50 protein-coding genes and 1 pseudogene (1 of these 51 running past the window's edge) are annotated in these 57,671 nt (G+C 68.7%); 27 read left to right on the top strand and 24 right to left on the bottom strand.

Features of this window, described 5'->3' with window-relative positions; translation table 11 throughout:
• Nucleotides 1-1,475, top strand: partial view of a beta-galactosidase gene (locus FNH24_RS14705; protein ID WP_152362953.1) — the 3' portion only. It extends 796 nt beyond the left edge of the window; only the last 1,475 of its 2,271 coding nucleotides appear in the window; its start codon lies off the left edge, out of view; the stop codon is at nt 1,473-1,475.
• Nucleotides 1,476-1,477: 2 nt separating this feature from the next.
• On the opposite strand, the gene FNH24_RS14700 is transcribed toward FNH24_RS14705, so the two are convergent.
• From FNH24_RS14700 to FNH24_RS14680, 5 genes are all read right to left on the bottom strand, one after another.
• Nucleotides 1,478-1,963: a DUF4190 domain-containing protein gene (locus FNH24_RS14700; protein ID WP_152362952.1), complete on the bottom strand. Its 486-nt coding sequence runs from the start codon at nt 1,961-1,963 to the stop codon at nt 1,478-1,480.
• Between the two features lie 48 nt (nt 1,964-2,011).
• On the bottom strand, nt 2,012-2,410 hold the full coding sequence (locus FNH24_RS14695) for a DUF4190 domain-containing protein (RefSeq protein ID WP_152362951.1): 399 nt from the start codon (nt 2,408-2,410) through the stop codon (nt 2,012-2,014).
• A gap of 87 nt (nt 2,411-2,497) precedes the next feature.
• Nucleotides 2,498-2,827, bottom strand: a complete 330-nt coding sequence (locus FNH24_RS14690) for a CCC motif membrane protein (protein ID WP_152362950.1) — start codon at nt 2,825-2,827, stop codon at nt 2,498-2,500.
• Between the two features lie 69 nt (nt 2,828-2,896).
• On the bottom strand, nt 2,897-3,664 hold the full coding sequence (locus FNH24_RS14685; protein ID WP_152362949.1) for a DUF4190 domain-containing protein: 768 nt from the start codon (nt 3,662-3,664) through the stop codon (nt 2,897-2,899).
• 28 nt (nt 3,665-3,692) lie between these two features.
• Nucleotides 3,693-4,688, bottom strand: coding sequence for a malate dehydrogenase (locus FNH24_RS14680; RefSeq protein ID WP_152362948.1), 996 nt, complete (start codon nt 4,686-4,688; stop codon nt 3,693-3,695).
• Nucleotides 4,689-4,811: 123 nt separating this feature from the next.
• Between FNH24_RS14680 and FNH24_RS14675 the strand changes: the two genes are divergently transcribed.
• Nucleotides 4,812-5,843 carry an SGNH/GDSL hydrolase family protein gene (locus tag FNH24_RS14675; protein ID WP_161606139.1) on the top strand — a complete coding sequence of 344 codons (1,032 nt, stop codon included), beginning with the start codon at nt 4,812-4,814 and terminating at the stop codon, nt 5,841-5,843.
• 32 nt (nt 5,844-5,875) lie between these two features.
• On the opposite strand, the gene FNH24_RS14670 is transcribed toward FNH24_RS14675, so the two are convergent.
• The 6 genes from FNH24_RS14670 to FNH24_RS14645 are packed head-to-tail and all read right to left on the bottom strand — an operon-like array spanning nt 5,876 to nt 11,970.
• Entirely contained in the window at nt 5,876-7,708 is a 1,833-nt protein-coding gene (locus tag FNH24_RS14670; RefSeq protein WP_152362946.1) for an ABC transporter substrate-binding protein, read from the bottom strand.
• Complete coding sequence (locus FNH24_RS14665; RefSeq protein WP_152362945.1) at nt 7,705-7,926, bottom strand: hypothetical protein; 222 nt, start codon at nt 7,924-7,926, stop codon at nt 7,705-7,707. Before FNH24_RS14665 ends, FNH24_RS14670 begins: the two co-directional genes overlap by 4 nt.
• Entirely contained in the window at nt 7,919-8,935 is a 1,017-nt protein-coding gene (locus tag FNH24_RS14660; RefSeq protein WP_217428234.1) for an ABC transporter ATP-binding protein, read from the bottom strand. Before FNH24_RS14660 ends, FNH24_RS14665 begins: the two co-directional genes overlap by 8 nt.
• Nucleotides 8,928-9,995: an ABC transporter ATP-binding protein gene (locus FNH24_RS14655; RefSeq protein ID WP_152363070.1), complete on the bottom strand. Its 1,068-nt coding sequence runs from the start codon at nt 9,993-9,995 to the stop codon at nt 8,928-8,930. Before FNH24_RS14655 ends, FNH24_RS14660 begins: the two co-directional genes overlap by 8 nt.
• Entirely contained in the window at nt 9,995-10,882 is an 888-nt protein-coding gene (locus FNH24_RS14650) for an ABC transporter permease (RefSeq protein WP_152362944.1), read from the bottom strand. Before FNH24_RS14650 ends, FNH24_RS14655 begins: the two co-directional genes overlap by 1 nt.
• Entirely contained in the window at nt 10,882-11,970 is a 1,089-nt protein-coding gene (locus FNH24_RS14645; RefSeq protein ID WP_170304503.1) for an ABC transporter permease, read from the bottom strand. The genes FNH24_RS14650 and FNH24_RS14645 overlap by 1 nt, the downstream gene beginning before the upstream one ends.
• 275 nt (nt 11,971-12,245) lie before the next feature.
• Between FNH24_RS14645 and FNH24_RS14640 the strand changes: the two genes are divergently transcribed.
• Nucleotides 12,246-13,205 (top strand): PDDEXK family nuclease, encoded by a 960-nt coding sequence (locus tag FNH24_RS14640; protein WP_152362943.1) that lies wholly within the window; start codon nt 12,246-12,248, stop codon nt 13,203-13,205.
• Between the two features lie 26 nt (nt 13,206-13,231).
• On the opposite strand, the gene FNH24_RS14635 is transcribed toward FNH24_RS14640, so the two are convergent.
• Nucleotides 13,232-14,548 (bottom strand): UDP-glucose dehydrogenase family protein, encoded by a 1,317-nt coding sequence (locus FNH24_RS14635; RefSeq protein WP_152362942.1) that lies wholly within the window; start codon nt 14,546-14,548, stop codon nt 13,232-13,234.
• 279 nt (nt 14,549-14,827) lie between these two features.
• Here FNH24_RS14635 and FNH24_RS14630 point away from each other — a divergent pair, with 279 nt between their 5' ends.
• From FNH24_RS14630 to FNH24_RS14620, 3 genes are read left to right on the top strand one after another with little or no spacing between them, the layout of a single operon-like run.
• Nucleotides 14,828-16,249, top strand: a complete 1,422-nt coding sequence (locus tag FNH24_RS14630; protein WP_152363068.1) for a hemolysin family protein — start codon at nt 14,828-14,830, stop codon at nt 16,247-16,249.
• 11 nt (nt 16,250-16,260) lie between these two features.
• Nucleotides 16,261-17,352 carry a tryptophan--tRNA ligase gene (gene trpS / locus FNH24_RS14625; RefSeq protein WP_152362941.1) on the top strand — a complete coding sequence of 364 codons (1,092 nt, stop codon included), beginning with the start codon at nt 16,261-16,263 and terminating at the stop codon, nt 17,350-17,352.
• A gap of 12 nt (nt 17,353-17,364) precedes the next feature.
• The gene (locus FNH24_RS14620; RefSeq protein WP_152362940.1) at nt 17,365-18,597 is read left to right on the top strand and encodes a phosphotransferase; all 1,233 of its coding nucleotides are present in this window, start codon (nt 17,365-17,367) and stop codon (nt 18,595-18,597) included.
• A gap of 72 nt (nt 18,598-18,669) precedes the next feature.
• Here FNH24_RS14620 and FNH24_RS14615 read toward each other — a convergent pair whose 3' ends face one another.
• The gene (locus tag FNH24_RS14615; protein WP_152362939.1) at nt 18,670-19,263 is read right to left on the bottom strand and encodes a TetR/AcrR family transcriptional regulator; all 594 of its coding nucleotides are present in this window, start codon (nt 19,261-19,263) and stop codon (nt 18,670-18,672) included.
• A 71-nt stretch (nt 19,264-19,334) separates the two neighbouring features.
• Between FNH24_RS14615 and FNH24_RS14610 the strand changes: the two genes are divergently transcribed.
• Entirely contained in the window at nt 19,335-20,519 is a 1,185-nt protein-coding gene (locus tag FNH24_RS14610; RefSeq protein ID WP_217428233.1) for a DUF418 domain-containing protein, read from the top strand.
• On the opposite strand, the gene FNH24_RS14605 is transcribed toward FNH24_RS14610, so the two are convergent.
• Nucleotides 20,470-20,961, bottom strand: coding sequence for a pyridoxamine 5'-phosphate oxidase family protein (locus tag FNH24_RS14605; protein WP_152362938.1), 492 nt, complete (start codon nt 20,959-20,961; stop codon nt 20,470-20,472). The two genes, FNH24_RS14610 and FNH24_RS14605, sit on opposite strands and share 50 nt — an antisense overlap.
• A gap of 61 nt (nt 20,962-21,022) precedes the next feature.
• Here FNH24_RS14605 and FNH24_RS14600 point away from each other — a divergent pair, with 61 nt between their 5' ends.
• The 3 genes from FNH24_RS14600 to FNH24_RS14590 all read left to right on the top strand — a co-directional run bounded on the left by FNH24_RS14600 (nt 21,023) and on the right by FNH24_RS14590 (nt 26,185).
• Nucleotides 21,023-22,939 (top strand): ABC transporter ATP-binding protein, encoded by a 1,917-nt coding sequence (locus FNH24_RS14600; protein WP_152362937.1) that lies wholly within the window; start codon nt 21,023-21,025, stop codon nt 22,937-22,939.
• On the top strand, nt 22,939-24,840 hold the full coding sequence (locus FNH24_RS14595; protein WP_152362936.1) for an ABC transporter ATP-binding protein: 1,902 nt from the start codon (nt 22,939-22,941) through the stop codon (nt 24,838-24,840). The genes FNH24_RS14600 and FNH24_RS14595 overlap by 1 nt, the downstream gene beginning before the upstream one ends.
• A gap of 112 nt (nt 24,841-24,952) precedes the next feature.
• On the top strand, nt 24,953-26,185 hold the full coding sequence (locus FNH24_RS14590) for an MFS transporter (RefSeq protein ID WP_246186901.1): 1,233 nt from the start codon (nt 24,953-24,955) through the stop codon (nt 26,183-26,185).
• A 10-nt stretch (nt 26,186-26,195) separates the two neighbouring features.
• Here the strand turns inward: FNH24_RS14590 and FNH24_RS14585 are convergent, their stop codons facing one another.
• From FNH24_RS14585 to FNH24_RS14575, 3 genes are all read right to left on the bottom strand, one after another.
• Entirely contained in the window at nt 26,196-26,573 is a 378-nt protein-coding gene (locus FNH24_RS14585; protein WP_152362935.1) for a VOC family protein, read from the bottom strand.
• A 30-nt stretch (nt 26,574-26,603) separates the two neighbouring features.
• Nucleotides 26,604-27,452 (bottom strand): DUF559 domain-containing protein, encoded by an 849-nt coding sequence (locus FNH24_RS14580; RefSeq protein WP_152362934.1) that lies wholly within the window; start codon nt 27,450-27,452, stop codon nt 26,604-26,606.
• 165 nt (nt 27,453-27,617) lie between these two features.
• Complete coding sequence (locus tag FNH24_RS14575) at nt 27,618-27,965, bottom strand: hypothetical protein (RefSeq protein ID WP_152362933.1); 348 nt, start codon at nt 27,963-27,965, stop codon at nt 27,618-27,620.
• Between the two features lie 123 nt (nt 27,966-28,088).
• On the opposite strand from FNH24_RS14575, the gene FNH24_RS14570 reads away from it, so the two are divergent.
• The 5 genes and pseudogenes from FNH24_RS14570 (at nt 28,089) to FNH24_RS14550 (ending at nt 34,740) form a co-directional block, all read left to right on the top strand.
• Entirely contained in the window at nt 28,089-29,282 is a 1,194-nt protein-coding gene (locus tag FNH24_RS14570) for an amidohydrolase (protein ID WP_152362932.1), read from the top strand.
• Between the two features lie 182 nt (nt 29,283-29,464).
• Nucleotides 29,465-30,586: a BMP family lipoprotein gene (locus FNH24_RS14565; protein ID WP_161606138.1), complete on the top strand. Its 1,122-nt coding sequence runs from the start codon at nt 29,465-29,467 to the stop codon at nt 30,584-30,586.
• 25 nt (nt 30,587-30,611) lie between these two features.
• Nucleotides 30,612-32,144, top strand: a pseudogene (locus FNH24_RS14560) (ABC transporter ATP-binding protein); the annotation flags it as partial.
• Nucleotides 32,145-32,272: 128 nt separating this feature from the next.
• Nucleotides 32,273-33,451 carry an ABC transporter permease gene (locus FNH24_RS14555; RefSeq protein ID WP_246186911.1) on the top strand — a complete coding sequence of 393 codons (1,179 nt, stop codon included), beginning with the start codon at nt 32,273-32,275 and terminating at the stop codon, nt 33,449-33,451.
• Nucleotides 33,448-34,740: an ABC transporter permease subunit gene (locus tag FNH24_RS14550; protein WP_152362930.1), complete on the top strand. Its 1,293-nt coding sequence runs from the start codon at nt 33,448-33,450 to the stop codon at nt 34,738-34,740. Before FNH24_RS14555 ends, FNH24_RS14550 begins: the two co-directional genes overlap by 4 nt.
• On the opposite strand, the gene FNH24_RS14545 is transcribed toward FNH24_RS14550, so the two are convergent.
• Nucleotides 34,741-35,823 (bottom strand): adenosine deaminase, encoded by a 1,083-nt coding sequence (locus tag FNH24_RS14545; protein WP_152362929.1) that lies wholly within the window; start codon nt 35,821-35,823, stop codon nt 34,741-34,743.
• Complete coding sequence (locus FNH24_RS14540) at nt 35,820-36,233, bottom strand: cytidine deaminase (RefSeq protein ID WP_152362928.1); 414 nt, start codon at nt 36,231-36,233, stop codon at nt 35,820-35,822. The genes FNH24_RS14545 and FNH24_RS14540 overlap by 4 nt, the downstream gene beginning before the upstream one ends.
• 9 nt (nt 36,234-36,242) lie before the next feature.
• Here FNH24_RS14540 and metG point away from each other — a divergent pair, with 9 nt between their 5' ends.
• On the top strand, nt 36,243-38,060 hold the full coding sequence (metG, locus tag FNH24_RS14535; protein ID WP_425486893.1) for a methionine--tRNA ligase: 1,818 nt from the start codon (nt 36,243-36,245) through the stop codon (nt 38,058-38,060).
• Between the two features lie 846 nt (nt 38,061-38,906).
• Here metG and FNH24_RS14530 read toward each other — a convergent pair.
• From FNH24_RS14530 to FNH24_RS14520, 3 genes are all read right to left on the bottom strand, one after another.
• Nucleotides 38,907-40,361 (bottom strand): NAD-dependent succinate-semialdehyde dehydrogenase, encoded by a 1,455-nt coding sequence (locus tag FNH24_RS14530; RefSeq protein ID WP_246186900.1) that lies wholly within the window; start codon nt 40,359-40,361, stop codon nt 38,907-38,909.
• A gap of 110 nt (nt 40,362-40,471) precedes the next feature.
• Complete coding sequence (locus tag FNH24_RS14525) at nt 40,472-41,692, bottom strand: iron-containing alcohol dehydrogenase (protein WP_152362926.1); 1,221 nt, start codon at nt 41,690-41,692, stop codon at nt 40,472-40,474.
• Complete coding sequence (locus tag FNH24_RS14520) at nt 41,680-42,735, bottom strand: Ldh family oxidoreductase (RefSeq protein ID WP_152362925.1); 1,056 nt, start codon at nt 42,733-42,735, stop codon at nt 41,680-41,682. Before FNH24_RS14520 ends, FNH24_RS14525 begins: the two co-directional genes overlap by 13 nt.
• A 110-nt stretch (nt 42,736-42,845) precedes the next feature.
• Here FNH24_RS14520 and FNH24_RS14515 point away from each other — a divergent pair, with 110 nt between their 5' ends.
• The 7 genes from FNH24_RS14515 to ypfJ all read left to right on the top strand — a co-directional run bounded on the left by FNH24_RS14515 (nt 42,846) and on the right by ypfJ (nt 50,378).
• On the top strand, nt 42,846-43,556 hold the full coding sequence (locus FNH24_RS14515; protein WP_152362924.1) for a GntR family transcriptional regulator: 711 nt from the start codon (nt 42,846-42,848) through the stop codon (nt 43,554-43,556).
• On the top strand, nt 43,553-44,494 hold the full coding sequence (locus FNH24_RS14510; protein WP_246186899.1) for a carbohydrate ABC transporter permease: 942 nt from the start codon (nt 43,553-43,555) through the stop codon (nt 44,492-44,494). Before FNH24_RS14515 ends, FNH24_RS14510 begins: the two co-directional genes overlap by 4 nt.
• On the top strand, nt 44,484-45,398 hold the full coding sequence (locus FNH24_RS14505) for a carbohydrate ABC transporter permease (protein ID WP_152362923.1): 915 nt from the start codon (nt 44,484-44,486) through the stop codon (nt 45,396-45,398). The genes FNH24_RS14510 and FNH24_RS14505 overlap by 11 nt, the downstream gene beginning before the upstream one ends.
• 7 nt (nt 45,399-45,405) lie before the next feature.
• Nucleotides 45,406-46,488 (top strand): mandelate racemase/muconate lactonizing enzyme family protein, encoded by a 1,083-nt coding sequence (locus FNH24_RS14500; RefSeq protein ID WP_152362922.1) that lies wholly within the window; start codon nt 45,406-45,408, stop codon nt 46,486-46,488.
• A gap of 100 nt (nt 46,489-46,588) precedes the next feature.
• Nucleotides 46,589-47,902 (top strand): extracellular solute-binding protein, encoded by a 1,314-nt coding sequence (locus FNH24_RS14495; protein WP_152362921.1) that lies wholly within the window; start codon nt 46,589-46,591, stop codon nt 47,900-47,902.
• Nucleotides 47,902-48,948 (top strand): mandelate racemase/muconate lactonizing enzyme family protein, encoded by a 1,047-nt coding sequence (locus tag FNH24_RS14490; RefSeq protein WP_152362920.1) that lies wholly within the window; start codon nt 47,902-47,904, stop codon nt 48,946-48,948. The genes FNH24_RS14495 and FNH24_RS14490 overlap by 1 nt, the downstream gene beginning before the upstream one ends.
• A 551-nt stretch (nt 48,949-49,499) precedes the next feature.
• Entirely contained in the window at nt 49,500-50,378 is an 879-nt protein-coding gene (gene ypfJ / locus FNH24_RS14485) for a KPN_02809 family neutral zinc metallopeptidase (RefSeq protein WP_152362919.1), read from the top strand.
• 5 nt (nt 50,379-50,383) lie between these two features.
• Here ypfJ and FNH24_RS14480 read toward each other — a convergent pair whose 3' ends face one another.
• Nucleotides 50,384-51,205, bottom strand: coding sequence for an alpha/beta fold hydrolase (locus tag FNH24_RS14480; RefSeq protein WP_217428232.1), 822 nt, complete (start codon nt 51,203-51,205; stop codon nt 50,384-50,386).
• A 133-nt stretch (nt 51,206-51,338) separates the two neighbouring features.
• Here FNH24_RS14480 and FNH24_RS14475 point away from each other — a divergent pair, with 133 nt between their 5' ends.
• On the top strand, nt 51,339-52,571 hold the full coding sequence (locus FNH24_RS14475; protein WP_217428240.1) for an MFS transporter: 1,233 nt from the start codon (nt 51,339-51,341) through the stop codon (nt 52,569-52,571).
• Here the strand turns inward: FNH24_RS14475 and FNH24_RS14470 are convergent.
• Nucleotides 52,552-53,457: a helix-turn-helix transcriptional regulator gene (locus FNH24_RS14470; RefSeq protein ID WP_152362918.1), complete on the bottom strand. Its 906-nt coding sequence runs from the start codon at nt 53,455-53,457 to the stop codon at nt 52,552-52,554. The two genes, FNH24_RS14475 and FNH24_RS14470, sit on opposite strands and share 20 nt — an antisense overlap.
• Before the next feature lie 101 nt (nt 53,458-53,558).
• On the opposite strand from FNH24_RS14470, the gene FNH24_RS14465 reads away from it, so the two are divergent.
• From FNH24_RS14465 to FNH24_RS31465, 3 genes are all read left to right on the top strand, one after another.
• Nucleotides 53,559-54,461, top strand: coding sequence for a phytanoyl-CoA dioxygenase family protein (locus FNH24_RS14465; RefSeq protein ID WP_152362917.1), 903 nt, complete (start codon nt 53,559-53,561; stop codon nt 54,459-54,461).
• Nucleotides 54,462-54,660: 199 nt separating this feature from the next.
• On the top strand, nt 54,661-56,967 hold the full coding sequence (locus tag FNH24_RS14460) for a discoidin domain-containing protein (protein ID WP_152362916.1): 2,307 nt from the start codon (nt 54,661-54,663) through the stop codon (nt 56,965-56,967).
• 55 nt (nt 56,968-57,022) lie between these two features.
• Nucleotides 57,023-57,166 carry a hypothetical protein gene (locus FNH24_RS31465; RefSeq protein ID WP_161606137.1) on the top strand — a complete coding sequence of 48 codons (144 nt, stop codon included), beginning with the start codon at nt 57,023-57,025 and terminating at the stop codon, nt 57,164-57,166.
• The last annotated feature ends 505 nt before the right edge of the window (nt 57,167-57,671 follow it).

The raw sequence follows: 57,671 nt of genomic DNA, 5'->3' as shown, positions 1-57,671 counted from the left end.
CGTTGTTGATCAACATCCACGGCACCGGTGGCGGCCGCGGCCTGACCTATCCGATCGGCATCTCGCAGCTGCTCGGCACCTGGCGCAACCGGCCCGGAGTGATCGCCGGCTCGGACATGTATCTGGGTGATCTGACCGTCGGCAACGTCGCGGATTTCGTGCTGGGCAACGTGTTCGCGCGCGCCGCGGCCGGGCCGAATCAGCCGCTGACCGCCCTGGAGTTCGAGGCCGGGGACGGTGACTACGGCCAAGACCTGTCCGCCCTGGTGCCGCCGGAGGCGACCGTGCTGAAGACCCGGCTGGCGTACGCGCTGGGAAATCGCTTGATCAACTTCTATCTGTTCGCCGGCGGGGTCAATCCGCCGCTGGACCCGGATCCGGCGCTGGCCGGGGGTGACGGGATCGACCGGATCGCCTTCACCGGTGAGGAACACGGCTTTGCCGCGCCGGTCGGGCCGTCGGGCCACCGGAACCGTACCTTCGCCCAACTCGCGTCGGTGATCACCGAGCTCAACCGGCTCGAAGGCCGGGCCGCGCGGATGGTGCCGCACACCGACCTCGGCTACGGCTTCGTCTCCGATCACTATCTGACCGAGTACGCGGTGCCCGGCGATGCCGCGACCCAGCGGCTCCGCGATGATCTTGGCCGGTTCCGCGGGCTGGGGCCGCGGGAGATCCTGGCCCGGGCGCTGGTGCTCGGCGGCTACGGGCTGGCCGGGGTCGATCTCAGCCCGCATGATGATCTTGACCGGACCGACCCGCGTCCGGTGGTCTCCGCGGAGCTGCCGGAGACCTTGTCGGTGGGCCGGCATCCCGTGCTGGCGCTGGCCTGCGGGCATTCGCTGGCCGCGGAGACCCAGCGGCTGCTGATCGACTACGTCGCGGCCGGCGGCCGGCTGCTGCTGGCCGGCGCGGTGCCGACCCTGGACGAGTTGGGCGGGGACTGCCGGCTGCTGGTCGAGGAGTTCGGGCTCTCGGTCGGCGCTGAGCGGCCCGATCAGCTGGCCGACCGGTTCGGCCGGCCGCGGAGCTACCATCCGACCGTTCGGCTGGATCCGGCGACGACCGGGCTGCGGCGACCGGAGGTCCGGGTCGGCGCCGCGCAACCGCTGCGGCGGCCGGGCGCCACCGTGCTGGCCCGGGAGTCCGGCGGTGAGCCGGTCGCCCTGGACGTCGAGCACGGGGCCGGCCGGGCGATCTTGCTGACCGCCGACTATCCCTGCGACCTGGCCGTCTACGGCATGCTGCTGGACCGGCTCGGGGTGACGCCCCGGTATCGCCTGGACGCCACCGATCCCGGGCTGGTGATCACCGGCATGATCGACCCGGGGTCGGGCGACGAGTTGCTGCAGTTGATCAACGTGGCCCCGTATCCGATCGAAACCAGGGTGTGGCGCGCCGGCGAGTCGATCACGCCACGACCGGTCACGATCGGATCACGGCAAGCGGTCCTGCTGGATCCCGACCTCGGCTGAGATCAGAAGTTGGAGGCCCCCATCGCCCCGGCGAAGAGGACCACCATGAAGATGATGTAGATGATCAGGAACGCGATCCCGATGATCGCAAGGATCGACGTCACCATGCCGAGGATCTTGCCGACGTTGATGTTCGACTCGTTGGAGTAGTGGACGCCGCTCGCCGCGATCTCCTTCTGGGCCTTGTTGCCCATGTACCAGGCGATCGCGCCACAGATCCCGGTGACGAAGCCGAGGATGCCGAGGACCAGGATCGTCGTGCCCTGCGGGTGCTCCTGCAGGCCCTGGTACGAGCCGTAGGGCGACGGCTGCTGGTAGGGCGTCGGCTGCTGACCGTACGGCTGCTGCTGACCGTACTGGGGCTGCTGGCCGTACGGCTGCTGCGGCTGCTGCCCGTAGGGCTGCTGCTGGCCGTACTGGGGCTGCTGCCCGTACGGCTCCTGCGGGCCGGGCGGCTCCTGGCCGTACGGCGGGGTGTTCTGGCTCACGATGACTCCATTTCGAGGTGACGAGGCCGAAGTGGCACTAGCGCCAGATTAGGACGCGACGACGCTCATCATCGCCGCAACGTAGACGAGGTAGAAGACGACCTGCACCAGCACCAGTCCGACGGCGACCATGCCGAGGATCGACGTCACCATACCGAGGATCTTGCCGACGTTGATGTTGGACTCGTTGGAGTACCTGATTCCGCTCGCCCGGATCTCCTTCAGGGCCTTGTTGCCCATGTACCAGGCGACGATCCCGCAGGGGAAGACGACGAAGCCGAGGATGCCGAGGATCAGGATGGTGGTGCCCTCGGAATGCTCCGGCAGGGGCTGGAAGGGCGGCCGTCCGTAGGGCTGCGGGTAGGGCTGTGAGCTGACGTACGCGGGCTGGCCGTACTGGGCCGGCTGGCCGTACGCGGGCTGGTTGACGTGCGGCAGCTGACTCATCGGGGATCCGATCGACTCGGGGAAAGACGTTGGGGACGTCCGTGACCGGACGTCCCCAACTGCGATTCGGTTCCCTGACGGGTGGAATCAGCTGCCGACCATCGCGGAGCCGATGCCGATGACGATCATGATGATCCAGTAGACGATGCTGAGGGCACCGAGGATCAGGCCGACGATGCCGAGGATCCGGCCGATGTTGACCTGCTGCCGGTTGTTGTACGCCGCCGGGTTGGCGTCGATCTCGGCGAGGACCGGCTTCGACTGCACCATGGTGACGATGCCGAGGATCAGGCCGATGACGCCACAGGCGAGCACGATCGACAGGATGCCGAGGACAAGGATCTGCGTGCCCTTGGGGTGGGGCTGCGGGACGCCGCCCCCTCCACCGTAGGGGTTCTGGTCGTATGGGTTGCTCATGGCGGTCATTCTTGCGTAAACCGGGGCAGCTTTGCCATGCACGCCACGATTCCGCGCCGACCGCTCTGCTCAGCTGCCCCCGGTGGCGATCATGGCGAAAATGATGACGATGACGTACAGCACCCAGAAAGCCGTCGCCACGATCGCGAGGATGCCCAGGACCCAGCCCGCGGTGACCATCCCGCTGTTGCTGTAGCGGCCCGGTGCGGCCTGGATCTCCTTGCGGGCGCGGGAGGAGATGACGAAGCCGACCACGCCGGCCGGTGGGCAGACGGTGATGCCGAGGATGCCGAGCACCAGCGAGGTGGTGCCCTGCGCGTGCTGCTCGGTGGGGTAGCCGTACGGCGGCGCGGCCCGGTAGTTGTAGCCGCCGGTGTCGTACGGATTGGCCGGGTAGGCCGGCGGTGCCCCGGCGCCGTAGCCCTGGGGCGTGCCGTAGCCCTGATCGGGGGCGGGTGCGGAGGTCGGCGAGCCGTACGGGTCGGCCGGTGCCGCGGCGCCGGCGGGCGGGGCGTACGGGGCCTCGGGGCCGGCGCTCTCCGCGGCGGACGACGACGAACCGGCCGAGTAGTAGCCCGGCGAGTAGGTGCTCGACCCGTACGGGTTGGATGCCGGCGGGTAGGACGTGGCCGGGGACGCATCCGGGGCGGGCCCGCCGGGGTGGCCGACGAACCCGTCGGGCTCAGTCGAGCCCGGATCGGGCACCGGCCCCAGGCCGGCGTCCTCTCCGGCGGCCTCGCGGCTGAACGGGCTCGGCTGGTCGTCGAACCGGCCGGGGCCGCCGGAGTTGGAGTCGTGCTGCCCGCCCGTGGGGCCGCCGGGATGCTGCTCGTTCATGCCGGCAAGCTTAGGGCGTTTCGGTGTCTCAGCCGATCAGGCCGAGCGCCTTCACCGCGTCCCGCTCCTCGGCGAGTTCGGCGACGCTGGCGTCGATCTTGGCCCGGGAGAACTCGTTGATCTCCACTCCCTGGACGATCGTGTACTCGCCGCCCGAGGTGGTCACCGGGAACGAGCTGATCAGGCCCTCCTCGACACCGTACGAGCCGTCGGACGGCACGGCCTGGGAGACCCAGTCGCCGTCCTTGGTGCCGAGCAGCCAGTCCCGGGCGTGCTCGACCGTGGCGTTGGCCGCGCTGGCGGCCGAGCTGGCGCCACGAGCCTCGATGATCGCCGCGCCGCGCTTCTGCACGGTCGGCAGGAAGTCGTTCTCCAGCCAGCTCTGGTCGTTGATCACCTTTGCCGCGTTCTGGCCGGCGATCAAGGTGTTGAACAGGTCCGGATACTGCGTCGCGGAGTGGTTGCCCCAGATCGTCAGGTGCGAGACGTCGCCGACCGAAACCCCTGCCTTGGCAGCGATCTGGGCCTTGGCACGGTTGTGGTCCAGTCGGGTCAGCGCGTTGAACCGGGTGGCCGGGATGTCCGGGGCGTTGTGCTGGGCGATCAACGCGTTGGTGTTTGCCGGGTTGCCGGTGATCAACACCCGCACGTCGTCGGCGGCATGATCGTTCAGCGCCTTGCCCTGGGCGCTGAAGATCGCGCCGTTGGCCTCGAGCAGGTCGCCGCGCTCCATCCCCTTCGACCGCGGCCGGGCGCCGACCAGCAGGGCCAGGTTGACGCCGTCGAAGATCTTGTCCGCGTCGTCGCCGATCTCGACCGAGCTGAGCAGCTCGAACGCGCAGTCGTCCAGCTCCATCACGACGCCCTCCAGCGCCTTCAGCGCCGGGGTGATCTCCAGCAGCCGCAGCTCGACCGGTCGGTCGGGGCCGAAGATCGCGCCACTGGCGATCCGGAACAACAGGCTGTAGCCGATCTGACCTGCGGCACCGGTGACGGCGACCTTGACGGGAGTGCTGGCGGACACGGTGATCTCCTTCGTGGACGTACTGCTGACCTCCGTAGGCTATGGCCCGGCGGCGTGCGCCGCACCCAGGGGTGGCGTGATCGTGATCGCATCCCGGGGCTCGGGATACAGGGGGACGACGACGTGACCGACTGGCAGTGGCATCGGCTCGGAGCACCGGAGGGCAAGGGCTGGCCGGAGGGCGCGACCGAACGCCGCTACGACCGGCTGCCGCGCCATGCCGAGGGCCGGGTGCCGGACCCGGTTTGGGAGTTGAGCCGGCAGTCGAGCTCGCTCTACTCGCGGTTCCGGACCGACGCGACCGAGATCCGCGCCCGCTGGCGGCTGGGGCAGCCCGAGCTGGCGAAGTGGCACATGGCCAACCTCGCGGTCAGCGGTCTCGACCTGTACGGCGACGACGCGACCGGAGCCGGTCCGGTGCTGAGCCGTTGGGTCGGGTCGGCCGGCGCCTCCGGGTTCCCCGAATCCGAGGACTCGCTGGCCGCCGGACTGGATCCGGTCGAGCGGGCGTACACGATCTATTTCGGGCTGTTCAACCGGCTGGAGGAGATTGAGCTCGGGGTGCCGGCCGGTGCGGACTTCGAGCTGCTGCCGCCGGACCCGGCGCGGCCGGTCGTCTATTACGGCACCTCGATCGTGCACGGGGCCGCCGCGTCCCGGCCGGGCATGACGGTGCCGGCACAGCTCGGCCGGCGGTTGGGTCGGCCGGTGATCGGTCTCGGCTTCTCCGGCAACGGGCGGATGGAGGTGGAGCTCGCGGAACTGGTCGGGGAGATCGACGCCGCGCTGTGGATCGTCGACTGCCTGCCCAACATGTCCCCGGAGCAGGTGGCCGAACGGACCGAACCGTTCGTCGCCGCGCTCCGGGAGCTCCGGCCGGCCGGCCCGATCCTGCTGGTCGAGGACCGGACCTTGGCCGGCTCGTGGGCCCGGTCGGCGCAGGCGACGCTGCACCGGGAGCGGCGGGCGGCGCACCGGGAGGGGTTCCGGCGGCTGGTCGAGGCCGGCGTGAAGGACCTGCACTACCTGGCCGGGGATTCCCTGCTCGGCGAAGATCGGGAGGACACGGTCGACGGCTCCCACCCGACCGACCTCGGCTTCACCCGGATGGCCGATCGGCTGGAAGCCGTCGTCGTGCCCCTGCTTGATCAGTGAGCTGCTTGATCAGTGATCAGCTGGATCGGTGATCAGGCGCTGCTCGGCTCCATCTTGCCGAGCAGGATCCACATGATCACGAAGTTGTCGGCGTAGGGCGCGTTCTGCAGGATCGGATCGCCGTCCGGCGGGAACGCCTTGACCCGGGTGCCTTCCAGAGCAGGGTTGTTGCCGTACCGCTCGAACAGCGGGACCATCGGCAGCAACTCGTTGAAGGCGATCGCGATCTTGGTGACGTTGGCCTTCTGCTCGGCCTCGTCCAGCCCGGAGCCTGCCTTGGTGACCGCCTCGGTGAGGTCGATCGGGCCGAACGCCTTGGTCGTCGTCTTCAGCTCGAACGCCATTCCCTTGCCGCCCTGGTTCTTGGCGATCGGGATGTTGTGGGTGAACAGGTCCTGGACGAACGCGAAGTGCGGGTGCGGGTGGTTCGACGCGCCCCAGGCCTGGATGGCGAGCTGGAAGGCGCCCTTGTCGATGTCCACCGGCGCCTGCTTGTCGTCGACGCCGCGCGGGACCACCTTGATCCCGAACGCCGACAGCTGCTCGGCGGCGTTGGTCGCGGCCGCGGACCAGTCGGCGAACGTCTGCGGGAACTGGATCTCGTACTCCGCGGCCTTGCCCTGCGGCGTGGTCCAGGCGTCGCCGTTCTTCTTCCAGCCGGCCTCGGTGAGCAGCGCGGTCGCCTTCTCCGGGTCGAGCTCGTAGGTGTTGAGCTTGCCCTTGTCCTCCGCCGACATCCACTCGTCGATCTGGTTGTCGGAGAAGCCGGCCATGAACTCGACGCCCTTGCCGGACTCGCCGAGGGCCACGGTGCCGTTGGCCTTCCGGTCGATCACGTGCGCGATCGCCTGCCGGGCCCGTGGGTCGGTGAACTCGGTCAGCTTGTCCAGGTTGAACAACAGCGCCGGGCCGGAGTAGACCGGCGGCCGGAGGATCCGGAAGCCGGCCGAGGTGAAGGATCGCTCGGACGCGGTCGGGAACCCGTGGGTCGCGTAGTCGACGTCCTTGCTCTGCACCAGCGGCGTGATCTCCGGCGTCTCACCGTTGTAGATCACGATCTTGGCGAACTTCACCGTGCCGGCGGCGTAACCGGTCTCGTTCTTGATCATGGTGATCTGGGTGTTGGAGACCGATCCGTAGTCGATGTTGTACGGGCCGCTGGCGACGTACTCCTTCGGCACGAACTTCTGGAACTCGGCGCCGAGCTGCTCACCCTCGGGGCTGGACATGTCCTTGCCGCCCGCGATCAGAGCGGCGGCCTTGTCGGACCACTCCTTGTAGACCGAGGTGGCGATGATGTTGCTGCGCAGGATGTAGCGCTCGACCACCGTCGACGGCTGGTTCATGGTGAGCACGAACGTCAGGTCGTCCGGCGCTTCGATCTTGGTCACGTAGTTCCACAGCGACGTCCGCTGGAGGAACTGGCAGTGGAACGTGGTCATGTAGTCCGCCGAGGTGACCGCGGTGCCGTCACTCCACTTCAGGTCCGGCTTGATCTTGATCGTGAACGTGTTGGCGGCCGGGTCGAGGACGTAGCTCTCGGCCAGCAGCAGCTCCCACTTCTTGTCGGCCCAGTAGTACAGGCCGGACGGTAGGCAGATCACGTCGCCCCACGGCGAATCGGTGAGGATCCGGTACGGGACACCGGCGAACGGGACGCCGGCGTTGTTGTAGTTGCCCTCCGGCGGCTGCTTGTACGGCCAGCCGCCGTGGAACTCGCCACCGCCGGCGCCCGGCCCCTGCGGGGTGTTCGGTGCCGCCGGCGCGCAGGCCGACGCCAGGCCACCAGTGCCGGCCACAACGGTGCTCAGGCCGGTCGCCTGCAGCAGCGTGCGCCGCGACAGGGATGGCTTCTGATCGGTCATTTCTCCTCCTCGAGACGAGAACTTCGGTGTTTCGCTGCGTTTCGATTGGTCAGGATGTGCAGGCCAACGGCGACGGCTCCGATGCCGACCCCGATGACCGCTGCGGCCACGGTGATCACGAACTCCGCTGTCCCCGGTCGGACCAGGAACAGCATGATCACCGCGCCGATCGTGATGAAGCAGGCGAGGGAAAGGATCGCCCGGCTGAGGTTAGGCATGGCCGCTCGCTCGGTCCAAGGCCGTGTGCTCCCGGGCCACGATATGGCAGGACACCTGCCGCCGGGGCTCGATCGGGACGAGTTGCGGCTCGGTCGTGTCGCAGGTGCCCGCCTCGAACCGCGGGCAGCGCGGGTGGAAGGTGCAGCCGGTCGGCAGACGCCGCAGGCTGGGGATCTCGGCCGAACGCAAGCCGCCGTCCGGGACCCTGGTCTTGGACAGCTCCGGATCCGGCTCCGGGACGGCAGCGAGCAGGGCCCTGGTGTACGGGTGCTGCGGGTTGTTGATCACGTCCGGGGTCGGTCCGAACTCGACGATCCGGCCCAGATACATCACCGCGATCTTGCCCGACCAGCCGAAATACTTGGCGATCGCCAGGTCGTGGGTGATGAACAGGAAGCCGACCTCGAGGTCGTCCCGGAGCCGGCCGAGCATGTTGAGCATGCCGACCCGGATCGACACGTCGAGCATCGAGGTCGACTCGTCGGCGACGATCAGCTTCGGGTCGAGGGACAGTGCCCGGGCGATCGCGACCCGCTGCCGCTGACCGCCGGACAGCTGGTGCGGGAACTTGTAGAGATAGGACTCGGCCGGATGAAGATCGACCCGTTCCAGCAGCCCGGCGGCGAGCTCGAGGGCGTGCCCGGAGTTCTTGGCGATCTTGTGCTTCAGCAGTGGCGCGGTCAGCGTCTTGTTGATCGAACGGATCGGGTTCAGCGACGCGTACGGATCCTGGTGCACGTACTGGACCGAACGGCGGAAATTGGTGAAGTCGGCCTTGTCCATGCCCCAGATGTCGCGGCCGCGGAACGAGACCGTGCCGTCGGTCGGCTTGTTCAGGCCGGCCGCCATCCGGGCGCTGGTGGTCTTGCCGCAGCCGGACTCGCCGACCAGGCAGAGCACCTCACCCGGATTGACCTCGAAGCTGACGTCGTTCACCGCGGGCACATCGCCGCGCTTGCTCTTGAACACCTGGGAGGCCCCGTCGAGCTTGATCAACGGTTCAGGCACGGGCGATCACCTTCCGTTCGTGCTTGACGTCCTGCCAGCGGATGCAGGCGGCTTCATGATCGCGGCCGCGGCCGCGGGACTCGATCGGCTCCAACTCCGGATCGGTGGTGGCACAGGCCTCGATCGCGTACCGGCAGCGGGGATGGAAGGCGCAACCGGAGGGGAGGGCGGACAGGCTGGGCGGTGAGCCGCCGATCGAGGCCAGCTCGGGCAGATCGCCGGTGACCGGCGGCACGGCGTTGATCAAGCCGGACGTGTAAGGGTGTCGCGGGCGGTAGAAGATGTCGGAGCTGGTGCCGGTCTCGATGATCCGGCCGGCATACATCGTGGCAACCCGGTCGGCCAGCTCGGCCGCCACCCCGAGATCGTGCGAGATGAAGATCATCGCGAACTTGTACTTCTGCCGGAGCTCGGCCAGCACGTCGACGATCGAGCGCTGGGTCAGGATGTCCAGCGCCGTCGTCGGCTCGTCCAGCACCAGCAGCCGGGGCTCGAGCAGCAGGCTCAGGGCGATCAGCACCCGCTGTCGCATCCCGCCGGACAGTTCGTGCGGATAGCTGGACAGCACCCGGCCCGGCTCGAGCCGGACCGCCCGGAGCAACTCGCTGCCCCGCTCGATGATCTCCGCCTTGGACGGTTTACGTCCCTCGGTGTGGGCCCGGAGGGTGTCGCCGATCTGGTCGACGATCCGGAGCACCGGATTGAACGAGTTCATCGCGCCCTGGAAGACCATGGCGGCTTCGCGCCAGCGCCAGCGGCGCAGCGTGCGGCGCTCCAGCCTGACCACGTCGATCTCGCGGCCGCGCTCGTTCCGATAGATCACGCTGCCGGCGGGGATGCTGCCGAGTCGTGGCAATAGCCGGAGCAGACCGAGGCCGAGCGTCGTCTTGCCGCAGCCGGATTCACCGACCAGCGCCAGCGACTGATCGGAGTAGAGGTCGAACGAGACCCCGCGGACGGCGTCGAGCTCGGCGCCGGCGCCGGTGCGGTAGCGCACGACGAGATCTCGGACGGACAGGATCGGCTGATCATGGTCAGTCGGCTCGTACGTTGACATCATCACCGGTCTCTCAGTCGCGGGTTCAGGATCTCTTCCAGCGAACGGGTCAGCATGATCAGCCCGAGTTGCAACAGGACGATCATGGTCACCGGGGCCAGGATGTAGAGGATCGCGTTCTGGTCGAACATCGCCCCCTTGATCCAGGCATCGTTGATCATCAGCCCCCAGTTGGCTCCGGCCAGCGGCGCCAGCCCGAGCAAGTAGAGGCCGACCAGCGCGTAGATCGCGTTGGTCACCGCGATGATGAAGTTGATCAGGATGTAGGACGCCATATTGGGCACGATCTCGATGAACACGACGCGCAGGGTGCCGAGGTCGAGCAGCCGGGCCGCCTCGACGAACTCCCGCTCCTTCAGCGTCAGCACCTGGGCCCGGATGGAGCGCATCAACACCGGCCAGGACAGGGCGCCGATCAGCACCGCCAGGGCGACCGGCGAGTCGAGCCGGAAGAACGCGCCCATCACGGCGAGCAGGACGATCTGCGGGATCGTCATCACGATGTCGGTCAGCTGCAGCATGACTCCGTCGAACCGGCCCCGGAAGTAGGCGGCCAGTGAGCCGATCACGACCGCGATCACCGTCGTCAGCAGCGCGGCCGCGAAGCCGACGAAGATCACCGTCTGGCCGCCGAGCAGGATCTGCTTCAGCGTGTCCTTGCCGCTGCCGTCGGTGCCGAGCGGATGCTCCAGGCTGGGCCCGCCCCAGATCTTGTCCAGGGTGGTCGGGTTGGCCGGATCGACGACCAACGGCGCGATGATCGTCATGCCGACGATCAACGCCACCAGGACGAAGCCGGCGAAGCCGGCCTTGCTCCGGGTCAGTTCCCGGAAGAATCCCTGCACCGCTCGTCCCTTCGGCAGGGAGACCGTGGTGGTGGCCGCGGACATCAGTCCTCCTCTCCCTCGCCGGTGCGGATCCGTGGATCGAGCACGCTGTAGATCAGGTCGGAGACCAGGTTGGCCAGCACGACGGTGATGGTGATCACCAGCAGGATGCCCTGGATCACCGGGTAGTCGCGCGAGTTGATCGAGTCGAACAGGGTGACGCCGATCCCGTCGTAGGCGAAGGTCTTCTCGACGAAGATCGCGCCGCCGACCACGAAGCCGGCCTGGGTGGCGATCTGGGCGACCAGCGGCAGCACGGCGTTGCGGCCGACGTACTGGGTGCCGATCCGGAAGTCGGACAGGCCGCGCGCCCGGGCCACCATGACGTAGTCCTCACCGAGGATCTGGGTGGTGGACGACTTCATCACCAACGCCCAGGTGCCCACCGTGGTGAGGATGTAGGTCAGCATCGGCAGCGTGGCGTGATACATCGCGTCGGAGAAGAACGCGAAGGTGAACTGTGGTTCGACGCCGGGGGAGCTGTGCCCACGCATCTGGGTGAAGTTGATCCACCGGAGCTGGACCGCGCCGATCACCACGATCAAGATCGCCAGCAGGTAGTTGGGGATCGCGTGCAGCACGCTGCCCAGCATGCTCACGGTGTGGTCGATCACGCCGCTGCGGCGATACGCCATGATCATGCCGAGCAGCAGACCGAGCACCACGGAGATCAACAACGCCAGCCCGACGCTGAACAGCGTCCACGGCAGGTGCAGCGCGATCTTCTCCAGCACCGAGGTGCCGGGCGACAGGATCGACATGCCGAAGTCACCGGTGACCACGCCGACCAGGTATTCAAGGTATTGCTGCCACAACGGGGTGCCGGGATCGAAGGTGAACAGCGACGCCGCCTGCGCGGCCGCGGCCTCGTAACTCATCCCGTACATGGCGATCTGAGAGTTGATGTACACATCGACCGGATTGCCGGGCAACAATCTGACCAGGAAGAAAACCCCCGTAGCGACGACCCAAATAACGAAGATCGCTCGAAGGATCCGGCGTAGCACGTAACTGCGCCAGATCCGCAGGTGCAGCGGCGCCGATCGGGCCCGCTGCTCGGGAGCAGTAGTGGTGTCGACTGTCGTAGTCACATCACATCCTTGTCGGTCGAACCTGGAGGTTGCAGCGCCCTTGCGTCGGAAGACTAACTCTGCGCATTCGTGTTCGCTGGAGAACCGCTGCAACCGTATCCGATCATTGATCTCCCTGACACAAGACCGCAACTCCCCCCAACCCCCGACTTGTCAGACTCTCACCACGTCAGGGCGTGGTGAGAGTCTGACAAGTCGAGGTCGGGGGTGGGTTATCCACAGAAATGGGCTTGTGGGGTGGCGATTCCGGGGTATGCGTCGCAGACTCCGGAACCATGTATCCGGGGTTGGAGCGGCACCCAGCCGCAAGGGCCGCCGCCGTGCGTCAGTGCGGCGTGTTGCGGCGCAGTCAGTTGCAGGACCACTGCGTTTCGTGGTCTTACGTTTTCAGTCAGGTGGCCGCACGTCGATGGACATCGATCGGCGACAACGTCGTGCTGCTTCAGAACGCGCCACCGACCAGGGCGCAGTTGATGTGGATCGCGGTGTTGGACGCGGCCGGACCGGTTGCGCTGGGCAGTTACACGGCACTCGAACTGGTGGGATTCCGCAACTTCGCCGTCGAGGCCGAACAGTTGCAGTTGATCGTGACCCGCGGATCCAGAGTGACTCCGCTGCAAGGAGTCCGGGTGCACGAATCGCGCCGGTTGCATCAGGGCGACATCACGGAGGTGCAGGGCCTGCCGTGCACCCGGCCGGCGAGGTCAGCCATCGATGCGGCCGCGTGGCAGCCGTACCCGCGGTTCGCCTGTGCCATGATCGCGGCGACCGTCCAGCAACGCATCGCCACCCCGGCGGAATTCGATCAAGCTCTGCGGGAAGTGGGCCGGGTTCGGCACAAGGCCTACCTTCGCCTCACCGTGCGGGACGCGGAGGGTGGGGCCGAGTCCCTGGGGGAGATTGATCTTGGTCGCACCTGCGAGCGCTACGGGATGGTGCCGCCCCTGCGGCAGACACGCCGGAGGGACGCGTCTGGCCGATGGCGCTATCTGGATGCCGAGTGGTACACGCCGGATGGGGAAATCGTCGTGCTCGAGATCGACGGCAGTCACCATATGGATGCCAACCACTGGGAGGCCGACATGAAGCGGGAGCGTTCGATCGTGGTGAGCCGAAGGCGGGTCCTTCGTGCCACGGCGTACGAGATCCGGCTCGAACCGGAGTCGATCATCGCCGACCTGTTCGCCTTGGGCGTCCCCGACACCCAGAGTTGTCAGACTCTCACCACGCTATGACGTGGTGAGAGTCTGACAAGTCGGGGTTAGAGGGTGGAGGCGCGGCCTATTTGGACCAGCTTCCAGCCGGCTTCGTGCCAGGTGGGAGCGTGCAGCTTGAGGCGGCCGTCGATGATGATCTTGTTGTTGACCAGGGTGCCCAATTGCTCGGGGTCGAGGTAGCGGAACTCCGGCCACTCGGTCAGGTGCAGCACGATGTCGGCGTTGCGGACGGCTTCGGCGACGCTGCCGACCTGGGTGAAACCGTCCCGCTGGGCCAGGTGGGCCTGCGGGTCGTAGACCTCGACGATCGCGCCCCGATCGTGCAGGTGATCGGCCACGGTGAGGGCGGGGGAGTTGCGGGTGTCGTCGGTGCCCGGCTTGAAGGCGGCTCCCAGTACGGCGACCTTCTTGCCGGTCGCGTCACCGCCGACCTGATCGATCGCCAGCTCGGCCAGCTCGACCCGCTGGGTGTCGTTGATCGCCTCGACGCTCTTGATCAGATCGCTCAGCACGTCGACGCCGAGCTCGTCGGCCCGCACCGCCAGGGCCCTGATGTCCTTGGGGAAACAGCCGCCGCCGAAGCCCAGCCCGGGGCTGAGATGTTCGCGGCCGATCCGCTTGTCCAGCCCCAACGCGTCGGCCAGTACGGTGACGTCGCCGCCGGCCACCTGGCACAGCTGGGCCATCGCGTTGATGAAGCTGATCTTGGTCGCCAGGAACGTGTTCGCCGCCTGCTTGATCAACTCCGCGGTGGCCAGGTCGCAGGTGATCACCGGCGTCTCTTCGGTCAGCGGGATCGCGTACACCTGTTCCAGCAGTCGCAGCGCCTGATCGGACTGGACGCCGAAGACGAGCCGGTCCGGGCGCAGCGTGTCGGTCACCGCCATGCTCTCCCGGAGGAACTCCGGCTGCCAGGCCAGCTCGACCGCGTCACCGGCCGGCGCCAACGCGCGGATCCGTTGCTGCAAATCGATCGCGGTGCCGACCGGCACCGTGGAGCGGCCGACGATCAAGGTCGGCCGGGTCAGCTTCGGCGCCAGCGAGCCGATCGCCGCGTGCAGCTGGCTCAGGTCGGCCGAGCCGTCCGCACGGGCCGGCGTGCCGAGCGCGAGGAAGTGCACGTCGGCCCAGTCGGCGATGTCGTCGTAGTCCAGCGTGAAGCGCAGCCGACCGGTCGCGGTGTGCTGCTCCAGCAGCTGTTCCAGGCCGTTCTCGAAGATGTGCGGCTGGCCCGCGTTGAGCTGCTTCACCACCTCGGGGACGATGTCGACGCCGATCACCTGATGGCCGAATTCGGCCATCCCGGCAGCGAGGGTCGAGCCGAGATAGCTCGTCCCGATGACGCTGATTCGCAAAGTCACTCAGCGAGTGTGGCACACCCGCCGGAACAGCAGCAGATCGTCGTTCGGGCCGTCGCCGAGCAGGTCACCGGCCGATTCGGTGCCGATCGACGACACCCGTAACGCTCGGTGCTTCGGCGCAATCCGCCGTCGGCCGGCCGCGGCGACTGTGATTCCGGCGGCCGATCACTAAGGTATTCCCGTGATCAACGAGTCCGCGGCCGACCACGGCCCCGAACCGGGTGCCGAGTCCGGCCCCACCGACGACGGAGATAGCCACAGTACGAGGCAGGTGTGTCCGTGAACGACACCCTGCTCAACATCGTCGTCATCTTCATTTTCATCCTGATCGGTGGCGTCTTCGCGGCCGCCGAGATGGCCCTGGTCTCACTCCGGGACAGCCAGGTCAGGCAGCTCGCGCAACGCAGCAAGAGCGGCCGGACGGTGGCCCGGCTGAGCGAGAACCCGAACCGGTTCCTGTCCGCGGTCCAGATCGGGGTCACCCTGGCCGGCTTCCTGTCCGCGGCCTTCGGCGGCGCGACCCTGGCCGATGATCTTGGTCCGGCGCTGGCCCAGGTGCTGCCGATCTCGGAGGCGGTCGGCGGCACGATCGCGCTGGTCGTAGTGACGATCATCATCTCCTACGTCTCGATCGTGGTCGGCGAGTTGACCGCGAAGCGACTGGCCCTGCAGCGGGCGGAGTCGTTCGCCCTGGTGCTAGGCCCGCTGGTCGACTTCATCGCCCGGCTGGTCCGGCCGGTGATCTGGCTGCTCGGCATTTCCACCGACGGCCTGGTCCGGCTGCTCGGCGGCGACCCCAAGGCCGCTCGGGAGGAGGTCACCGACGAGGAGATCCGGGCCATGGTCAGCACCTCGGTCACGCTCGGTCCGGAGGAGCGGCAGATCGTCGAGGACGTGTTCTCGGCCGGCGATCGGGGCCTGCGCGAGGTGATGGTGCCGCGGACCGAGGTCGACTTCCTGCCCGGTGAGATGACGGTGCACCGGGCGGTCCGGGAGACCGTCGACGCGCCCCGGTCGCGCTATCCGGTCACCGGCCGGTCCGCCGACGACATCCTCGGCTTCATCCACGTCCGGGACCTGTTCCACAGCGATCCGGGCGGTCGGTCCGGGCCGGTCCGGGAGCTGGTCCGGCCGGTGCTGTCGCTGCCGGAGACGGTCCGCGTGCTGCACGCGCTGACCACCATGCGGCGCGAGTCGGCGCATCTGGCGATCGTCGTCGACGAGTACGGGGGCACGGCCGGCATCGTGACGATGGAGGACCTGGTCGAGGAGTTGGTCGGCGACATCACCGACGAGTACGACGTCGTCACCGAGCGGCCGGCCGACAACGGCGGCGAGGTGATGATCGACGGCCTGACCACGCTGGACGACTTCGCCGACCGCTTCGACCTGGCGCTGCCGGACGGGCCGTACGACACGGTGGCCGGGTTCGTCGTGTCCCGGCTGGGCCGGCTGGCCAAGGTCGGGGATCTGCTGGTGGTCACCGGCGAGGTGAACGAGTCCGACGACGAGGACGAGGACGTCGAGCCGGCCCGGTTCGAGTTGCGGGTGGCCGAGCTCGGCGGCCGCCGGGTCACGGCCGTCGCGGTGCGTCGACTGGAGGAGCCGGGAACCCCGGCCGAACCGGGGCCGGCCGAACCGATCGACGAGCGGCGACCGGGGATCGAGCCCGGTTCGCCCGACGCGGCGGCGGGTGCGTAACAATGTCGCTCATGTCGTCTGCCACCGATACCTCGACCGGCGCCGTCAACGAGGGCAGGGCCGGGGCCCGGCCGGACACCCGGACCACGCGGCCGCGGGTGTTGTCCTTGGTCCAGCCGACCGCCGATTCGCTGCATCTGGGCAACTATCTCGGCGCGCTGCGGCAGTGGGTGCCGATGCAGGATGATCATGACGCGTTCTACGGTGTCGCCGACCTGCACGCGCTGACCGTCGAGCAGGACCCGAAGCAGCTCCGGCAGCGTACGCTGCGCAGCGCGGCCCAGCTGATCGCGGCCGGGATCGACCCGGAGAAGTCGACGATCTTCTGCCAGTCCCACGTGCCCGAGCACACCCAGCTGGCCTGGATCCTCAGCTGCCTGACCGGCTTCGGCCAGGCCAACCGGATGACCCAGTTCAAGGACAAGGCGGCCCGCGGCCTGGGCGACCAGGCCAGTGTCGGACTGTTCACGTACCCGGTGCTGATGGCGGCCGACATCCTGATCTATCGCGCCGACCGGGTGCCGGTCGGCGAAGATCAACGGCAGCACCTGGAGCTGACCCGCGATCTGGCCGCTCGGTTCAACCACCGTTACGGTCGTACCTTCGTTGTGCCGGAGCCGCACATCGTGGCGTCGGTCGGCCGGATCGCCGACCTGGCCGATCCGGTCGGCAAGATGAGCAAGTCGGCCTCGTCGCCGGCCGGGATCATCGAGCTGCTCGACGAGCCCAAGATCAACATCAAGAAGATCAAGTCGGCGGTCACCGACTCCGACCGGGAGATCCGCTTCGACGTGGACCAGAAGCCGGGTGTGGCCAATCTGCTGACGATCTTGTCCGCGCTGTCCGGGACGCCGGTCGAGACGCTGGTGGAATCCTTTGCCGGCAAGGGGTACGGCGATCTGAAGGGGGCCGTTGCCGACGCGGTGGCCGAGACCGGTGGCGCCTTCCGAGAGCGCGCGCTGGGACTGATCGAGGAGCGGACCGAGCTGGAGGCGATCTTGGCCGCCGGCGCCGAACGGGCCCGCGAGATCGCCTCGGCCGTCGTGGCCGAAGTGTACGACAAGGTCGGCCTGTTGCCGCCGGCCCAGGGCCGATCGCGCTGACGTGAGCACGACGTGACGAGCGTTGTCGAGGATCCGGACGGATCGGGCCTGCTCACCTCTCCCGAGGTGGAGGACCTGCTGACCGCCGCGGTCGCGCACGGGGGCGGCAGCCTGGTGTCCTGGCAACTTGATCATGTCGACGCCAATCCGCGGCGATCGACGACTGCCACCTACACCGCGACGGTCGACTGGCCGTTCGGCCGGCGGACCGAGGTGCTCGGGGCCAGTGCGCGGGCCGGCGGCCGGTCGACCAGTGACGAGAACGCGGTGATCTTCGCCGATGGTGAGCGCGAGGTCGCGGTCTGGCTCTATCCCCGCGATCCGGAGCTGCCCGGTCTGATCCGGGCGGCGTTCGCCGACGACGTGGCCGAACTGCTGACCAGCCACCAGGTGCTGCCGGCGCCGGTGCTGCCGGGTCAGGTGGAGTTGGAGATGATCGGCTACCGGCCGCGTCGCCGGGCCGTGCTGCGGGCCACGGTGACCACGACGGCCGGGCCGGAGACGTTCTTCATCAAGGTGATGCGGGAGCGGCTGTTCGAGCCGACCGTGCGCCGGCATCAGATGCTGCTTGCGGCCGGGGTGCCCGCGCCGCCGATCGCCGCGGTCACTCCCGATTTCCTGCTGGTGCTGCGGGAACTGCCCGGCCGGCCGCTGGCCTCGGCGATCTTCGACCCGGAGCCGCCGTGCACGGCGGAGCAGTTGATCGGAGTCCTGGATGCGATGCCGGCCGAGGTCGCCGCGCTGAGCCGGCGCAACCCGTGGTCCGACGCGGTCGAGCAGTATTCGACGATGGTGGCGACCGCGCTGCCGTCGCTGGAGTTGCGGCTGCGTTGGCTGACCGAGCAGATCAAGACCGGCCTGGCCGGGATCCCGGTCGGCACCGAACCGACCCACGGTGATTTCCACGAGGGTCAGCTGTTCGTCGCCGGCGGCGCCGTCAGCGGGATCCTCGACATCGACACGATCGGGCCGGGCCGGCGAGCCGACGACCTGGCCTGCCTGCTGGCACACCTGTCGTCGGTGCAACGGATGAGTGCCGAGCAGGCCGGCCGGGTGAGCCGGCTGATCCGGGACTGGGTGCCCGTCTTCGACACCCGGGTCGACCCGGTCGAGTTGCGCCTGCGCGCCGCCGCGGTCGCGATCTCCCTGGCCACCGGCCCGTACCGGGGTCAGGAACCGGCCTGGGAGCACGAGACGACCATGATCATCGACGCCGCCGAGCGTCTCATCCGCAGCATCGGCTGACCCAACACCCCGAGTTGTCAGAACTAGGGCACGCTCTGGCGTGCCCTAGTTCTGACAACTCGGGGTGTTGGGTTACTGGGCGGCGCTCATCACGGCTTCGAGTTGCCAGCGGAGCGTGGCCCGGGCGCGGCGCCGGGTGTAGTGCTCCGGGTCGTGCAGCATGGCCAGGGCGAGGCCGTCGATCAGGGCGGCCAGCGCCTCGGCCCGGGCGGTCGGGGTGCTGAGTTGGGCGTGCTGGAGCATGCCGTGGGCCAGTTGTCGCGGCCCGGCGATCATGGTCTTGGTCATCGGGCGCAGCTCCGGGATCCGCCGCGAGGTCTCGGCGAACGTCAGCCAGAGGATCGTCTCGTCCCGGCGCTCCTGGTCGATCGGCAGGAACTCCTCCAGCAGGTCGACGGCGGCCTCGCGGGGATTCGCCGGCCCCTGGAGAAAGACCTCGGCGTGCCGCTCGATCCGAGTGGTGACCCGCTGCACCATGGCCTCCGCGGCCGCCAGCAGCAGCTCAGTGTGGCTGGGGAAGTAGTAGCGCACCGAGCCGATGTTGAGCTCCGACTCGGCCGCGACGTTGCGCAGCGATGCGGCCTCGATGCCGCGCTCGGTGATCAGCCGGTGCACCGCGCGGATGATCAGGGCCCGCCGCTCGTCCCGGTCGACAAAACGTGGCATGCGGTGATTCTGTCACAGGTGTGCTAGTTTCGTACTGTCACGCATGTGACACTACGAAGGGGGTGGCCGCTGTGGCGGCTCGTGTTTCCGGTCTCGATGTCGCTCGGGGGATCGCCATCCTGGGCACCCTGGGGACCAACATCTGGATGTTCAGCCATCCCGGCGGCCTGCTCGGCCAGCTCGGCGATCCGATCGGCCCCGGCGTGCCGGCCTGGCAGGTGCCGTTCGAGCTGGTGCTGAAACAGGTGGCCAACGGCAAGTTCCTCGGCCTGCTGACCTTGATGTTCGGGATCGGGATGGCAATCCAGTTCGACTCGGCCCGGCGGAAGGGGGCGGCCTGGCCGCACGGCTTCCTCTGGCGGGCGGCCGTGCTGTTCGTCGACGGGATCGTGCACTACCTGTTGGTGGTCGAGTTCGACGTGCTGATGGGCTATGCGGTGACCGGGGCGGTGGTCGCCTTCGTGCTGCTGACCTCACCGGCGGTGCAACGCCGGTGGATGATCATCGCGGCCTCGCTGCACGTGCTCGCCGTCGCTTTCATCACCGCCGGCCTGGTGCTGGATCAGGCGCACATCGGCAGCGTGGTGCTGGAGCCGAATCCGTACCGGACCGGCAGTTGGTGGGATCTCTTCCTGCTCCGGATCGAGATGGTCGATGTCTTCCGGTTCGAGGCTGTCTTCATCCTCGCCTCGAGTGTCGCGCTGTTCCTGCTCGGCGCCCGGCTGTGGCGGGCCGGGGTCTTCCGGCCGGAGGGTGCCCGGCTGCGTCGCACCTTGATCATCATCGGTGCGGTGGCGCTGCCGTTCGACCTGATCCTCGGTTCCGTCTTCGCGCAGGCCTTCTTCGTGGTCCGTTACCTGACTGCCCCGCTGGTCTCGCTCGGGCTGCTGGCGTTGATCGCCGGGTTCACCCTGCGACGGGCGCCGGGCTGGTGGGGTCGCCGGCTGGGCGAGCTCGGCCGGGTGGCGCTGAGCGGCTACGTCGCGCAGAACCTGATCGCCTCGGTCCTCTTCTACGGTTGGGGATTCGGCCTCAACGGCATCGATCCCGCGCTGCGGCTGCCGGTCACCCTGCTGGCCTGGGCGGGAATCGGGGTGATCATCCTGGCCCTGGCGCACCTGTGGCTGCGAAGGTTCTCCCGCGGCCCGTTGGAGGCGGTGACGGCTCGGATCGTGGCGTCCCTTCCGGTGCCGCGACCCGAGCCGGTCAGCCCTTCCGCACCACGCGTTCCGGCTCGCCCGGCTTCCAGATCGTGATCTCCAGTCCGCCGTCGCCGATCTCCACCGACGATGCGCCCCCGATGTCGGCCAGGTAGAAGTGATCGAACTTCTGGCCGCGGAGGTCGAACCCGATGTCGGCGAACAGCCAGTCGGCGAACCGGGCGTGGACCGCCTCGTCCGGCTCGTGGTGGACGGTGCCCCAGAGTTTGGCGTCACCCTCGGCGACGTGGGGGTCGACCGTCGCCGTGTGCAGGGTGAAGCGAGGGTCGCGGCCAAGATCACGGAGCTTGGTCGTGCCGGGCATGCCGCCGATCACCAGCTGCCCTTCGAACATCCGAGGCTCGATCGGACTGATCCGCGGATGGCCGTCGCTGCGCAGCGTGCCCATCAGGCACAGGTTGCCGGTCGCGGCATGGCGGCGGCGGAACACACCGGAGACCCGCGGCGCCTCGTCGGTGAAGTCCTTCCAGGTGGTCATGACGGAACGTTAGCGCATCCAAGACGTTGTCATGACGTCAGTTTGATGTCATCATGGCGCCATGATGATGCGAACTCGGCTGGACCGGCTGTCGGCATCGGCGCGGGGTGTCTTCGCGATCGTCCGGGTGCTGCCTCGGCTGAACCCTCGGCTGGCCACTGTGCTGGCGGTGACGATCCTGCTCAGCGCCGCGTTGCCGGTCGTCGCAGCCGTGCTGACCGGCCTGCTGATCGGGTCCATCCCGGCGGCGGTCGCCGGCGGTACAGGGTCGGCGGCGATGGCCCGGACGGTCTGGTTGTTGGTGGTGATCGGGCTCCTGGTGCTCATCGATCGGGCCGTCGCGCCGATCGCGAAGACCGCGGCGGAAGCCCTCGGGCGGGAGCTGGACAGCCACCTCGCCGAGCGGGTGATGGCCGCGGTCGGCCGACCGGAGGGCATCGCGCACCTCGAGGATCCGGAGACCCTGGACGAGATCCGGATCGCCCGCGGCCTCGGCTCCGATCTCAACCGCGCCGGCCGGGCCGTCGAATCGCTGCCCCGGGCGCTGCCCTCCTGGTTTCGGGCGCTCGGCTCGGCCGGAGTCCTGTTCGCCCTGCAGTGGTGGCTCGGCCTGCTCTGGTTGATCATCTGGCCGGTCTCGCTGGTGCTGATGCAGCGGGAGTACGTCAAGATCGGTGCGGTCGTCTACGGGCAGAGCGCCGCGCTGCGCCGGGCCGAGTATCTGCGTGATCTGGCCCTGTCGGCGGGTCCGGCCAAGGAGGTGCGGATCCTCGGCCTGATGGATTGGCTGATCGCCCGGTTCGACCGGGCCTGGCTGGTGGCGATGCGGCCGGTCTGGCGGGCTCGGCGGCCGCGGCTGTTCGCGGTCGGCGGCGCGGTGCTCGCGATCATCGTCGTGAACACCCTCTCGTACGGGCTGCTGGTCTCGGCCGGGATCGGGCTCGATCCGTTCGCTCCGCTGTCGCTGGCCGCGGTCGCGGTCTTCGTCCAGGCGCTCGCCGGCGCCAATTCGTTCATGGCCTTCGACGACGACAACGCCCACCTGGCGGCCGCCGCGATCCTGGTGCCCAAGGTGCTCGCGATCTCGGATCGGCTCGAGGCCGCGGAGCACGGGCCGACACCGTCGGCGGGCGGCCCGACAGTGGCGTTGGCACGGGTCGCCCGGCGCGAGGTGCCGGTCGAGCTGCCCCGGCGGGAGATCCGGTTCGAGCAGGTGAGCTTCCGCTATCCGAACGCCGAGGCGCCGGCCGTCGACGGGCTCGACCTGGTGGTGCCGGCCGGCCGGTCGCTCGCGGTGGTCGGCCGCAACGGGGCCGGCAAGACCTCACTGGTCAAGCTGCTCAGCGGGTTGTACCGGCCGACCGCCGGCCGGATCCTGGTCGACGGGACCGACCTGCGGGACCTCGACCCGGCAGGCTGGCGATCCCGGTTGGCCGTGCTGTTCCAGGACTTCGCCCGCTATCACCTGACCGTCGCCGACAACATCGCGCTCGGTGCCCCCGAGTTCGCCGGTGATCGGGACCGACTCGAGCTGGCGGCGCAGCGGGCCGGGCTGGAGACGGTGATCGCCGGTCTGCCGGACGGCTGGGACACGGTGCTGTCCCGGGAATACACCGGCGGCACCGACCTGTCCGGCGGGCAGTGGCAGCGGGTGGCGCTGGCCCGGGCCATGTTCGCGGTCCAGGCCGGGGCCCGGGTGCTGGTGCTGGACGAGCCGACCGCGGCGCTCGACGTCCGGGCCGAGGCCGAGCTCTACGACCGGTTCCTGGAACTGACCGAAGGCCTGACCACCTGGCTGATCTCGCACCGGTTCTCCACCGTGCGCCGGGCCGACCGGATCGTCGTCCTGGATCCCGCCCGGGACGGGGCGGGCGGGATCGTCGAGGACGGTGCTCACGACGAGCTCGTGGCGGTCGGCGGCGGCTATGCCCGAATGTTTTCCCTGCAGGCGCAACGATTCTCGGAACGGGGCCGGTGATGATCAAGAACCCGAGTGACGCGGTCGAGGATGATCTTGGCCGGCTGGCGATCCAACGCTGGCTGTGGCCCGGGGGTCGGAAGCCTCGGGTCCGCCGCGAGGGTAGGGTGCGGGCGCGGCTGGCCCGGCTGGCGCAGGCCTATCTGCTCACCATCGGCTTCGGTTTCCGGTCCGCTCCGGCCCAGGCGACCGGCCAGTTGATCACCGGTGTGATCATGGCCCTGGCCGGGCCGGCGCTGGCGTACGGTGGAAAGTTGATCATCGATGCCGTGGCCACTGCCAACCTGTGGCTCGGCCTGATCACCGGCCTGGCCGTCGCCGGGCTGATCGGCCTGAGCCTGGTCAACGTCTTCGTCTACGTCGCCTGTGTCTTCGTCGTGCTGGAGCGGGCCCGGGCGCTGGCCGACCGGCGGCTGATGGAGCTCGCCGGCGGCACCGACGGGATCGCCCACTACGAGCGGTCGGACTATCTGGACCAGATGCAACGGATCCGCGAGGATCGCGACGGGCTCGGCTCGATGGTCAATGCGACGTCCGGCATCGTCCGCGCGGTGGTCGCCCTGATCGCCTCGGCGATCATGCTGGCCGCGGTGCACCCGGCGCTGCTCGGGCTGTTGATCATCGCGGTCGGGTCGGTGCTGGTCGGCCGGCGGAGCACCGACCTGGAGATCGCCGCGACCGAGGAGACCAGCGAGCCCGAGCGCCGGCGACGGCATCTGTTCGAGGTGGGCACCGCGGCCGACACCGGCAAGGAGCTCCGGATCTTCGGCTCGGTGGACGCCCTGATCCGGCGCCATCGCGACGCGGCCGACCGGGTGAACGGCATCCGAGCAGCGGCCGGCTGGCGCGCGACCCGGCTCCGGCTGGTGGATTCGGTGGTGTCGGCGGCCGGCTACATCGGATCGATCGTCGTGGTGATCATGCTCGCGCTGGCCGGCCGGGCCACGCCGGGCGACGTGGTGCTGGTGGTCGGCCTGTCGACCCAGCTCGGCTCGATGGTGATGATCGGCGTCGCGTACGGCACCTCGTTCATCCGCGGTCTGCGCACAGCCGATCGGCTGCTCTGGCTGCAGGACTACGCCGCGACCGCCCGGCACCGCCCCGAACGTCCGGCGGCGATCCCGGAACGGCTGAGCTCCGGCATCACCCTGACCGACGTGTCGTTCGGCTATCCCGGCACGGATCGGGGCGTGCTCGACCGGGTCTCGCTCGACCTGCCGGCCGGTGCGGTGGTGGCTCTGGTCGGCGAGAACGGCGCCGGCAAGACGACCCTGGTCAAGCTGCTGTCCGGCTTCTACCAGCCCGACGCCGGGGCGATCCGGATCGACGGCACCGAGCTGGGTCGCTTCGATCCGGCCGGCTGGCGGCAACGGATCAGCGCCACCTTCCAGGACTTCGTGGCCTTCGAGTTCCTGGCCCGGGAGGCGATCGGGGTCGGTGATCTGGCCCGGATCGACGACCGGGCGGCGATCGAGGACGCGGTGGCTCGAGCCGACGCCGGCCCGGTGGTCGAGGACCTGCCGGATCGGCTGGACACCCAGCTCGGCACGGCCTGGGGCGGCACCGACCTGTCGGGCGGGCAGTGGCAGCGGCTGGCCCTGGCCCGCGGCCTGATCCGGCCGGACCCGCTGCTGGTGATCTTGGACGAGCCGACCGCCGCCCTCGACCCGCAGACCGAGCACGCGCTGTTCGAGCGGTTCACCGCAGCCGCCGGCGACGCCCGCAGCCGCGGCGGCGTGACGCTGCTGGTCTCGCACAGGTTCTCAACCGTCCGGATGGCCGATCTGATCGTCGTGCTGGACCAGGGCCGGATCCGCGAGCTCGGCGACCACGACACCCTGGTCCGCGACGGCGGCCTCTACGCCGAACTGTACGAACTCCAGTCCCGCGCCTACCGCTGACCCAAAACCGCCGACTTGTCAGAACTGAGTGGCCCCCTGGCACAACTCAGTTCTGACAACTCGGCAGGTGGTGGTTTGATTTGGCCGGCCGGCGACGGATAGGACTGTCCGTGTGCTGCGCAGGGTGATCGAGGCCGTCGTCCCGGCCCGGCTGGGGATGAGCTTCCGGTGGCTGTTGGCCTCGTCCCTGGTGGCCAACATCGGCGACGGGATCGCCCTGGCGGCAGGTCCGCTGCTGGTCGCGTCCCAGACCGCTGACCCGCTGCTGGTGGCGATGGCCGCCCTGCTGCAGCGGTTGCCCTGGCTGCTGTTCGGCGTCTTCGCCGGTGCCGTCGTCGACCGGCTGGACCGGCGCCGGCTGATCATGATCGTCAACCTGATCCGGGCCGCCGTGCTCGCTGCGCTGACGATCACCGTCTTCACCGGCACGGTCAACATCACGATTGTCCTGATCACCATGTTCCTGCTCGGCACGGCCGAGACGTTCGCCGACACCACCTCCTCGACCCTCGCGCCGAGCCTGGTGCAGCGCGCCGACCTCGGCATCGCCAACGCCCGACTGCAGGGCGGCATGATCATCACCAACCAGCTGGCCGGGCCGCCGATCGGCGCGTTGATCTTCGCGCTGTCGATGGCGTCGCCGTTCCTGATCAACGCGGTCTGCTGTGCCCTGGCGGCGATCCTGGTCTCCCGGATCGTGCTCACCTCGCCGGGAGAGCGCCGGACGTCGGCGTCGGTCCGGGCCGACATCGTCGAGGGTTGGCGCTGGCTGATGGCGCACCCGCCGGTGCGGACCCTGGCCTTGACCATCGTGCTCTTCAACGTGACCTTCGGCGCCGCCTGGTCGGTGCTGGTGCTCTACGCCACTGAACGGCTGGGCATGAACGAGCTCGGCTTCGGCGCGCTGACCACGGCCAGCGCGCTCGGCGGGATCGCCGCAACCGCCTGTTACGGCGCCCTGGAGCGCAGGATCTCGATGGCGAACCTGATGCGGATCGGCCTGATCATCGAGACCCTGACCCACCTCGGCCTGGCGCTCACCAGCACGCCCTGGGTGGCGCTGGTGATCATGGTGATCTTCGGCGCGCACGCCTTCGTCTGGGGCACCACGTCGACCACGGTCCGGCAGCGCAGTGTTCCGGCCGAGCTGATGGGCCGGGTGACCAGCGTCTACCTGATCGGTGTGGTCGGTGGGCTGGTGATCGGCAGCGCCCTGGGCGGCGTGATCGCCCGGCAGTGGGGGATCACCGGACCGTTCTGGTTCGGCTTCATCGGCTCCGCCCTGCTGACCGTGGCGATCTGGCGCGAACTCTCCCACATCGCCCGCCCCACCGACCCCACCTGAAGTCGACTGGTCAGTCGGGGTCGGCGACGCAGAATTCGTTGCCTTCGGGGTCGAGGAGGGAGGTCCAGCCTTCCCTGATCACCTCGATCGTGGCGCCGAGAGCGACCAGGCGCTCCACCTCGGCGCTGCGGTCGGGCGCCTCGATGTCGAGATGGAGCCGGTTCTTGGCGATCTTGCCCTCCGGCACCTGTTGGAAGAACAGGGTCGGCATCGGGCCGCCGACGGCGACCGTCGGGTCGGTCTCCGGGGTGAGGCCAAGGCCGGCCAGCCGGGCGATCTCGGCGTCGTCGTACGGCAGCACGTCGTAGTCGTCCAGCGCGGCGGCCCAGAACCGGGCCAGCGACGGCGCGTGCCGGCAGTCGATCACGACCTCGCGGAGGGTGCCCATGGGCGGGAGGCTAGTCCCGGGCGGGCCCTCTCACAACGGATTTCGGCGCAGTCGCAACGTCGCCCGGATCGTCGCGATCACCCAATCCGCCTGTTCGGTCAGTTGGTGCCAGGTGAAGTGCAGCACCAACCACCCGGCGGAGGTCAGATCGCTCCATTTCTGCCGATCACGCTCGAACTGGGCCCGCTGAGAGTGCACCTCGAAGCCGTCCACCTCGAGGGCGATTCGCGGGCCGCGGAACGCCACGTCGATGAAGTAATGCCGGTCTCCGCACCAGACTTCCAGGTTGGTCCGCCAGCCGGTGATCTTCGCCGCGCGCAACAGGCGGTGCTGGCGCCGTTCGGCCGCTGACCAGGGCTCGTCACGAGAGTCCCGGAGCGCTCGGCGTCGGGTCTGATTGCCGGGCCGGTTCGGGGTCGCCGCAAGCGCCTGGTGCATCTCCTCCAGCGTCGCCACCCGGCGGAGCAGAGCCCGATCGATGCCGTCCTCGCCGAGGTCGAGCGCGGTCAACGCCGGTGCCGTGACCCGCAGCCCGCGGTGTTCGATGATCATGCTGGACGGGAGCCGTTCCCGGCTGAGGCCGATCCCCGGTGGCGGGGTCCGATCGATGGTGCCTGCCAGCGAGATCGTCGGCACCGCGATCTCGGGCCAGAAGGTGACCCGGGCCGCCGCCGCGCCGGTCAGCACACCGCCCGACCAGAGCGCTGCGGCGCGGATCCGGGTCTCGACGTCGGCGGCCAGAGCGGGGACGGTGTAGATGCCGGGAAAGACCCGGACCGCAAGTCCTCGGGCGACCATCCGGCGGAGCCTTCGCTGCAGCGCCGGCGTGCGCGGCGCAGTCAGTCCGTCGGCGGCGCAGAGGTCATCGATCGAGTTCATGACCAGGGTTCTGCGGCGGATGTGACGAATCGGTCGGTCCACGACAAAAGCTGTGGACGACGAAGTTCGTGGGGTGTCGCCTGGGGACAGTGACCGGAATCCAGCATCCGTTCGCCGAATCGGCCGTCACGGGGGGGTGTCGGACGAACGAGTGCTGGATTCCGGTCAGCCGCCGGTGAAGAACCGTCGCGAGGTGCGAGGGATCCGGAGCAGACCGAGGACGATCACCTGGGCCAGGCCGATGGGGATGACCAGGTGAAACATCGGCGCGGTGAACCACGAGACCAGGCTGAACACCGCCGAGAGCAGTTGCGAGACAGAGGTGAGCTGGCGCACCCGCGCCCGACTGGTGGCCAGTTTCGCGACCAGCAAGGCGCAGAGCGCCAGCAGGAGACCGTGGAAGGCGGCCGCCGAGCTGACGGCGAATTCGGCCGAACGGGCGATCTCCGCCGGACCGAAGCCGGGGTGCTGGGCCACGATCTGGGCCTCCAGTTCCTTCCAGTCGACCCACATGACGATCGGGGCGGTCAGGTGGTGACCGGAATCCAGTACCCGTTCGTCGAATCGACGGATTCCGGGCCGGTTCGGAGAACGAACGCCGGATTTCGGTCAGACGCCTTCTGACACACTGGTCTTGTGCTTGCCACCTCGATCTCCACTGCCGCCGACGAGTTGTCTGACCGGTTGATCGCGATCCGGCGTGACCTGCACGCGCACCCCGAGATCGGCCGCAGCGAACACCGCACCACGGAGCTGGTCGGCAGCGTCTTGCGGAAGGCCGGGCTGGACTTCCGGGTGCTCGCGGTCGGCACCGGCGGGATCTGCGACATCGTGGCCGGCGACGACGCGCCGACCATCGGGCTGCGCGCCGACATCGACGCGCTGCCGATCTCCGACGGCAAGCAGACCGACTACGCCTCGACCGTGCCCGGCGCCTGCCACGCCTGCGGCCACGACGTGCACACCACCGTCGTGCTCGGCACGGCCCTGGTCCTGGCCCGGCTGCGTCGCGAGGGCCGGCTCCGCACCGGCGTCCGGCTGATCTTCCAGCCGGCCGAGGAGACCACCCCCGGCGGCGCCCTGGACGCGATCGCCGACGGCGCCTGCAAGGACCTGACCGAGGTGTACGCGCTGCACTGCGATCCCCGTACCGACGTCGGCCAGGTCGGCCTGTCACCCGGCCCGATCACCTCGGCCGTGGACCGGATCCAGGTAACCCTGACGGGCACCGGCGGCCACACGTCCCGGCCGCACCTGACCGCCGACCTGATCGGCGCGATCGGCGCCCTGGCCACCCAGGCGCCGCTGGTGCTGTCCCGTCGGATCGATCCGCGGGGCGGGGTCTCGCTGGTCTGGGGCCGGATCTCCGCCGGCAGCGCGGCCAACGCGATCCCGCAGACGGGCCAGATCGAGGGCACGCTTCGGGCGCTGCAGCTGCCGGCCTGGCAGGAGGCCGAGGGTCTGCTGCCGTCACTACTGGCCCAGATCGTCGAGCCGTTCGGCGTCACCAGCGAGATCGCGATCAGTCAGGGCGTGCCGCCCACCGTCAACCACGCCGACCAGGTCACCCGGATGGCCGGGGTGGCCCGCACCATGCTCGGCGCGGACAGCGTGCTGCCGACCGAGCAGTCGCTCGGCGGCGAGGACTTCGGCTGGATGTTGCGGGAGGTGCCGGGGGCGCTGGCCCGGCTCGGCGTACGACCGCCGGGGACCGCCCAGGTGCCGGACATCCACACGCCGCTGTTCGACGTCGACGAGCGCTGCATCGGCGTCGGGGTCCGGCTGTTGGCCGGCCTGGCCGCCGGCGTCGACCGCGCCGCCGCCCCGTAGCCGACCGGTCCGGGCGGCCTTGGTCACAACTGCGTATCCACGCCACCCCGACTTCTCGGGCGGCAAGACGAAACGGCCAACTCCGATTACAGTGCGGACAGGCCCGCCCGACGGGGCAAGGAAGCAGCGTCGATCACGGGCTGGGGAGGAAGGTTTTGTTGAGCGCGCCGAGGAGGCAGCACGTGAAGAAGTCCCTCATTGCCGGTCCCGCACTCGTTGCGGCGATTGCGCTGTCGATCGCTGGATGTGCAGAGCCGCCGAGCTCCGCGCCGCCGCCGTCGTCGGCCGCGCCGAGCGGCGGCCCGTCCAGCGCACCGGGGGGTGCCGACTTCAAGGCCTGCATGGTGTCCGACGCCGGCGGCTTCGACGACAAGTCGTTCAACCAGACCTCCTACAAGGGCCTCACCGACGCCAAGACCGAGCTGGGCATCGAGACCGGCCAGGTCGAGTCGACCAACACGGCCGACTTCGCCAAGAACATCCAGTCGATGGTCGACGCCGACTGCAACATGATCGTCACGGTCGGCTTCCTGCTCGGTGACGCCACCCTGGCCGCGGCCAAGCAGAACCCCGAGGTCGAGTTCGCGATCGTCGACAGCAACGACCCGAAGTACGCCGAGGTGGAGAACCTGAAGCCGCTGGTGTTCAACACCGCGGAGTCGAGCTTCATCGCCGGCTACCTGGCGGCCGGGATGACGCAGACCAAGAAGGTCGGCACGTTCGGCGGCGCCAAGATCCCGACGGTGACGATCTTCATGGACGGCTTCGCCCAGGGCGTGGCGTACTACAACCAGCAGAAGAGCGCGACGGTCCAGGTGATCGGTTGGGACGCGGCCAAGCAGGACGGCCAGTTCGTGCCCGGTGACAAGCCGTTCGAGAACGTGACCGGCGGCAAGCAGATCGCGGAGAACCTGGTCAGCCAGGGCGCCGACATCCTGTTCCCGGTCGCCGGTCCGGCCGGTGAGGGCGGGCTGCAGGTGGCCAAGGCCAGCAGCGGCAAGGTGAACGCGATCTGGGTCGACACCGACGGCTGCATCAGCGCCGAGGCCTACTGCCCGAACCTGATCTCCAGCGTCTACAAGGCGATGGACGTCTCGGTGAAGGACTCGATCGCCGCGGCGGTCGACGGCTCCTTCAACAACGAGCCGTACGTCGGCACGCTGGAGAACGACGGCACCGGCCTCTCGCCGTTCCACGAGTTCGACGCCAAGGTCCCGGCCGAGCTGAAGAGCGAGCTGGAGAAGATCAAGACCGACATCCAGGGCGGAACGATCAAGATCGATTCCAAGGCGCAGCCGAACTAAGACGGTGCCGACGCCGGAGGGTGGCATGGGGACCACTGATGCGCCGGAGCCCGCCTCGGGGCTCCGGCTGATCGAGATCACCAAGCGGTTCGGATCGCTGGTGGCCAACGACGCGATCAGCCTGGACATCGTTCCCGGCGAGATCCATTGCCTGCTGGGCGAGAACGGCGCCGGGAAGTCGACCCTGATGAACGTGCTGTACGGGTTGTTGCCGCCCGACCACGGATCGATCGAGGTCGACGGCGCCCCGCTGTTGATCCAGAACCCGAAGCAGGCGATGGCCGCCGGCATCGGCATGGTGCATCAGCACTTCATGCTGGTCGACGTGTTCACCGTCGCGGAGAACCTGATCTTGGGTCGCGAGTCGGCGACCGCCGGCGTACTCAACCTGAATCAGGCCCGGCGCCGGGTCCGCGAACTGTCCGACCGGTACGGCCTCGACGTCGATCCGGACGCGGTGGTGGAGGACCTGCCGGTCGGGATCCAACAGCGGGTGGAGATCCTGAAGGCCCTCGCCAACGACGCCCGGTTCTTGATCTTCGACGAGCCGACGGCGGTGCTGACACCGCAGGAGACCGACGAGTTGATCACGGTGATGCGCTCGCTCCGGGACGAGGGCCGGGCCATCGTGTTCATCACCCACAAGCTGCGCGAGGTGCGGGCGATCGCCGACAAGATCACCGTGATCCGTCGGGGCAAGGTGGTCGGCGAGGCCGACCCGACCGAGTCCGAGGCCTGGCTGGCCGAGCTGATGGTCGGCCGCGAGGTGATCCTCAAGGTGGCCAAGGAGGAGCGGCCGCCCGGCCCGGAGCGGCTGATCGTCCATGGCGCCTCGGTGGTCGCCCCGAACGGCACGGTGGTGGTCGACGAACTGTCGCTGACCGCGCGGGGTGGCGAGATCCTTTGCGTTGCCGGCGTCCAGGGCAACGGGCAGACCGAGCTGGCCAAGGCGCTGATCGGCGTGCTGCCGCTGGCCCAGGGACGGGTGATGTTGGACGGCAAGCCGATCCAGCAGTTGTCGCCGCGGCGCCGGATCGACGCCGGGCTGGGCTACGTGCCGGAGGACCGTCAGCACGACGGGTTCGTCGGCAGCTTCAGCGTGGCCGAGAACCTGGTGCTGAACACGTTCGACGAGCCGCCGTTCGGCCGCGGTCTGTCCCTCAATCTGTCGGCGATCGACGACAACGCGACCCATCGGGTCGAGGAGTTCGACATCCGGACCCAGACCATCGACAACCCGGTCGAGTCGCTGTCCGGCGGCAACCAGCAGAAGCTGGTGCTCGCCCGCGAGCTGTCCCGGCCGCTGTCGGTGCTGATCGCGTCCCAGCCGACCCGTGGGGTCGACGTCGGCGCGATCGAGTTCCTGCATCAGCGGCTGGTGAACGAGCGTGATCAAGGCACCGCGGTGATCATCGTCTCCAGCGAGCTGGACGAGGTGATCGCGCTGGCGGACCGGATCGCGGTGATGTATCGGGGCAAGATCGTCGGCGTCGTCGACCCGGACACCTCCCGCGAGGTGCTCGGCCTGATGATGGCCGGGGTGCCCGCCGAGGAGGCGATGGCCGCCGCCTCGGTCACCAGCGTGACCGAGGAGGACGCGATCTTGGACGCGCAGCTCGCCGAGCACGGCGAACACGAGCCCGGTGACAACGAGCCCGGTGACAACGAGCCGGAGGCGCAGCGGTGATCGATCGTCTGAAACGCCTGGGCCGGTGGCTGATCCGGCTGCGGTCGGAGATCGCCACCACCGTGGGCGCGTTCGTGCTGGCCCTGATCGTCGGCGCGATCCTGATGATCGTTTCCGACACCGATGTGCGCAGTAAGTTCACCTATTTCTTCGGCCGGCCCGGTGACGCGCTGACCGCCTCCCTCGACAAGGTCGGCGGAGCGTACGGCGCGCTGCTCGCCGGCTCGCTCGGCGGCTACGGGCCGATCACCGAGACCACAGCTCAGGCCGCTCCGCTGATCTGCGCCGGGCTCGGGGTCGGGCTGGCGTTCCGGGCCGGATTGTTCAACATCGGCGGTCAGGGTCAGGCGATCTGGGGCGCGATCCTCGCGGCCTGGGTCGGCTTCGCCCTTGATCTGCCGCCGGTGATCCACCTGGTGGTGGCGATCCTGGCCGGCGTGATCGGTGGCACGATCTGGGGCGGCCTGGTCGGCTGGCTGAAGGCCAAGGCCGGCGCCCACGAGGTGATCGTGACGATCATGCTGAACTACATCGCGTCCGGCATGCTCGCCTACCTGCTCACCACGACCGCCTTCCAGCGACCGGGCCGGACCGACCCGATCTCGCCGGAGGTGGACTGGTTCGCCACCCTGCCTCGCTTGGCGGGCGGCCGGTTGCATCTCGGCTTCCTGCTCGCCATCGGCGCCGCGCTGCTCGTCTGGTGGCTGCTGGAGCGGTCGACCATCGGCTTCGCGATCAAGGCGGTCGGGGCCAACCCGAGCGCCGCCGCGACGGCCGGGATGAGCGTCGCGACGACGACCATGATCACGATGGCGATCGCCGGCGGGCTGGCCGGCCTGGCCGGAGTCCAGGCCGCCCTGGCGCCGAGCAGTAACGGCCTGGCCGTGCCGCTGTCGGTCGGCCTGGTCGGTTCGATCGGCTTCGACGCGATCACTGTCGCGCTGCTCGGCCGGGCTCGGCCGCTCGGCACGGTGCTGGCCGGGCTGCTGTTCGGCGCCCTGCACGCCGGCGGGCTGGCCATGCAGAGCCAGGCCGGGACGCCGCTCACCCTGACCACGGTGCTGCAGGCGTTGATCGTGTTGTTCGTCGCCGCGCCGGCGTTGGTCAGCACGGTAGTGCCGTTCCTCAAGGCCCGAGCGGGCAAGGAAGTCGTACCGACGGGTGGAGCGCTGACATGACCACGGCCGAACCGACCGTGACCGACCTCGCCCTGCCAACCGCGCAGCGCGCGGAATCACCGGCGAAGCGGCGGCAGCGCTACTCGGCCGGGGTGTTGATCATCCTGGCCGGAGCCCTGCTGCTGTTCTTCCTGTTCTCGACCCAGGGCTCGGCCCGGTTCGCGTTGTCCAACGCCTTCGACGCCGTCCAACTGCCGACGCTGGCGGTCCCCGGCTTCGCCACGGTCGCCGTCTGCGGCGTGCTCTGCCTCCTCGCCGGCGTCGGCTATCTGATCAAGCTGCCCGGTCGGTGGCCGACGGTCGCCGGGGCGGTCGGTGGGCTGACGTTCGTGATCGGCTTCCTCGCCTGGGCCGCGGCCGGCCGCGACCTGCCGTTTCCGGTCAGTAACCAGTTCGCCGGCACGCTCACCGTGGCCACGCCGTTGATCTTCGGCGCGTTGTGCGGTGTGCTCTGCGAGCGGGCCGGGGTGGTCAACGTCTCGATCGAGGGCCAGTTCCTGGTCGCGGCGTTCGCGGCGGCGATCGTCGGCAGTGTCACCGGTTCGGTGCCGGCCGCGCTGTTCGCCGCCGTCCTGGCCGGAATGGCGATGGCAGCCCTGCTGGCCCTGTTTGCGATCAAGTATCTGGTGAACCAGGTCGTGCTCGGCGTCGTACTGAACCTGCTTGCGATCGGCATCACCGGCTTCCTGTTCGATCAGTTGGTGGAGCCGGCATCGGCCGAGTTCAACTCCGCGCCGGTGCTGGAGAAGATCGCCATCCCCGGTCTGTCGTCGATCCCGTTCTTCGGCCCCGTTCTCTTCGAGCAGACGATCTTGGCCTACCTCGCCGGCGTCTCGGTGCTGGTGGTCTGGTTCGTCTTGTTCAAGACTTCCTGGGGGCTGCGGATCCGGTCGGTCGGCGAGCATCCGAAGGCGGCCGACACGGTCGGCATCTCGGTGATCGGAGTGCGCTGGTCGGCGGTGCTGGCCGGCGGTGTGTTCGCCGGACTCGGCGGCGCGTTCTTCACGTTGAGCGCGACCGGCGCGTTCAGCAAGGAACTGACCGTCGGCAACGGCTTCATCGCGCTGGCCGCGTTGATCATGGGCCGCTGGCATCCCGGCTGGGGCGCGATCATGGCCCTGTTCTTCGGCTTCGTCACCCAGATGGCGTCCCAGATGCAGAGCCTGTCCACCCCGGTGCCGAGCCAGTTCCTGCTGATGTTGCCCTACCTGGCGACGGTGATCGCCGTCGCCGGCCTGGTCGGCCGGGTGCGTGCCCCGGCCGCCGACGGCCTGCCGTACGAGAAGTGATCAGTCGACGCCGAGGGCGGCGTAGCCGGGCTTGATCACGTTCTCGATCAGCGCCAGCCGCTCGTCGAACGGCAGGAAGGCGCTCTTCGCGGCGTTGATCGTGAACCAGCGCACCTTGGCCAGGTCGTAGCCGAAGGCCTCGCTGAGCAGCTGGAACTCGTTGCTCAGCGTCGTTCTGCTCATCAGTTGGTTGTCGCAGTTGACGGTGACCCGGAAGCGGAGGTCGGCGAGCAGCCCGATCGGGTGCTCGGCGATCGACGCGGCCGCGCCGGTCTGCAGGTTGGAGGACGGGCACAGCTCGAGCGGGATCCGCTCGTCCCGGACGTACGCCGCGAGCTCGCCGAGCACCGGCTTGCCGTCGGCGCCGGTGCTGATGTCGTCGGCGATCCGGACGCCGTGGCCGAGCCGGTGCGCGCCGCACAGCTGCACCGCCTCCCAGATCGACGGCAGGCCGAACGCCTCGCCGGCGTGGATGGTGAAGTGCGCGTTGTTGCGCCGCAGATAGTCGAACGACTCCTGATAGCGCGACGGCGGGAAGCCGTCCTCGGCCCCGGCGATGTCGAAGCCGGCGACGCTGTCGTAGCGGTACTTCACCGCCAGCTCGGCGATCTCCAAGGTCGGCGTCGCGTGCCGCATCGAGGTGACCAGCTGCCGCACCTCGATCTCGTGCCCGGCTGCGCGGGCGGCGGCGACACCCTCGGCGATGCCGTCCCGGACGGCCTCGATCGCCTGCGTCTTGGTCAATCCCTGCTGCTCGTGCTGCTCCGGCGCCCACCGAGTCTCGCCGTAGACGACGCCGTCGGCGGCCAGGTCCTCGACGAACTCGCGCGCCACCCGACGCAGCGCCGGCGCGGTCTGCATCACCGCGATCGTGTGATCGAACGTCTCCAGATAGCGCACCAGCGAGCCCGAGGTGCAGGACTCCTCGAACCAGTCGGCCAGCTTGTCGGCATCCGAGGTCGGCAGCGGGTGATCGATTTCGGCGGCCAGGTCGATGATCGTCTGTGGCCGCAGGCCGCCGTCGAGATGATCATGAAGGGAGACCTTCGGCGCCCGCTTCAGCGTGTCCAGGTCAAGGGTCACGAATTGCTCCTTACGTGTTCCAGATCAGCGGGACCGAAGGCCTGGGGCAGCACCTCGTCCATGGTCTTGATCCCGTTGGGGGTGTCGAAGCGGCAGTCGGCCGCCGCGTGTTCGTACAACAGTTGTCGGCACCGGCCGCAGGGCATCAACGGCTCGCCCAGGCCGTTGACGCAGGCGAACGCGACCAGCTTGCCGCCGCCGGTCGCCACCAGCGTTGAGACCAGGCCGCACTCGGCGCAGAGTCCGACGCCGTAGGAGGCGTTCTCCACGTTGCAGCCGGAAACGACCCGACCGTCGTCGACCAGCGCGGCGGCGCCGACCGGGAAGTTGGAGTACGGGGCGTACGCACGCTGCGAGGCGGCTCGGGCCTCCTGGCGCAGCGCTTCCCAGTCGATGTCCTGCGTGCTCATCGCCCGATCATGCCAGGGACGCCCACCGATACAGTGACGCCCATGAGCTCTCGCGTGTTGACCGCCGTGGCCTGGCCGTACGCCAATGGCCCGCGGCACATCGGTCACGTCTCCGGTTTCGGTGTCCCCTCCGACGTGTTCTCCCGCTACATGCGCATGGCCGGCCACGACGTCCTGATGGTGTCCGGCACCGACGAGCACGGCACGCCGATCTCGGTCCAGGCCGAGAACGAAGGGCTCACGACGCGGGAGCTGGCCGACAAATACAACCGGGTCATCGTCGAGGACCTGCAGGGCCTCGGGCTGTCCTACGACCTGTTCACCCGGACCACCACCCGCAACCACTATGACGTGGTACAGAAACTCTTCCTCGGCCTGCACCAGAACGGCTACGTGGTGCCGAAGACCCAGCTCGGCGCGGTCAGCCCGTCCACCGGGCGCACCCTGCCGGACCGCTATATCGAGGGCACCTGCCCGATCTGCTCCTACGACAGCGCCCGCGGTGATCAGTGCGACAACTGCGGCAACCAGCTCGATCCGGCCGACCTGATCAATCCGAAGTCGCGGATCAACGGCGAGACGCCGAAGTTCGTCGAGACGGAGCACTTCTTCCTCGACCTGCCGGCGTTGGCCGACTCGCTCGGCGACTGGCTGGCCAAGCGGACCGACTGGCGGCCGAACGTGCTCCGGTTCAGCCAGAACCTGCTGAACGAGTTGCGGCCGCGGGCGATCACTCGTGATCTTGACTGGGGGGTTCCGATCCCGTTGGACGGCTGGCGCGATCAGCCGATGAAGCGGCTCTACGTCTGGTTCGACGCGGTGATCGGCTATCTGTCGGCGTCGGTCGAATGGGCCCGGCGGACCGGTGATCCCGAAGCTTGGAAGAAGTGGTGGGCCGACCCGGAGTCGCTCTCGTACTACTTCATGGGCAAGGACAACATCGTCTTCCATTCGGTGATCTGGCCGGGCATGCTGCTCGGTCACAACGGCGCCGGTGATCATGGTGGGGTGATCGGCCCGATGGGCACGCTGAACCTGCCCAGTGAGGTCGTCTCCAGCGAGTTCCTGACCATGAGCGGCTCGAAGTTCTCCACCAGCCGCGGCAAGGTGATCTACGTCGGCGACTTCCTCCGTGACTTCGGCCCGGACGCACTGCGCTACTTCATCGCCGTCGCCGGCCCGGAAAACCAGGACGCCGACTTCACCTGGGACGAGTTCGTCCGCCGGACCAACTCCGAGCTGGCCAACGAGTGGGGCAACCTGATCAACCGCTCCATCTCCATGGCCCATCGCTACGTCGGCGCCATCCCGGTCGCCGATGATCTTCGCGATCGTGATCATGAACTCCTGAAGGAGTCGCAGGCCGCCTTCGGTGTGGTCGGGGATGCCTTGCGGCGAAGCCGCTTCAAGCAGGCCAGCCAGGAGGCGATGCGGATCGTCACCCAGGCCAACCGCTACCTGTCCGAGGCCGAACCGTGGAAACTCAAGGACGACCCGACTCGGCGCGACTCCGTCCTGCACACCGCGCTGCAGGTCGTCGCCGACGCCAACACCCTCCTCACCCCCTTCCTGCCGCACTCGGCGCAGCGGGTTCACGAGGCCCTTGGGGGAGAGGGGGTCTGGGCCGCACAGCCCGAGATCCGTACCGTGGAGGAAGAGGGTGGGCCGGACTATCCCGTGATCATGGGGGAGTACGCCGCCGAGCAAGCGCGCTGGGAATCCTCACCCTTGCCCGTGGGCCGTCCTCTGGCTAAGCCGGAGCCCTTGTTTGCCAAGCTGGATGAGAAGCTGGGGGAGACAGGGCCCGAGTGGGCCTCCATCGCCTGACTCTTGTTTCTTTCTTTGGGTGGCATCCCGCGGTGGGGTCTGGGGGTCTGTGCGCGGGCAACCATCCGCCCGCGAGCAAGTCATGGGTGCCGCTGCCGCGATACTGCGTTCGCGGGCTCCCGCCAGGCCCGTCCACGCCCGCGCACAGACCCCCAGACCCCACCGCTCCCTTTGGAGCGAGCACCTGTTTTTACCGCCTCAGCCGAGCGGAACCCTGGTACCGACGACTGCCAAACCGAGCGCTTGGAGTGATCACCAGGGTGTTCGTTCCCCGAGCCTGTCGAAGGCCAGGCCCGATCTCTCACGCGGTTCCGCCGCGGCGGAACCGCCCTTCGCCGAGTTGTCAGAACTGAGTTGTGCCATAGGGCTTCTCAGTTCTGACAACTCGGAGGGTGAGTGGTCTGCGGGTGTCGCGAGCGGCTGAGGATCTTCCTAGCCCGTCGCCCGCCTCTCCTTCTGCCGAGTTGTCAGAACTGAGGTGTGCTCTGGGGCTTCTCAGTTCTGACAACTCGGGTGGAGAGAGGGGGTGCGCGGCGGCGCGTGACTCGGATTTGCCCTTCGACAGGCTCAGGGAACGAACACCCCTCGTGATCGCTCCAAGCGCTCGGTTTGGCAGTCGTAGCGACCAGGGTTCCGCTCGGCTGAGGCGGTAAACCCCTGGGAGAGCAAAACTGAGCGGCGAGGGCTGGGGGTCTGTGCGCGGGCGTGGACGGGCCTGGCGGGAGCCCGCGAACGCAGTGCCGCGGCAGCGGCACCCATGACTTGCTCGCGGGCGGATGGTTGCCCGCGCACAGACCCCCAGCCCTCGCCGCGGACCAGCGGACACCCCGCAAACAAAAGAATGATTCAGATTCCGATGTACTTGGATTCCAAGAATTCCTCAATCCCGGCAAAGCCACCCTCGCGACCCAAGCCCGACTGCTTCATCCCTCCGAACGGAGCAGCCGGATCGCTCAAGACGCCCCGATTGACGGCGACCATCCCTGATTCGAGTCGCTCGGCGACGGCGAGAGCGTGGCCCCGTTCCCCGTACACATAGGAGATCAGGCCGTAGATGGTGTCGTTGGCCATGGTGATCGCGTCGTCAACCGAGTCGAAGCCGATGATCGTCACGACCGGGCCGAAGATCTCAGTGGTGGTGATCTCGGTGCCGTGGCGGACGCCGGTCAGGACCGTGGGTTGGTAGAAGGCGCCCGGTCCGTCGGTCGGGCCGCCGGTGATCAACTCGGCGCCGGCGGTCAGGGCACGGTCGACCAGGCCGGCGACCTTGTCGCGTTCGGTGTCGGAGACCAGGGCGCCGAGGGTGTTGGCGTGATCGTGGCCCGGGCCCATCCGGAAGGCCCGCATGGCGTCGGTGATCTTGGTGGTGAATTCGGCGAGCAGCGAGTTGTGGACGTAGAAGCGGTTGGCGGCGGTGCAGGCGGCGCCGCCGTTGCGCATCTTGGCGATCATGGCGCCGGCTACGGCGTCGTCGGCATCGGCGCCGGGCAGGACCAGGAAGGGGGCGTTGCCGCCGAGCTCCATCGAGGCGTCGATGACCTGGTCGGCCGACTGCCGGAGCAGTTCGCGGCCGACCTCGGTGGAGCCGGTGAAGGACAGCTTGCGTACGGCCTCGTGGTGCAGCATCGCTGCCACGGCGGGGCCGGGCGGATCGGGCGTGACCAGGTTGACCACCCCGCGCGGCACGCCGGCCCGGGCCAGCGCGTCCACCACGTAGGCGGCGGTGAGCGGGGTCTCGGCGGCGGGCTTCAAGATCACCGGACAGCCGGCGGCCAGGGCCGGGCCGAGCTTGCGGGTGGCCATCGCCGCCGGGAAGTTCCAGGGCGTGATCAACACCGACACCCCGATCGGCTGCTGGGTCACGACGATCCGCTTGTCGCCGGCCGGCGCCAGCCGGTAGTCACCACCGACCCGGACCGCCTCCTCGGCGAACCAGCGGAAGAATTCGATCGCATAGGTCGCCTCGGCCTTCGCGTCGGCGTAGGCCTTGCCGTTCTCCGCGATGATCAACTCGGCCATCGTCTCGGCCTCGGCCGTCATCAGCTCGAAGGCCGAGCGCAGGATCTCCGAGCGGTCCCGCGGCGCGCGGGCGGCCCACGCGGGAAAGGCGCGTTCGGCTGCCTCGACGGCGGCCAGGCAGTCCTCGGTCGTGGCCGCGGCGAACTCGGTGATCACCGAGCCGTCGGCCGGGTTGTGCACCGGGTAGCGGCGTCCGTCACCGGCGGGGCGCCACTCGCCGTCGATGAACGAGTCGCGGCGCAGAGCCGATCCGGCCGACGGGGAAAGGGTCGAGTCGGTCAACGAAGTTCCTTCTGGTGTGGGGCGGACTGTCGCAGCGAGAGTCGGGCCTGCCCTTCGACAGGCTCAGGGAACGGTGATCGGGATGAGCTCAGGGAACGACGCCCGGGCGGTCAGAACGGCAGGGTGAGATCGCCGCGGTAGGCAGCGGTGACGATCTGCCGCATGGCGTCGACATCGAGCGGGCGCGGATTGTTCTCCGCCAGCCGCTTCGACACGAGGCCCTGCTCCGCCACGTACTCGAGTCGATCTTCGGTCAGGCCGATGTCGGCGAGCGTCTTCGGGATCCCGATCTTGGTCAGGATCGCGTCCACCGCCTCGATCCCCTTCAACGCCAGCTCGCGCTCGCTGTCGGCGGACTGCCCGAGCAGCCGGCCGATCTCGGCGAACTCGCCGACCCGCTCCGGCACGTTGAAGCGCATCACGTACGGCAGCAGGACGCCGACTCCGACCCCGTGCGGGGTATGGGTGATCGCGCCGATCGGATACTGCAGCGCGTGCGCGGCCGCGGTCCCGGCGACGCCGAGGGCGAACCCGCCGGCGTTCGCGGCCAGCATCGTGTCGGCACGCGCGGCAAGATCACTCGGATCCTCGACGGCGGCCGGCAGTGCCGTGGCGATCAGTTGCAGACCCCAGCGGGCGTAGTGATCACTGATGGCGTTCTTGCCGATGAAGACCCGCTGTTCGCTCAACACCGTGGCCGGTCGGCGGATCGCCGTGAACGATTCGACCAGATGCGTCAACGCGTCGGCACCGGCACTCGCGGTCAGGGCGGTCGGGCAGGAGACGGTCAGCTCGGGGTCGCAGATCGCGATGGTCGGGATCAGCTCCGGCGAGGAGATCCCGGTCTTCAGCTCCCGCCGGGCGTCGGTCAGGACGCAGACCGGCGTGGCCTCCGAACCGGTGCCGGCCGTCGTCGGCACAGCGACGATCGGCAGCACCGGCCCCGGCACCGCGTATTCGCCGTAGTACCGATCCAGCGGACCGCCGTGGGCCAGCAGCAGCGCGACGGCCTTGGCCATGTCGAGACAGCTGCCGCCGCCGATGCCGATCACGACGTCGATGCCGCGGTCGGCCATCGCCGCGTGACAGGTCGCGATGTTCTCACTCGGCAGCTCGGCCTCGGTCTCGGACCAGACGGCGACCGACACACCATGATCACTCAGGTCTTCGATCATGATCGCCAGCTCGGGGGAGCCGGCGAGGCGACGATCGGTGCAGACCAGCGCGGTCTTGCCGATACCGGCGACCTGACGGCCCAGCACCTGACGCTGGCCCGGCCCGAAGATCACCGTTCGGGGCGCCCGCAGCAATCCGGGACTCACAGTCGACACGATTCCTCACTTTCCTGGCTGGCTTGTCCGCGGTTGGCCCGGGCGACGGGATCGGTCGCGGCCCGGAGCGCCAGCAACTCCGACCACAGCCCGTCGTCGAGATCGATTCCGGAGTCCTGTGCCGCCCGGGCCCGGCGCTCGCCGCCGTCACCGGGCACGGTGACCGGGCGATCGCCATTGATGGGTGGCGTGGCCCGGATCTGATCAAGGAAGTCGGCGATCGGCCGCTGCGCGCCCTTCAGCACGATGAACAGATCGCCCTTGCCGCTGGGGAACTCGTCGTCGAGCGTCCCGCGTACGTCGACATCGGGGACCGAACCGGTGACGAAGCTGACGATCGCGCCGAGGGCGAGGCCCAGCGCATATCCCTTGGCGCCGCCGAACGGTGCGAGCGAGCCGTCCATGGCCGCGGCCGCATCGGTGGTCGGTCGACCCTCGGCGTCGAGCGCCCAGCCCGGGTCGAGCGGGCGGCCGCGCCGAGCATGATCATGAACCCGGCCCATCGAGATCATCGAGGTGGCCATGTCCAGCACCAGCGGCTGCGGCTCGGCCGGCACCGCGATGGCCAACGGGTTGGTGCCGATCATGGCCCGGCTGCCGCCCCACGGGTGGACCAACGGCTCGCTGGTCGTCATCGCCAGACAGGCCAGGCCGCGGCCCGCCACGACCCGGGCGTAGTAGCCGAGCATGCCCAGATGGTTGTTGCGGGTGATCGCCGCGGTGGCGACCCCGCTCTGCTCCGCCGCGGTGATCACCGCGTCCAAGGCGTGCAGCGCGACGGGCGGCCCCAGCCCCTGCTCACCGTCGACCCGCAGATAGGTCGGGCTGAGCCAGGTGTGACTGCCGCAGGTCCGCGGGTCGGCGACCCCGCCGGCGATCCGGCGGACCAGTCGCGGCAGCCGTAACAGACCGTGCGACGGGACCTGACGCGCCTCGGCGTCGACCAGCACCGCGGCCTGCTGCGCCGCATGGCGGGCCGAGACACCGGCGCCGACCAGGACCTCGGTGGCCAATGCCCGAGCGGTGGCAAGGGGAACCCGCACGACGGTGCCTCCTGGTTGATCGGATCTTGATCTGAAAGCATTGTCACCATAAATCAGATCAGATACGATCAGCAAGCCATCGAGGTCGACCCGAACAGCAAGGAGGCGAAATGGGCGAAGCGCCGGACGACGAACGGACCGAGCGGACGAGCGTCAGCGATCGCATCTATGAACGCCTTCTGGCCATGTTGATCGACGGTGAGATCGAGCCCGGCCAGCGGATCCGGGTGGACGCGATCAGCCGTCAACTCGGGGTGTCGCAGACACCCGTCCGGGAGTCGCTGCTTCGGCTGGAGGCCGAGGATCTGGTCGAGAAGAAGCATCTGATCGGATATTCTGCTACCCCTCGACTGTCGGCGGCGCGCTTCGAGGACCTGTTCGAGGCCCGCTTCCTGATCGAGCCGTTCTGCTCCGGGCTGGCCGCGGGAAGGCACCAACGCGGCCAGATCGAGACAATCACCCGGTTGGCCGCGGAGATGCGGGACGGCTACGAGTCGGGCGAGTTGTCCTACGGCGCGTTCGCCCGGTCCGACGCCGAGTTGCACCGGGCGCTGATCGACGCGACCGGCAACGGCTACTTCAGCGAGATCTTCGCCAAGCTCCATGCGCATCTGCAGCTGTTCCGGCTGCTCCGCGATTCCTCGGTCACCGAGGACGCGCTCACCGAGCACGACCGGATCATCACCGCGATCCGGACCCGGGACAGCGAGGCGGCGACCGCGGCGATGGCCGCGCACCTGGCCGCGTCCCGGTCACGGCTGCGCAAGGCGTTCGACCAACATCAACAACAAGTCCGTGAGGAGCCGTCGCAGGCATCATGACCAGCACAGTGATGCGACCGCAGCCGCTCGCGTCGGGGCCCGGCGCACCGAGGCGGCGTCCGCGATCAAAACGACAGAACCTGGCCGGCTGGCTGTTCGCCGGCCCGGTGATCGGTGGCGTGTTGTTCTTCCAGATCGCGCCGGTGATCGCGTCGCTCGGCGTCTCGCTGACCAACTGGACCGGCCTCCGGGCTCCGAAGTTCCTCGGCCTGGAGAACTACACCCGGCTGTTCACCGACGATCCCGACTTCTACAGCTCGCTCTGGCACACCGCGGTGTTCACGGTCGCCGTGGTCGTCGCCTCGATCGGCATCGGGCTCGCCCTGGCCATGCTGTGCAACCAGAAGGTGGTCGGGGTCGGCCTGTTCCGGACCCTGTACTACTCCCCGGCGATCACCAACGTGGTGGCGATCGGCTTCGTCTGGTTCTGGTTGTACGAGCCCAACAACGGCTTGATCAACGCCCTGTTGCGGAGCGTCGGACTGCCCGCCCCGGGCTGGCTCTCCGACTCCAACACCGCGCTGGTCGCGGTGATCATCGTGGCGGTCTGGCAGGGCGTCGGCTATCCGATGGTGATCCTGCTCGCCGGCCTGCAGTCGATCAACGCCTCCCTGCTGGAGGCGGCAATCGTCGACGGGGCCTCGCCCTGGCGCCGGTTCTGGTCGGTCACCCTGCCGCTGCTGACCCCGAACCTGTTCTTCCTCTCGATCATGCAGTTCATCTCGTCGTTCCAGGTCTTCGGGATCATCTATGTGATGACCTCCGGCGGCCCGAACAACGCCACCCAGGTGTTCATCTACAAGATCTATTCGGCCGCATTCGGCGAGGGCCGGCTCGGCTACGCCTCGGCGATGGGCTGGGTGCTGTTCGCGATCATCGCGGTGATCACCTTCATCCAATGGAAGGGCGAGAAGCGGTGGGTGCACTATGACAACTGATCTCCGGCCGGCACCGGTCGCGAAGGGGTGGGGGCGCGGCGTCGCGGCGGCCCGATCCGGTCGGAGCACGCTCCGCCGGCGAGGGCCCCGCAACGTCGGTCAGCGGGTCTTCGTCTACGTGCTGTTGATCGTGCTGGCGATCTTGTTCGCCACTCCGTTGATCTGGATGGTCAGCGCGTCGCTGAAGCCCGAGAACGAAGTGCTGCAGAGCCCGCCGACGCTGTTCCCGTCGTCGGTGCTGTGGTCCAACTACACGGCCGCGGCCGACGGGCTGCTGCCGTACTTCCTGAACAGCGTGAAGCTGGCCGCGCTGAACGTCGGCTTCCTGCTGCTGTTCGCCTCGATGGCCGGCTACGCGTTCGCCCGGCTCAACTTCGCCTTCAAGGGCGCCGCGTTCGCGCTGCTGCTGTCGACGGCGATGATCCCGAGCATGGTCTACCTGGTGCCGCAGTACATGCTGTTCCGCGAGCTCGGCTGGATCGACACCCACCTGCCGCTGTGGGTGCCGCAGGTGCTGACCCCGGTCTTCGGCACCTTCCTGCTCCGGCAGGCCTTCCGGGGCGTGCCGATGGAGCTCGAGGAGGCCGGCAAGCTGGACGGTGCCTCGACGTTCGGGATATTCTGGCGGATCATGCTGCCGCAGGTGAAGCCGGCCCTGGCCGCGGTCGGCGTGATGACGTTCATGGCGTCCTGGAACGATCTCTTCGGCCCGTTGATCTTCGTCAATTCGACCCGGTTGCAGACCATGCCGATCGCACTGGCGCTGTTCCGCGGCGAATACTTCACCCAGACCAACCTGATGATGGCGGCCGCCACGTTGACCATCCTGCCGCCGTTGTTGATCTTCCTGCTGGCCCAGCGCTACTTCGTCCAGGGCATCACGATGTCCGGCCTGAAAGGATGACCGCTCGATGATCATCACCGAAGTCGAGTCGATCGTGCTGCTCGACCGGCTGCACTTCGTCAAGGTGCACACCGACGAGGGACTGGTCGGCATCGGCGAGGTCAGCCCGATGAAGGCGAGTGTCACCCACTCGGTCGTCACGACGGTGCTCGCGCCGCTGCTGGTCGGCGAGGAGGCGACCGACATCGAGCGGCTGTGGCGGCGGATGTACACGAAGCCGTTCAAGCTCGGGCCGGGCGGCGCCCAGCTGAACGCGATCGCCGGCGTCGACATCGCGCTGTGGGACCTGCTGGGCAAGGCGACCGGGCAGCCGGTCTACAAGCTGCTCGGCGGCAAGTACCGGTCGGGCACCAAGGTGTACGCGAGCTCGATGTCGCGCAGCCTGACGCCGGAGCAGGAGGCCGATCGGGCGCTCTCGTTCAAGGAACAAGGCTTCCACGGTTACAAGATCCACTCGGCGACGCCGTGGATGCACGACGACGGGTTCGATCAGACCGTGGCCACGGTCACCGCCGTCCGGGAGTCGGTCGGTGACGGCTTCCCGATCATGGTCGACGTCAACAACGCGTACTATCCGCACACCGCGGTCAAGATCGCCCGCGCGCTCGAAGAGCTCGGCGTCTGGCACTTCGAGGAGCCGTTGGCCGCGCACGACTACGAGGCCTACGCGCGACTGGCCGACACGGTCGACATCCCGATCGCGGTCGGCGAGCAGGAATACAGCAGCTGGCAGTTCCGCGATCTGATCACCGTCGGCCGGGTCGACATCCTGCAGCCCGACGTGATCAAGTGCGGCGGCATCACCGAACTGAAGAAGATCGCCGTTCTTGCCGACACGTACACCAAGCCGATCACCGTCCACAACACCCAGCAGACGGTCGGCACCGCGGCACACGCCCACGTCTGGGTCAGCACCCCGGCGTGCGTCTATCCGCAGGAATACAACATCGAGCACAATCCGATCCTCGATGACACCCCGATCTGGACCAACCCGCTGCTTCCGGTCGACGGCGTGATCACGCCGCACGAGCTGCCCGGCCTCGGCGTCGAGTTGGACGACGCGGTCATCGCCCGCCTTCGGACGGCGTGATCATGATCGAACAGATCAACTTCGCACCGCATCACCGCCACACCACTTCGGACCGACCGGCCGAGCCACGTCGCTCGTCCCGGCCGAAAGGAATCACACCATGACCACATCAGCATTCAGCCGTCGGACCCTGCTGTCCGGGCTCGGGGCCGTCGCCGGTGCCGGCCTGCTCGGCGGCGCCCTGACCGCCTGCAACTCCGGGGGAGCCGGCGGCGGTGACGGCACCTTCTCCTTCCTCACCTGGGATGCGGCGGAGGGCTCGCCACTGGCCACGGCCGTCACCAAGTGGGCCGAATCGACCGGCACCACGCTCGACCTGCAGAACGTCCCGGGCGGCGACGACTTCGAGGCGAAGCTCCGGACCGTGCTGGCGTCGGGCGCTCCGCCGGAGTTGATCAGGATCAACGACGACTACGTGAAGGGCTACTTCGCCGAGGGTTCCCTGCTCGACCTGAAGCCGTACCTGGACAAGGACGGCATCAAGCCCGAGGACTACTACCCGGTCGCGTTCAACTTCGCCAAGCAGCCCGGGGGAGAGCACGCCGCCTGGCCGATCATGACCAACCCGGGCGTGATCTACGTCAACGTGGATGCGTTCGAGGAGGCCGGCATCGACCTGCCCAGCACCGACTGGAACGACGACGGCTGGACCTGGGACGACTTCCTGGCCGCGGCCAAGGAGCTCAACCGGCCAGGCGAGCGGTACGGCTGTCTGGTCTTCCCGGACACTTCGCTGGAGACGGTCTTCACCACCAGCAACGGCAGCGACGGGATCTATTCCAAGGACGGCACCAGGTTCACGTTGGCCGAGGGGCCGGGCGCGGAGGCCGTACAGTGGGTTGCTGATCTTGCTCTGAAGCACAAGGTGCACCCCGACTTCGCGACGATCACCGCCGGCGAGAACACGCCGAACTGGCAGCAGAGCCAACTCGGCACCGGCAAGGTCGCGATGATGCTGGCGCTGACCAGCAGCGTGCCGTGGCTGCGCGAGAACGCGACGGTGAACTGGGACATCCGCCCGGTGCCGAAGAAGGTCAGCCGGACCACGGTGAACACGATGACGGTGCTCGCCATCCCCAAGGATTCCAAGGATCCGGACAAGGCCTGGGAGTTCCTGAAGTACTGCGTCGGGGAGGAGGCGTCGGCCGCCTTCGCGAAGTCCCGCGGGTTCATCCCGGTGAGCAAGAGCGCCGGCGCCCTCTTCGAACCGGACGACAAGGCACCGGAGAACCTGCCGGTGGCGATCGATGCCCTGGATCACGCCGTGAACGAGAACTTCAGCGAATACATCCAGCAGGCCCGCGGCGTCTATCGCCCGGTGCTGGACGACGTCTGGAGCGGCAAGCGCACGGCGGCCGACGCCCTGGGCAGCGTCGCCGACCAGGTCAACGCGATCCTCGCCGGGCAGGGCTGATGAAGATCACCAAGGTGGAGGTCACCGCGGCCTCCGAAGCCAAGGGCCACGCGGTCCGGGATGCGATCCAGCTGCTGGATCGCAACGGCCACACGACGGTAACGATCGAGACCGACGACGGCGTGACCGGCCGGAGCCGGATCTACTTCGGCCGCGAGGCAAGCTCGCCGGACGTGCTCGCCATGATCATCGAGCGGCAGCTGGCACCGGAGATCATCGGCGAGGATCCCGCGTTCATCCGCGGCATCCGATCGCGGCTCCGCTCCTTGACCGACTATCAGGGCACCCAAGGCTTGTCGACCTTCGGCATGGCGGCGATCGACCAGGCCCTGTGGGATCTTCAGGGCAAGGCGCTGGGAGTCCCGGTCTGGCGGCTGCTCGGCGCGCAACGGTCGGCCATCCCGACCTACGCCATGGTCGGCTGGCTGGAGCTCGACATCGCCGGCCTGGAACGCGTCAGCGCCAAGGCCATGGAGCAGGGCTTTCGGGGCGTCAAGGTCAAGGTGGGCGGCGGCCCCCTGAGCGAAGATCTTGAACGGGTCGGCGCCGTCCGCAAGATCATCGGCGACGACGCGGCCCTGATGGTCGACGCCAATCAGGCCTTCGACTACACCGAAGCCCTGCGCCGTGGTCGGGTGTACGAGGACCTGGGCTGCCGCTGGTTCGAGGAGCCCTTGCCTGCCGCCGATACGGCCAGTCACATCAAGCTGGCCGAGAAGCTCGACATCCCGATCGCCACCGGTGAGAACCGTTATGGTCAGGCGTCGTTCCGGGAGCTGATCGAGGGTGGCGGTGTCGGCATCGTGCAACCTGATCTTCGGCGGGCCGGTGGGATCACCGACTGCTACGAGATCGGACTGATGGCGGCCGGCTTCAATATCCCGTACGCCTCGCACGGCGGTGGTGCCCACATCCATGTCCTCGCCGCCCTGCCCAACACGATCTACGTCGAGAGTGGACTCCTGCCCGACAACAGTCCCATCTCCTTGATCGACGGCTGCTACCCCCTGCCCGATCAGCCCGGGTTGGCGAGCTGGAACGACTGAGGGACTCGGTCGCTGGTCCGGCGCGCCTGGCAGCAGCGGAACGGGGAAGATCTCGCCGGGTACTCCCGGCCGGATCTTCCCCATTCTGACGAACGAGGATGTAGGCATGGACGGGCACACAAGATCATTGAGTCCGCTGTCTGAGCGGACCGAGTTCTCGACCCTGCCGCTGGGCAAGTCCGATGCATCGATGATCGCGGCAGGTCACCTGGTCTGCCCTTCGACAAGCTCAGGGAACGGAACAAGCCCTCGTGATCAGTCCAAGCGCTCGGTTTGGCAGTCGTAGCGACCAGGGTTCCGCTCGGCTGAGGCGGAAAACATGCACTCGCTCCCAAGGGAGCGGTGGGGTCTGGGGGTCTGTGCGCGGGCGTGGACGGGCCTGGCGGGAGCCCGCGAACGCAGTGTCGCGGCAGCGGCACCCATGACTTGCTCGCGGGCGGATGGTTGCCCGCGCACAGACCCCCAGACCCCACCGCGGGATGACCCGAAAGATAGAAGAAGCCAGACCGACTGGAACCCCCCGATCGAGCCCGAGACCGTACGCTCTCGTCATGACGTTCCGAAGTGACGGTCCGCTGGACACCGGCGGGGTATCCGGCCGCGGCGGCGGCCGTCGCGGTGGCCGGGTGGCGATCGGCGGTGGGGTCGGGCTGGTGGTCGTGGTGATCGCCGCACTGGTCTTCGGCATCGATCCGTCCGACCTCCTCGGCGGGGCCGGGGACTACGCGACGGAAGATGTCGGCAGCCGGGGCAGTGACAGTAGTGAGATCGATCAGCAGATCGAGAGTTGCACGATCGAGAAGGCGAACACGGACACGGTGTGCCGGATCGTTGCCACCACGAACAGCTTGAACAAGGTCTGGCCCGGTTTGGTGTCGGGCTATCAGGCTCCGCAGGCGGTGATCTTCGCCGGCTCGGTCGACACCGGTGGCTGCGGGTCGGCGACCTCGGCGGTCGGCCCGTTCTATTGTCCGGCGGACCAGACCGCGTACTTCGATCCGAGCTTCTTCGAAACGCTGCAGCAGCAGCTTGGTGGCAGCAACGGTCCGCTGGCGCAGGAGTACGTGGTCGCCCACGAGTTCGGCCACCATGTGCAGCATCTGTTGGGCGCGGACGAGCAGGCTCGGCGGCTGGGATCCAAGGGGGCGAAGTCCGGCTCGGTCCGGCTGGAGTTGCAGGCCGACTGCTATGCCGGCGTCTGGGCGAACCGGGCCGACGACGGCCCCGACGCCATGCTGGAGCCGATCACCAGGGACCAGATCGATGACGTGATCACCACCGCGAAGGCGATCGGGGACGACCGGCTCTCCGGCAGCAACTCCGACGGCTGGACCCACGGCTCCAGCACCCAACGGGTCCGCTGGTTCAGCACCGGCTACCAGTCGGGCGACCCGAAGACCTGCGACACGTTCGCCACCAACGATCTCTGACCGGTCTACCCGGGCCGGCCGAGCAGCTCGGTGATCTTGGGCCAGGCCCGCTCGCCGAGCGCGGCATCGGCCTCCGGGGTGCCGCCACGGGCCATCGCCTGACCGCCGACGACGGCGGTCTCGCCCGGCAGGATCGTCCGGTGCCCGGCCTCCGGCGCGGAAACGATCATGGTGTCCCGGCCCACGGCGCGGCGCCGCTGGGCGATCCGGTGAGCATGATCAACCGACGGCCAGACCTGGTCGTCACCGCCGGCCACGAGGAGGATGCGCGGGATCCGTTCGACCGGGATCTCGGCCGCGGCCCGACCCCCGGGGTCGGCGTGCTCCCACGAGGTCCGGTAGAGCTCGCGGTAGGCGGGCGGGTCGGTGTCCGGCCGCCAGTCCTCGACGAACGAGATGTACGGCAGCGCCGCGCCGGCCACTGTCCAATGCGAGGTCTGCCCGCCCTCCGGCCGGATCCCGGCCCACACCACATCCGTTGGCGCGAACGCGATCACCGCGTCGACCTCGGGCGTGTACGCCGCTGTGATCAACGCGGCCTCGGCGCCGAACGACGTACCCAAGATCACGACCCGGTCGGCCAGAGTACGGAGCTCGGCGACCCGGGACTGGAACAGCTCGACCGGGACCTCCCACGGGCCCGGCTGCTGGCCGGGTCCGCCGAACCAGCGGATGCTCTCCGCGACCGCCCCGGACCGGGCCAGCAGCTCGGCCCGGGCCGTCTCGACCCGGCCGCTGGATCCGGCCAGCACCAGCACGGCGGTGTCGGACGGTCGGTCCGGGGTGACCCGGATCCCGATCGGATCGGTGAGCTCGGTCGTGATCATGATCGCAGTCTAGGACGGTGGTGTCAGATTGAGAAACTTAGCTTAACTATGTATCCTGAGATTCGGAACCAATCCCGAACTTCGAAGGAGCCGCCAGGTGAGCAGGACCCATTCAGCAGCCGGGTTCAGCCAGATCCTGCGACAGCCCAAGGCCGTCTGGGCTGTCGCGTTCTCCTGTGTGATCGCGTTCATGGGCATCGGCCTGGTGGACCCGATCCTGCCGGCGATCAGCCATGAACTCGGGGCGACGCCGTCGGAGGCGATGCTGCTGTTCACCAGCTATCTGTTGATCACCGGCCTGGCCATGTTCTTCACCAGTTTCGTCTCCAGCCGGCTCGGCGCCAAGCTGACATTGCTGATCGGGCTCGCCCTGATCGTGATCTTCGCGGCGGCGGCCGGTGCCTCCGACGGGGTGGGCACGATCATCGGCTTCCGGGCCGGCTGGGGCCTGGGCAACGCGCTGTTCATCTCGACCGCGCTGGCCACCATCGTCGGTGCCGCCAGCGGCGGGGTGGACAACGCGATCATCCTGTACGAGGCGGCGCTCGGCCTGGGCATCGCGACCGGGCCACTGCTCGGCGGCGCCCTGGGCAGCATCTCCTGGCGCGGCCCGTTCTTCGGCACCGCGGTGCTGATGGCCCTCGGCCTGATCTCCCTGTTGATCTTGCTGAGCAAGAACTCCGAGCGACCCGAGCCGGTGCCGTTGTCGGCGACCTTCGCGGCGCTGCGCCATCCGGCGTTGCTCACCCTCGGGATCGGCGCGCTGTTCTACAACTTCGGCTTCTTCGCGCTGCTGGCGTACAGCCCGTTCCCGCTGGAGGCGGCCGCGCACGCCGCCGGCGTCGCCGAGTTCGGCGCGCACGAGCTCGGCCTGGTCTTCTTCGGTTGGGGTCTCTGCGTCGCGATCACCTCGGTCTTCGTCGCCCCGCCGCTGACCCGGCGGTTCGGTCGGCAACCGGTGTTGTACGTGATGCTGGCGTTGCTCGGCGCCGATCTGATGATCATGGCCCTGGCCACCGCGAGCCTGGCGGCCCTGGTCGTCGGGGTGATCGTCGCCGGCCTGTTCCTCGGTGTGATGAACACCGTGCTCACCGAGTCGGTGATGCTGGCCACCGAGCTGCCGCGCCAGGTCGCCTCGTCGACCTACTCCGGGATCCGGTTCTTCGGCGGTGCGCTGGCCCCGGCGGTCGCCGGCACGATCGCGGCCCGCTTCGGCGCCGGCGGTCCGTACTGGTTCGGCGGTGCCGCGATGATCATCGCCATCGGCGTGCTGGTGATCGGCCGCCGGGCGATCGCCCACGTCGACCGGCCCGAGCCGGGGAGTCAGCTCGAGGCAGCCACGGTGCTCACCGCGGCCGACGCCTGACCGGCCTGGTCCGGGCCGACCGCTCGGAGCCGCCGCCCATGCCGCTGGCCGCGGCCGCGGCCCGGAACTCCCGCGGTGAGCTGCCGATCAGCTGCCGGAACCGGTGCGAGAAATGGGATTCACTGGCGAAGCCGAGCCGGGCGGAGATCTCCCGGTCGGTGTGATCACCGGCGATGATCAACTCGCAGGCGCGGTCCAGCCGGCGCTGGCTGCGATACCGGGACGGGGTCACCCCGGCCAGCCGCCGGAACCGCTTGCGGAACCCGTCATAGGACAGGCCGAGCGTCGCGGCGACGTCGGGCAGCGAGTCCGGGTTGCCGAGATCGGCGGCGAGCAGCGCGGTCGCCCGGGCCAGCCAGAGTTGATCATCGGTGCTGCCCGGTCCGTCGGCCGTCGAGGCGGCCAGGGCGTCGGCGATCAAGAGTTGCAGCCGGGCGATGTCCTGCAGCACCGCGCCCGGAGTCGTGGCCTCGTCCAGGAACACCAGCTCGGCGAACCGCTGCATCCAACGTTGCACCGGCGGCACGTGGCAGACCGGCCGGTGCTCGTCCAGCAGGCCGTTGGCCCGCCAGAGATCGAACACCGGGCCGTCGAAGACGACGTACAGATGATCCCAGAACTCCCCGGCCGGCGGCCCGTAGCGGTGCGGCAGGTCGGGGAAGAGCAAGATCAGATCACCGGTGCTGACGTGCCGGTTCCGGCCGGCGCCGTCGACGTAGCGCCCCTCGCCGGCGAGCAGGTAGACCACGGCATAGCTGCCCAACGTGCGCAGCGGCTGATCCGCCGGCCAGGCCTTGGTCTGCGGCACCCGGCCGGTCATCGAGATCCGGCCGATCCGCGGCAACAGCAGCGGGTGCGGGAACCGCAACTGCGGGCCGGCGCTCATGGGGGAAGGGTACGTGGACGCCGCCGGGACGTGCCAGGAAGTGCAAGTCCCGGGGTCAAACCGGACAACGCTACGGGCCGGGATCGGGTTAGCGTCCTTTCATGATCACTGCCACGACACCGACGGTCACAGCTCAGGGCGCACCGCTGGAGGTCGGCGAACTGCGGTCCTCGATCGACGCCGTGGCCGACGCCGACGAGTTGCGCGCCCGGCTCGCCACGGACGGCTACCTGTTCCTGCCCGGCTATTTCGACCCCGACGAGGTGCGCGCCGCGCGCGGCTCGATCCTCAATGTGATGGCCGCCGACGGCGCGTTCCGGCCCGGCACCGAGACGGATCGGGCGATCCCCGGCGACGACTTCCGGCCGCGGTCGCTGCACGAGGCGGCCCGGGACAGCGAGCCGCTGCAGCACCTGCTCTACGGCGACCGGATGGCCGACCTCTATCACCGGATCTTCGCCGCCGACGTACGCCACTTCGACTACACCTGGCTGCGCGCGGTGCCGCCCGGCAAGGCGACGCCGCCGCACATGGACAGCGTGTTCATGAATCGTGGCACGCTCGACCTGATGACCGCCTGGACCCCGCTGGGCGACATCGACCGCACCCTCGGTGGAGTCGCCGTGCTGGAGGGATCGCACCGGCTGGACGACGTGACCGGCGATTACGGCACCCGCGACGTCGACACCTACTGCGAAGACGATGATCAAGCTGCCAGGATCGCCGCGACCGACGGCCTGACCTGGGACGGCGTGCTGACCCGCGAGCCGGCCGACTTCGGCCGGTTCCACCGGCTGCGCTGGTTGACCGCCGACTACCGGGCCGGCGACCTGCTGACGTTCACGATCTTCACCGTGCACCTCGGCCTGGACAACAACGCCGACCGGATCCGGCTCTCCTCCGACTCGCGCTATCAACGGGCCACCGAAGAGGTCGACCCGCGCTGGATCGGCCTCGACCCGACCGCCCACTCCGCCCGGAGCAAGCGCGGCCTGATCTGTTGAGCCGGTCCGTTCCCTGAGCCTGTCGAAGGGCAGGCCGGCTGAACCTCACAACGCTCGGACCCTTCGACAGGCTCAGGGAACGAGTCTGGACACGGCGGGCTCGGGATGGCACCGTGACCCGCAGAAGTGCCGCCAGCGAGGGCGTGCACGACGAAGTGCCTGCCGCGGGGGCCCGCGCCGGTGCGGAGGGGAGTGCGGGATGGTCGTCGCGCGCCGTTGTCCGTTGATCCTGTTGATCGCCGTCGGGATGATCGTCGCCGTCCTGCCGGCGACGGCCGAGGCCGAGCCGGAATCCGAGGTCCAGGTCTGGCTGACCGATCTCAACTCCGACGAACGGCTGGCCCGGCAGGACGATCTGTTGTGGGCCGACCCTGCGACCGGCTCAGGGACCGTGCTCACGGTCGACCCGACGAGGTCGTATCAGCGGATGACCGGGTTCGGCGCGTCGCTGACCGACAGCTCCGGCTGGGTGCTGAGCAAGAAACTCTCGTCGGCGGCGCGGCAGAAGATCATGCGGGAACTCTTCTCGGCCGAGGACGGGATCGGGTTGTCCATGCTCCGGCAGCCGATGGGAGCATCGGATTTCGCGGTGGAGCAGGCGTACTCCTACGACGATCAGCCGGCGGGCGAGACGGATCCGGACCTGTCCGACTTCAGCATCGATCATGATCGGAAGTATCTGCTGCCACGGCTGCGGGAGGCGCTGAAGCTCAACCCCGAGCTGTCGATCATGGCCACACCCTGGAGCGCTCCGGGCTGGATGAAGGACAGCGATTCGATGATCACCGGCTCGCTGCTGAGCCACTATCACGCGGCGTACGCCCGGTATTTCGTCAAGTTCCTGCAGGAGTATCGCGCGGCCGGGGTGCCGGTGGACTACGTTTCGGCGCAGAACGAGCCGCTGTACGAGCCGGCCGACTATCCCGGCCTGGGGATGCTGCCGGATCAGGCCGCCGCCTTCATCGGTGATCAGCTCGGGCCGGCGATCGGCAAGGCCGGGCTGGACACGACGATCCTGGGCTACGACCACAACTGGGACATCACCGACTATCCCGAGGCGCTACAGCATGATCGTCGCGCGGCCCGTTACGTCCCCGGCACCGCCTGGCACTGCTATGGCGGCACCGTCGGCGCGCAATCGCTGTCCCACAACAACTATCCACGGGCGCAGGCGTTCCTGACCGAGTGCTCGGGCGGCGGCTGGCAGGGCGAGGAGGTCGAGGCCTTCCGGCAGACGATGGGATCGGTGATCGGCGCGCCGCGCAACTGGGGCCAGTCGGTGATCTTGTGGAATCTCGCCCTGGATCAAGATCACGGCCCCTACATCGGCGGTTGTACGAACTGTCGCGGCGTGGTCACGGTGAACGACGGGACGGTGGACAAGGAGCTCGAATACTGGGCGCTCGGCCATGCCAGCAAGTTCGTCCGGCCGGGAGCGGTGCGGCTCGCATCCTCGGTGCCGGCCGACCAAGTGATCAACGTCGCGTTCCGCAATCCTGACGGCAGCACGGCCATGATCGCGCACAACGGATCGACCGAGGATCGCACGGTGATCATCCGGCTCGGCGATCGGGAGGCCCGGCACACGTTGCCTGCCGGCGCCGCGGCGACCTACCGCTGGACCGGCGGTGATCAGGTGCCGCCCGCGGATCCGGCCGACCTCGGGTCGGTCGATCTCGACTTCGGTCGTGGCCCGGCCGGCACGCCGGGCGGCCGGTTGACCCAGACCGTGTCGGCCGAGACCGCGGCCCAGCTGAACCAGGTGAAGATCGGCTCCGACTGGCTGGGCTACTCGCTGCCGTACGGAGCGTCGCTGCAACCGACCGGCGACACCGAGCCGCTGGCGCGGACGGGGTGGCAGGCGGCCGCGTCGCACACCGAGGAGGAGGGATCGGCCGCACGGATGCTGGACGGCGACGAGGGTACGCGCTGGAGCTCCGGCACCGGCCAGGCGCCGGGACAATGGGTCCGCTTCGACCTCGGCGAGCCGCGGACCTTCGACCAGCTCCGGCTGTCGGTCGGCAGCAATCTCGGCGACTACGTCCGGGCCTACCGGGTCGAGATCTCCGACGACGGCGCGGACTGGACCCCGATCGCCCGCGGTCGCGGCAGCTCCGGGACCATGATCATCCCGCTGCCGCGGACCACCACCCGGCAGCTGCGGATCGTCGGCGAGGGATCGGCCGGCAGTTGGTGGTCGATCACGGAGTTCGGGCTGAGCCGGACCGTCGGATCAGCGCCGGCCGCCGGCACCGGGGTCGATCACGGGGTGATCACCCGGACCGCCGAACTGCCCGGCGTCGGCACGGTGATCGGGAGCTACAACCGGCGCCCGTCGACGGCGACCCTGCCGCTGCCGGTCGACGGCTTCGACTACCGCTACCGGCTGCCGTCCACCGCCGCCGCCACCTTCGTCCTGCTCACCCGACCGCTGTCCGCCGACCCGACCCCGCGACCCGGCGAGCCGACTCCGCTCCGGGAGCAGCGCCACCCGGGGTCCCGCTGAGCGGTACGGGGATCGCGGCCCCAGCCAGTTCGCCGGGGCCGCGCGTATTCCCGCGATGGTCGGTCCGATCCTGCGCGTTGTGTTCGTCGGTCGGCACCTCCTCGGAGCCAAGAGGGGGCAGGTCGGTCGCTGGTCAGGTGAGCCCGCCCGGGAGATCGCCTGGGTCGAGGAGCACGCGGTCGCGCTGCTGGAAGCGTGACGCGGCCCCGGTGATGCCTCTCCGCGTGCAACGGTCGCATCTGGTCTGCCCCCTTCGACAGGCTCAGGACATGCTTCGACAGGCTCAGGGAACGGACAGACGCCGGGTTCGCGCCGCTTCGGGGGTGGAGGTTTGGGTGTTTCGTTCCCTGAGCCTGTCGAAGCATGTCCTGAGCCTGTCGAAGGGGGCAGATCGGTCCGCGCCGGTTCTCTCAGGGTTTTCGGCCTGACGGCCGGAAAGACGCATCAAAGGGGCGGGTTGTTGCGGTCGGTCCGTCTCGCGCCCGGGGGCCGGTTCCGGTAGTGGCCCGATGTCCCGGCTGTCGGTGTTCCAACGGCCCCCGCACCTCTCCCGGGGCGTCGAGGAATTATGTCGATCACCGATAGTGACGTTTCCCACCTGGAAACCGACCCAAAGTCAAGCGGTCTAAGCAACTTTGGTCAGGAATTTGTTCAGGGCCTGTGCTGGGGTCTTGAGGTCGAGGGTGGGTCGGGGTCGAGCGTTC

Origin of the sequence: Microlunatus speluncae, assembly GCF_009299835.1 — a bacterium.
GTDB classification, from domain to species: Bacteria; Actinomycetota; Actinomycetes; order Propionibacteriales; family Propionibacteriaceae; genus Microlunatus; species Microlunatus speluncae.
The sequence above is the reverse complement of the archived record's forward strand: the minus strand, read 5'-3'. Positions and strand labels throughout refer to the sequence as shown.

Bases quoted from the DNA above. Each gene is read 5' to 3' on its own strand.
- FNH24_RS14690 (WP_152362950.1), bottom strand. From the start codon at position 2,827: ATGAGCAACCCATACGACCAGAACCCCTACGGTGGAGGGGGCGGCGTC.
- FNH24_RS14510 (WP_246186899.1), top strand. From the start codon at position 43,553: ATGACCAGCACAGTGATGCGACCGCAGCCGCTCGCGTCGGGGCCCGGC.
- FNH24_RS14595 (WP_152362936.1), top strand. From the start codon at position 22,939: ATGATCAAGAACCCGAGTGACGCGGTCGAGGATGATCTTGGCCGGCTG.
- FNH24_RS14480 (WP_217428232.1), bottom strand. From the start codon at position 51,205: ATGATCACGACCGAGCTCACCGATCCGATCGGGATCCGGGTCACCCCG.
- metG (WP_425486893.1), top strand. From the start codon at position 36,243: ATGCCAGGGACGCCCACCGATACAGTGACGCCCATGAGCTCTCGCGTG.
- FNH24_RS14640 (WP_152362943.1), top strand. From the start codon at position 12,246: ATGTATCCGGGGTTGGAGCGGCACCCAGCCGCAAGGGCCGCCGCCGTG.
- FNH24_RS14465 (WP_152362917.1), top strand. From the start codon at position 53,559: ATGATCACTGCCACGACACCGACGGTCACAGCTCAGGGCGCACCGCTG.
- FNH24_RS14670 (WP_152362946.1), bottom strand. From the start codon at position 7,708: ATGACCGATCAGAAGCCATCCCTGTCGCGGCGCACGCTGCTGCAGGCG.
- FNH24_RS14585 (WP_152362935.1), bottom strand. From the start codon at position 26,573: ATGGGCACCCTCCGCGAGGTCGTGATCGACTGCCGGCACGCGCCGTCG.
- FNH24_RS14460 (WP_152362916.1), top strand. From the start codon at position 54,661: ATGGTCGTCGCGCGCCGTTGTCCGTTGATCCTGTTGATCGCCGTCGGG.
- FNH24_RS14600 (WP_152362937.1), top strand. From the start codon at position 21,023: ATGATGATGCGAACTCGGCTGGACCGGCTGTCGGCATCGGCGCGGGGT.
- FNH24_RS14655 (WP_152363070.1), bottom strand. From the start codon at position 9,995: ATGATGTCAACGTACGAGCCGACTGACCATGATCAGCCGATCCTGTCC.
- FNH24_RS14470 (WP_152362918.1), bottom strand. From the start codon at position 53,457: ATGAGCGCCGGCCCGCAGTTGCGGTTCCCGCACCCGCTGCTGTTGCCG.
- FNH24_RS14515 (WP_152362924.1), top strand. From the start codon at position 42,846: ATGGGCGAAGCGCCGGACGACGAACGGACCGAGCGGACGAGCGTCAGC.
- FNH24_RS14580 (WP_152362934.1), bottom strand. From the start codon at position 27,452: ATGAACTCGATCGATGACCTCTGCGCCGCCGACGGACTGACTGCGCCG.
- FNH24_RS14685 (WP_152362949.1), bottom strand. From the start codon at position 3,664: ATGAACGAGCAGCATCCCGGCGGCCCCACGGGCGGGCAGCACGACTCC.
- FNH24_RS14505 (WP_152362923.1), top strand. From the start codon at position 44,484: ATGACAACTGATCTCCGGCCGGCACCGGTCGCGAAGGGGTGGGGGCGC.
- trpS (WP_152362941.1), top strand. From the start codon at position 16,261: ATGTCGTCTGCCACCGATACCTCGACCGGCGCCGTCAACGAGGGCAGG.
- FNH24_RS14605 (WP_152362938.1), bottom strand. From the start codon at position 20,961: ATGACCACCTGGAAGGACTTCACCGACGAGGCGCCGCGGGTCTCCGGT.
- FNH24_RS14500 (WP_152362922.1), top strand. From the start codon at position 45,406: ATGATCATCACCGAAGTCGAGTCGATCGTGCTGCTCGACCGGCTGCAC.
- FNH24_RS14615 (WP_152362939.1), bottom strand. From the start codon at position 19,263: ATGCCACGTTTTGTCGACCGGGACGAGCGGCGGGCCCTGATCATCCGC.
- ypfJ (WP_152362919.1), top strand. From the start codon at position 49,500: ATGACGTTCCGAAGTGACGGTCCGCTGGACACCGGCGGGGTATCCGGC.
- FNH24_RS31465 (WP_161606137.1), top strand. From the start codon at position 57,023: ATGGTCGGTCCGATCCTGCGCGTTGTGTTCGTCGGTCGGCACCTCCTC.
- FNH24_RS14695 (WP_152362951.1), bottom strand. From the start codon at position 2,410: ATGAGTCAGCTGCCGCACGTCAACCAGCCCGCGTACGGCCAGCCGGCC.
- FNH24_RS14540 (WP_152362928.1), bottom strand. From the start codon at position 36,233: ATGAGCACGCAGGACATCGACTGGGAAGCGCTGCGCCAGGAGGCCCGA.
- FNH24_RS14550 (WP_152362930.1), top strand. From the start codon at position 33,448: ATGACCACGGCCGAACCGACCGTGACCGACCTCGCCCTGCCAACCGCG.
- FNH24_RS14665 (WP_152362945.1), bottom strand. From the start codon at position 7,926: ATGCCTAACCTCAGCCGGGCGATCCTTTCCCTCGCCTGCTTCATCACG.
- FNH24_RS14495 (WP_152362921.1), top strand. From the start codon at position 46,589: ATGACCACATCAGCATTCAGCCGTCGGACCCTGCTGTCCGGGCTCGGG.
- FNH24_RS14575 (WP_152362933.1), bottom strand. From the start codon at position 27,965: ATGTGGGTCGACTGGAAGGAACTGGAGGCCCAGATCGTGGCCCAGCAC.
- FNH24_RS14490 (WP_152362920.1), top strand. From the start codon at position 47,902: ATGAAGATCACCAAGGTGGAGGTCACCGCGGCCTCCGAAGCCAAGGGC.
- FNH24_RS14650 (WP_152362944.1), bottom strand. From the start codon at position 10,882: ATGTCCGCGGCCACCACCACGGTCTCCCTGCCGAAGGGACGAGCGGTG.